This window comes from Saccharopolyspora sp. NPDC047091 (assembly GCF_040643635.1).
In the GTDB taxonomy this organism is placed as follows: domain Bacteria; phylum Actinomycetota; class Actinomycetes; order Mycobacteriales; family Pseudonocardiaceae; genus Saccharopolyspora_C.
Map to the genome: position 1 here is coordinate 114,067 of NZ_JBEYUS010000005.1, position 54,358 is coordinate 168,424.

The following is a 54,358-nucleotide window of genomic DNA, read 5'->3' on the forward strand; positions in this document are numbered from 1 at the left end:
GCATGGCCGCGTTCATCCCGAACAAGAAGGACCCGGAAGCCAACGACAAGGCGATGCAGAAGGTCCACGACGACAAGAACCGCGAGGCCGGGGACGGCTTCGACGGTTCCTGGGTGGCGCACCCGGGCCTGGTGGAGATCTGCTTCGAGGAGTTCGACGCGGTCCTCGGCGACAAGCCGAACCAGATCGACCGCAAGCGCGCCGACGTGTCGATCACCGCGGACGACCTGCTCGCGGTGAACAAGACGCCCGGCGACAAGACCATCGACGGCCTGCGCGCGGCCGTGGACGTCGGCGTCCGCTACATCGTGTCCTGGCTGGGCGGCAACGGTGCGGCGGCCATCCACAACCTGATGGAGGACGCCGCGACCGCCGAGATCTCCCGCTCGCAGATCTGGCAGTGGCTGCACAACGACGTGGTCCTCGCCGGTGGCGAGCAGGTGACGGTGGAGCTGGTGCGCCAGGTCCTCGCCGACACCGAGCAGGCGCTGCGCGCCGAGGCCGGGTTCCCGACCGAGAACCTCGCCGCCGCGGTGGAGCTGTTCGAGCAGGTCGCGGTCGCCGACGAGTTCGTCGACTTCCTGACCCTGCCCGCGTACGAGCGGATCTGATCCACTGGTCCTGATCCACTGGAAGGAGGGGGCGGTCGTCGGCCGTCCCCTCCGCCGTTCCCGGAGGTGCGCGTGAGGACTTCGCTGGACGCCGAGCAGGTTCGGCGGCGGTTGGACCGGTTGTCGGCGGTCGACGAGGACATGGCGCGGCGCTACCCGGGAGCCGGGTCGGCGCGGCAACCGGTGCACACCTGCTACGTGCCCGCGTCCGCGGTGGACGCGCAGGTGCTGCGGTCGTGGGCCGGCACCGCGCTGGACGCGTTCGACGAGCACCTGCCGGATCCGGCCGCGCTCGGCGCCCTGCTGGGACTGGCCGATCCCGTGGCGGCCGCGGTGCATCCGCGGGTGCGGGAGAAGCTGGCCGGGGCGCCGGTGGAGGACCTGCGGATCGACTTCGAGGACGGCTACGGCTCGCCCGGCGACGAGGCCGAGGACGCCGACGCCGAACGCGCCGCCGGGATCGTCGCCGGCTGGCTGCGGGACGGGGAGCAGCCGCTGAACTTCGGGCTGCGCGTGAAGTCCTTCGACGACCCCGAACTGCGGGCCCGCTCGGTGCGCACGCTGGACGTGTTCCTCACCGCGCTGCTGCAGCGATGGGGGAGCCTGCCCGCCGGATTCGTGCTCACCTTCCCGAAGGTCGTGGACGTCGCGCAGGTCGAGGTGCTGGTGGAGCTGCTGGAACTGTTCGAGCAGCAGCTCGGGCTGGCCTCCGGGTCGTTGCGGTTCGAGATCCAGGTCGAGACCACCCAGTCCATCGTGGACGGTTCGGGGCGGCTGGCGCTGCCGAGGTTCGTCGAGGCCGGGCGGCGGCGCGTCAGCGGGTTGCACTTCGGCACCTACGACTACACCGCGAGCTGCGGGCTCACCGCCGCGCACCAGCACCTCGCGCACCGCTCCTGCGACTTCGCCCGGCACGTGATGCAGGTGTCCGCGGCCGGGACCGGGATCTTCCTGTCCGACGGGTCCACCAACGTGCTGCCCGTGGGCGACCAGGTGCACCACGGCTGGCGCAACCACTACGAGCTGGTGCGGCGCTCGCTCGCGCACGGCTTCTACCAGGGCTGGGACCTGCATCCGGCGCAGCTGGTGAGCCGGTACGCGGCCGTGTTCGCCGCGTTCCGGGAGAGCGCGCCCGCCCAGGCCGAGCGGCTGGCCGCCTACGTCGGCTCCGGGAGCGGTGCGGTCCTCGACGAGCCCGCCACCGCCCGCGCCCTGGCGTCCGCGTTCGTGCGCGCCCTCGACGGCGGAGCGATCGACGCGGCGGAGGCGCGCGAGCTGACCACGGTCGACGAGACCCGGCTGCGCACCCTAGCCCGCCTCTGACCCCCACTTTTTCCGAGTGAACGGACCGTTCGTCCCATCTAGTTGGTCGAACGGTCCGTTCACTCGGGTCGGTCGTCGCGGGTGAACGGGCCGTTCGCGCCGTCGAGCCGGACGAGCGGTTCGTTGACTCGGGCTGTTCGTTCGGGGTGAACGGACCGTTCGCCCGGTCTAATTGGTCGAACGGTCCGTTCACTCCGGTCGGGTCGCTGCCGCCCCCGGACGGTTCGAGTCGGCCCGGCTTTCGTCGGGTGAGCGGGGCGTCGGGTGGGGGCTTTTTTGGCGAACGGCCGATCGCTATTTTGGCCGCGGCGGCACCATCGCCGGGTGAACGGACCGTTCGGCTCGCGGCAGTTCCCGGACGGTTCGAGCTGGTTCGGGTCTCCTCGGGTGGACAGGGCGTCGGCCGGTCCCTGTTGAGCGAACGGGCGTTCGTTATTTCCGCGGCGGCACCATCGCCGGGTGATCGTCCCGTTCGGTCGGCCGGACGGTCCGTTCGCTCGGGGGCGGCGGCTAGGGTCGGTGGGGAGTCCAGATCGGCCTGGGGAGGCGGCATGTCCGGCAGTGACGAGCTCGTGACGACGGAGGACGCGGTCGCCGCGCTCACGACCGAACTCCGCGAAGGCCAGATGTTCGGCCCGGCGGTGCAGCAGGGTGGCACGACGCTGCTGCCGGTCGTGCAGGTGCGTCGGGGCGGCGGGGTGAGCGGCCGCCGCAAGAACCGCTCGGGTGGGGGCGGCACGATCGCGAAGCCGGTGGGGGCGTGGGCGGTGACCTCGGACGGCGCCGTCTGGCATCCGGCGGTGGACGTGAACCGCATCGTGCTCGGCGGCCAGGTGGCGTTGACCGCGGTCGCCGTGGCGCTGGCGGTGGCCTTCCGCCGCAAGCGCTGACCGCCCGGAACGGAACCCCGACCCGAAATCCCCGGCACAGCCCGGAATCCCGCCCGGCCGCGGCCCGCGACCGCCGTGGCCGGCGAGCTCAGTGCAGCACGGTGAGCAGTCCTTCGACCCCGCGCTGGAACGCGGCGCCGACGTTCTCCGCGCCGTCGATGTGGGCGCCGGTCATCGCGCCGTCGCGCATCATCACGAAGTGCCGCGCGGCGTGCTCCGGTTTCCCGCGGCGCGGTGAGTCCCCGAAGACCTGCGCGAACAGTGCGGTGAGCTCGTCGACGTACCAGGCGCGGTGGTCGAGCACGACCTGGCGCACCGGGTTGCCGGGTTCGGGGTATTCGTTGGCGGCGTTGAGGAACGCGCAGCCGCGGAATTCGGGCCTGCCGAGGTCCGCGGCGACTCCGTCTCCGATCGCGCGCACCGCGTCGGCGGGGCTCGGCGCGTCGTCGACGGCGGTGCGCACTCCGGCGCGGATGTGCGCGTCGACGTCGCGGAGGTAGGCGAGCACGAGCGCTTCCTTGGAGGGGAAGTGCCGGTAGAACGTGGCTCGCGTGGTCGGCGCTTCGGCGAGGATGCGTTCGACGCCGACGGCCCGGATGCCTTCGCCGTAGAAGAGCGCGCTCGCGGTGTCGAGCAGCCGGTCGCGGGCTTCGGACCGGCCGCGCGGGTTCGGGTCCTCGGTTCGCGTCGTCGCCATGCGGCCACCGTAGCAGAAAGAACGATCGTTCTTGCTTTCTGCGGCGCGGTCTGCCACGCTTCCCCCATCGGGAGAGAGAACGGTCTTTCTCCCTTGGCTCGACGCCGAGCCGCCTCGATGAAGGGACCCCGCCATGACCACCGCCACCGCCCCCGCCGCCCCGACCGGTGTCGCGGCGACGCTGCGCCGCCTCTACTTCGTGCGCTTCGGCTTCGCCCTGGTCTGGGCGGTCCTGGTGTTCCTCACCGCGTCCAGCCTCGGCCCGCTGACGGCGGTGCTGCTGGTGCTGTACCCGGTCTTCGACGTGGCGGCGGCGATCGTCGACGCCCGCTCGTCCCGGGGTTCCGCGGCGGGGCTCTACGTGAACATCGCGATCAGCACGCTGGCCGCGGCCGGCCTGATCTTCGCGCTCACCTCGGGCATTCCGGCGGTGCTGCGGGTGTGGGGTGCGTGGGCGGTCGTGGCCGGTGCGGTGCAGCTCGGGGTGGCCGTGCGGCGGCTCCGCCTGGGCGGGCAGTGGGCGATGATCGCCAGCGGTGGCATCTCGGTGCTGGCCGGTGCCTCGTTCTTCATGATGGCGGGGAAGCCGGACGCGTCGCTGGCGAACGTCGCCGGGTACGCGCTGCTCGGCGGGATCTTCTTCCTGGTCTCGGCGGTGCGCCTCGGCTCCGCGCCGCGTTCCTGAGTCGGCGAATCCCGCCAGGTCAGCGGCCCGTTCGCCGCACGAGCTCGGGGCTCGGTTCCGCGCCGTGTTCCCGGGATCAGGTGAGCGGCCCGTTCGTCCGACGGACTCGGGCGGGTGGGCCGCTCACCTCGACGTGTGCGTGCTCAGGCCGCCGGGTCGATGCCGGACCAGGTGATGAGGCGGTCCGCGACCTCGGTGACGGTGGGCCGGGCGCCGGGGTCGGGCGCGAGGCAGGCGTCGACGGTGCGGGACAGCCGCGCGGGCAGCCGCCGCCGGGTGCGCAGCGGTGGCGGGGCGGACGTGAGCTGCGGGTAGTGGCGCACCCCGTCCGCGCCGCGCCGGTGCGGGTGCTCCGCCCACGGCGGGGCGCCGGACAGCGTCTCCCACAACGTGATCCCGAGCCCCCACACGTCGGTGGCCGCGGTCATCTCGCCGCCGCGCGCCTGCTCCGGCGACAGGTAGTCGAAGGTCCCGGCGGAACTCCGCTCCCCGACGCGGCAGGCGAGGCTCAGGTCCAGCAGCACCGCCCGCCCGCCGGTGGAGATCACGTTGGAGGGCTTCACATCCAAGTGTGCCCACCCCTGCCGGTGCAGGTAGCCGAGCGCGGAGCACAGCTGCACGCCGAGGATCGCCGCGTCCACCGGCCGCAGCCGTTCGTGCTGGTCCAGCAGGTAGCTCAGCGTCGCGCCGGGCAGCGTCTCGGTGATCACCACGGGCCGCTCGGGTTCGCCGCTGAGCAGCGTTCCGTAGCCGCGCACCAGGTTCGGGTGGGTGAGCGACCCGAGCAGCTCGCCTTCGCCGCGCAGCCGTTCCGCCGCCGTGGAGTCCGCGGCGCGTTCGGGCCGCAACGTCTTGCCGATGCAGCGGCAGTCGCGTTCCTCGCTCCACAGGTCGTAGACGTCGAGGCGGTTTCCCCGCCGCAGCAACGAGATCACGCGATACCCGGGGGCCAGGTGCTCGCCCGGTCCGAGGGCGGGCCCGGGCGGGCCCCAGTCACCTTCGTCGTAGTACGAGCTGGCTTCGTCCGGGGCCGGTGCAGCGCTCAACTGCGGCTGCGGTGGCGTCGACGGCCCGAGCCGCTGCGGCTGGAGCTGTCGCGGCGACGGCGGCGGTGATCGCTGCTGGAGCCGCTGTGCCCGCGGTGGTGGCGGTGGCGGTCGCTGCTGTCGCGGGAGGAGCGGTGGCTGTGCTTGGCGGGGGACAGCGAGTTGAACAGCTTGCCCAAGTCCATTGTGGACCTCCTGGTGGCGGCCGGTGCCGATCCCGGTCGGCGAGATCATCTCCTGCCAGCGTACGCGAAGAACGGGCATACCGGACGGGGTCGAAACGTGCTCGCCGCGGGTGAACGGACCGTTCGTCCCGTCTAGTTGGTCGAACGGTCCGTTCACTCGTGCTGGGCGGGGAGTGAACGGACCGGTTGCCTCATCTCGTTGGGCGAACGGTCCGTTCACTCCGGTCGCGGGCGGCGGTGCGTCAGCGTCCGCCGGTGGTGGAGCGTCCCCGGATCCCGGCCAGGAGGTACGTGGTGCGGCGGTCGTAGTCCTCCCGGGGTGGCCGCGGGCCGTGCTTGAGGACGAGGGCGTTGTCGTGGACGAGCGCGTGCAGGTCGCTCGCCGTGAACTCCGGCCGCAGCACGCCGGAGGTGCGGGCCGCCGCGACGATTTCCTCGTTGGCCTCGCTTCCGGCGCGGCAGATCTCCACGAGCTGCGGCGAGTCCGGGTAGGTCTGCAGCAGGACGTCGTTGACGGCGGGCTGGCGGTACTGGAGGTCGCGGATCGCGGTGAGGTAGTGCTCGATCCGCTCGCCGGCGTCGTCGATGGCCCGCGCGCGGTCGATGACGGCGCACAGCTCGTTCGTCACGACCTCTTCGATGACGGCTTCGATGAGGCCGATCCGCCCGCCGAACCGGTTGAAGATCGTCGCCTTGCTCACCCCCGCCGCCTTGGCGACCTCTTCCAGCGGCACGGCCAGGCCCTGGCCCTGGAAGGCACCGATCGCAGCGGAGCGGATCTGTTCGGAATTGCGCCGGGCGTCGGCGCGCAGCTGGGGTTCCGGAGGTACCGCGCCGGGCATCGTCGCCTCTTCCTGTCGTGCGCCGCCATAACTTGACTCTTTGGGTCAGCTTACTTACGGTCAGGGCCGAAGGCTAGATTGACCCCTCGGGTCAACTTGTGCGGGGCGTCGGTCACCTGGGCGGATGTCCGGAAAGGTCGAGCAGATGATCGTTGTCACCGGCGCCACCGGTGAGCTGGGCGCTGCCATCGTCGAGCACCTCCTGGAGCGCGTGCCCGCCGAGCGGATCGGCGTCAGCGTCCGCGACGTCACCCGGGCGCAGCACTTCGCCGACCGCGGCGTGCGGGTGCGCCGGGGCTCCTACGAGGACCCGGTCGCGCTGCGCGACTCGTTCGCCGGTGCCGAGCAGGTCCTCCTGGTGTCCGGCAACGATCCGGCCGCCGACGTCGTCGGCCTGCACCGCGGTGCCGTCGAAGCCGCGGTCGCGGCCGGTGCCCGGCGGATCGTCTACACGAGCCAGCACGGCGCCGTCCCCGGCAACCCGTACCGGCCCTCGGGCATCCACGTCGCCACCGAGGCGTTCCTCGCCGACTCCGGAGTCGACTGGACCGCGCTGCGCAACGGCGCCTACGGCCCGCTCGACCAGGTCCTGGGCCCGTGGCAGCTGACCGGCGCGATCGCTCGGCCGGACGACGGACCCGTCCCGTACACCGACCGCGACGAGGTGGCCGAGGCCACCGCCGTCCTCCTCGCCGGTGACCGCACCCTCGACGGCCCTGCCACCCTCGCCGCGCCGACCGCCGTCACCTTCGACGATCTCGGCCGGATCGCCTCTGACCTCACCGGTCGTGCCATCGGACGGATCGTCGTGGATGACGAGCAGTGGGTCGCCGACCAGATCGCGAGCGGTGTGCCGGAGCAGGTGGCTCGACTCCTGCTCACCTTCTACCAGGCTGCGCGGGCGGGGTACTTCGCCGAACCGGGCTCGCTGCTGGCGGAACTCCTCGGCCGCGAACCCCGCACCGTCGCGGACCGGCTCGCCGCGGACCTCGGCGCCTGAAGTCGAGCTGCCACTCCGGTTCTCGTTCCGCTGGATGAACGGTCCGCTCACTCTGCCCACGGGATACGCAGGTCCGGGTGAACGGACCGTTCGTCCGGTCTGGTTGGACGAAGGGTCCGTTCACCCGGCGGGTTCGGGGTGAACGGACCGTTTGCCTGATCTGGCTGGTCGAACGGTCCGTTCACTCGACGAGAACCTGGGTGAACGGGCCGTTCGTCCGGTCTGGTTGGTCGAACGGTCCGTTCACTCGACGAGAACCTGGGTGAACGGGCCGTTCGTCCGGTCTGGTTGGTCGAACGGTCCGTTGACTCGGCGGGTTCGGGGTGAACGGACCGTTCGCCTCGTCTGGCTGGACGAACGGTCCGTTCACTCCGGGGTGGTGGCCGGGCGCTGGTCGGAGGGGGTGCGCCCGGCCACCGGCCGGTCGGGGCGGTGTCGGGGAGGTCCCGCCGCGGACCGGGTCAGGGGCTCAGAAGTCCCAGGTGAGCAGGAGGTAGTCGTGCTCCGCGGCGAACTCGGCGCACTGCGGGCAGCGCGCCGTGATGTCGGCGGAGCGCGGCCGGCGCGGCGGTGGCGTGTCGAACGGGACGCGGATCCGGGTGCCGCACAACGTCGCCGCCCGCGCCCCGCCGGGTAGCGCGCCCGGCCGGGACGGGGTGGCGTGCCGCAGGTGCAGCGCCAGGCCGACGATCCAGAACGCCACCGGCCTGCTGCACCGGTACGGGTGGGGCAACGCCACGACCGTCCTCCTTTCGGTTCGATCACCGGGCGAACCGCTGACGAATCGAAAGGTAGATCGCTACCTTCTGGCCCAGCGAATGTGTGACGCCGCAGTTCAGCGGATTGTCGCGCTGCAAATCCGGTCAGTTCTCGAACCGATCCCACGCCGGAATCCGGAGGTCATGGAATGCGGCAATCAGAAGCCCTGCGTCAGCTCGGGCTCGGCGTGCGACTGCGCACCTTGCGGGAGAATCGCGGAATGACCACCCGATCGGTGGCGGCGGCCCTGGGTGTCTCACGTTCCTCGATCAGCCGGACCGAGCGCGGCACGCGCGCCCCGGATCGCGAGGAGGTGAGCGCGCTGTGCGCGTTGTTCGGCGTCATCGGTGACGACAAGCAGGAATTGCTGGACCGCGTCGGCGAGTCGAACGAGACGTCCGCGTGGCTGGCGCTGGGCGACGGCATGTCCGAGCAGCTCGCGAGCCTGCTCGTGCTGGAACGCGAAGCCGCGAAGATCACGTGCGTGGAACTGGCCCTGATCCCGGGTTTAGCGCAGGCGGCCGACTACACCCGTTGCCTGATGGCGAGCGCCGGTCTGCAACCGCGCGAAGTGGAACGCCGGGTGGCGTCGAGGCTCGGCAGGCAAGCAGTGCTGTCCAGGCCGAGGCCTCCGCACGTCCGCTTCGTGATCGACGAGTCCGCGTTGAGCAGGACCCTGGGCAGTGAAACGGCGCTGAGGTTGCAGCTCGAACACCTGATCAGCGTCGGGCGCCGACCGAACGTCGAGATCCGCGTGATCCCGTTGTCCGCTCCGGCGCACCGGGTGTTGAACGGAGCGTTCAGCTACTTCGAGCTCGCGGACGGCACGGGCTACGCCTTCGTCGAGTCGCAGGGTTTCGCCGTATGCCTCGCCGAAGCTGTCGATCTGCGACTGGTCGTGGAAACCTGCAACGAAGTGGACGATATCGCGCTGGGTGAGCGCGAATCACTGGAGTTGATCAAGGAAGCCGCGGAGGGACTGTCCGATGAGCGACTGGGTGTGGCGGAAGAGCTCTAGGAGCAACGCTTACCACAACTGCGTCGAGGTGGCGTTATCGTCGACGTCCGTGGCGGTCCGGGATTCCAAGGATCGCGCGGCCGGTTCCCTGTCGTTCTCGACGCGGGACTGGCGGCGGTTCCTGGCGGGCCTCGACGCCGGGCGTTCTGGTGGTGAGCCGGACGATGGCTGAACCGAACTGGCGGACGAGCACGTACAGCGGTGACTACAACTGCGTAGAGGTGGCTCTTTTGCCTGAGTCCGCGGCCATTCGGGATTCGAAGGATCGCGCGGCCGGGTTCTTGTCGTTCTCGTCGCGCGCGTGGCAACGTTTCCTGTTCGGGATCAAAACCTCCCACTGCGACTGTTGGGCGGAAGGGGAACGACATCATGACCGAACCGATGTGGCGCAAGAGTTCGCGGAGCAACGCATTTGACAACTGCGTGGAGGTGGCGTTGTCGCAGGACGCGGCAGCGGTCCGGGACTCCAAGGATCGCGCGGCCGGTTCCCTGTCGTTCTCGACGCGGGACTGGCGGCGGTTCCTGAGCGGGGTCGGCGAAGGCCACTATGACCGATGAGTGAGCTGAACTGGCGGAAGAGCAGCCGTAGCAACCAGTACAACTGCGTGGAAGTGGCGTTATCGCCCCACTTCGTCGCGGTGCGGGACTCGAAGGCGGTGGCGGACGGGCGGCTCACCGTCTCCCCGGCCCGCTGGACTGCGTTCCTCCGCGGCCTCGAATCGGGCCGTTTCGACCGCTGACCGCTGACAGCTGACCGCTGAGCCCTGACCGCTGACCGCTAGCCGAACCGTGGTGAGCGGCCCGACCCGATGCGGGCCGCCCACCGCGGGATCACGGCTGGGAGATCGGCTGCGCGACCGCGGCGGCGGCGTCGATGACGCCGTGCCCGGTGAGCAGGCTGAACTGCCCGGTCTTGTCGCTGCCGGGGGAGTGCGCGGTGTCGATCAGCGCCTGCTCCACCTGGTCGGCGGTGCGGCCCTGGGCGGTGAGCAGCGCGGCGACGCCGGTGACCATCGGCGCGGCCATCGAGGTGCCGGCGAGCGCGTCGTAGTCCGGGTCCCCGCACTTGGTGCCGGTGCCGCGCGGCACGGTGGAGACGATGTCGCCCTCGCAGGTGCCGTCGCCCGCACCGCCGGGGGCGGCCACGGCCTTGAAGTCCAGCTTCAGGCCGAAGTTGGAGTACGAGGCCTTCTTCTCGGCGCGGTCGGTGGCGGCGACGCACATGGCGCCCCGCTCCCACGCCGGGGTGTCGCACAGCGGCGCGGTCTCGTTGCCCGCCGAGGCGATGACGACGACGCCCTTCTCGCGGGCGTAGTCGACGGCGTCCTTCGCCTGCGCCTGGAGCCCGAGCAGCGTCAGCAGCTGGGAGCCGGGCTGCGCGCCGAGGCTCAGGTTGATGACGTTGGCGCCGTGGTCGGCGGCGTAGCGGATGCCCGCGCCGATCTCGGCGAAATCGCCCTTGCCGTCTTCCAGGACCTTCACCGGCATGATCTTCGCGTCGGGCGCGACACCGGCGCCACCGACGCCGTTGTTCGCGGCGGCCGCGGCGATCCCGGACACGTGCGTGCCGTGCACGTCGGTCTCCTGGCCGACGCCGTCCGGCCCGCGCCAGTCACCGTTGCCGCACGGCGCGGGACCGCCGCCGCAGGTGAAGGTGGCGCCCGGGACCAGCTGCGAGCGCAGGTCGGGGTGGTCGAGGTCGACACCGGTGTCGACGACGGCGATGACCTGCCCGGCGCCGGTGCTGGTCTGCCAGGCCTGTTCGGCGTGGATCTGGTCGAGGCCCCACTGCTGACCAGCGAGGGGGTCCTGGGTGGCGGCGGCGGAGGCGGACGGCGCGGCGAGCGCGGTCAAGCCTGCGACCGTGATTGCGAGGGCCCGTAAACGCATGGGCTGCTCCCGGAGTTCGGTGAAAAGTTCAGGCGATCAACGACAGCCTGACCACCGACGTTCCGGCCCGATACACGTCCGAGTCCAGAATGGGACGAGCAGCGCAGCGAATTGCGCTGAACGGAGCAGCGTCGAACGGATAAAACGGACCCGATGTCCACAGAGGACATCGGGTCCATTGCCTCCCTCGCCCCGTGCCGCGCAACGAGATCGTGCACCGCGCGGGACTGATCGGAACGATAGCCGGGAGCCGCCCCGCGCAGAACCGTTCCGAGGCTGCACGATCGGGTGGAAAGGCCTGATCGTTCAAGAGGAAACTTCTTGCTACAGCAGGGGATTCAGCCCGTCCCAGGACAGCTCCGCCATCCACATGCCGCGATCGCCGGGCGGCTCCGCGAGATCGCCGTGGAACGCGATGAGCTCGCCGTCGTCGAACACGTCCTGCCCGCCGGGATTCGTCACCGCGCCGCCGAGCGACTCCCGGCTCAGCAGCGCACCCGGCGCCTTCGTGAACGGGCCGGTCGGGCTCGGCGCCGTCGCGAAGTTCGTGAAGTAATCGCCGCTGTAGAACGTGTTCCCCGAGTACAGCAGCACGTATCCCTGCGGGCGGCGCACCAGCGTCGGCGCCTCCACCACCCCGGCCTCCTCCGGGCGGTCCGCCCGCAGCAGCGGGACGTCCCGGCCGGTGGGGGCGAGCCCGTCGGCCGCAACCGGTCTCATGTGGATGGTCGACGGGCCGCTGCGGGCCTGGCTGCCCCGGGAATCCTTGTACAGCAGGTACCGGCTGCCGTCGTCGTCGACGAAGCTCGCCGGGTCGATCACGTCGCCCTGGCCGGGTGCGCAGATCAGCGGATCCGGGCTCGTCGGCTCGAACGGACCGGTGGGGGAATCCGCGACGGCGGCGCCGATGCACTGGTGGCCGGAGCCGCTGTGGTGCGCGGTGTAGTACAGCAGGAACGTGCCGTCGGAGCGTTCGCTCACGTCCGGCGCCCACACGTTCAGGCCGCCGTTCTCGGACGGGCCCACCCACGGCGGCAGGGACGGCAGCGCGTCCGGCTGCCGCTGCCACGGTCCTTCCGCGTCGGTGGCGGTCGCGAGCTGCACGTTCGAGCCCGCGGTGTTGGTGGCGTACGCGTAGTACTCCCCGTTGTGGGACAGCACGTCGGGGTCCGGGAAGTTGCGATCGATGACCTTCCCGGCGCTCGTCCCGGCGGCGCGCTCGTCGGCGAGCGCGGCGGGTGGCGCGAGGAGCAGCAGCACGGCGGCGGTCAGGCTCAGGTGGCGGCATGGTCGCGGCACGGGTTCCCCTTCGTCGGCAGCCCCACCAGTCCACCGGCGCCCCGCGCGTCCCGCCGGACACATTCACCCCACGAGTGACACTCGATCCGGTGGTTCACCGTGCGCGCCGCCGCTGCCGCCCCGCGACCCGTTCCGGACCGCGAAATCCAGCAGGTGCACGGCCGTCCCATCGGGTCGGGCGAACAGACCGGGTGACCGGTCCGGTCACCCGCGGTGCGGCGGGATCAGAACTCGGGGAGGCCGTACCAGGCCATCGGTGCCTCGGGCACGTCGTCGCGGGTGACGATCCCTTCGATCAGGCCGTACGGGCGATCCGCGGCGAAGAAGACCTCGTTGTCGTTGTCCAGTCCGAACGGTTCCAGGTCCACCCGGAAGTGGTGCTTGTTCGGCAGCGACAGCCGCACCTCGGCGATGTCCGGGTGCGACGCCAGCACCGCCTCGCCCATCGCGTGCAGCGTCTGCTGCAACGCCAGGCTGTGCGTCGTCGCGAACGCGGACAGCAGCGCCGCGCGCACCGAGGCGAAGCTCGCCGCCCACGGCACCTCGGTGCCCAGGTGCCGCCAGCGCGCCGACACCGCCGTCGCCAGGACGCGATCCGAGGTCTCCGGCAACGTCGTGTACTCGTCCCGCGGGAAGCCGTGGAACTCGGAGCCGGTCGACTTGAGCACCACCAGGTCCTCGATCCCGCTCACCACGTGCACGTCGCCGCCGTCGACCGTGACGGCCGCGGTCCGCGTCTCCGCGCCGCTGCGGCGGAACGCGTGGTCGTGGCCCGCGCCGTCCACCTCGATGCGCTCCCACCCGTGCTCGGCGACCGTGATCCGCGCGCCCCGCACCGGTTCCCGGCTCGCGACGAAGTGCTTCCCCAGCCGCAGCGCGAAATCCTCCACCTCGCCGATCGGATACCGCTTCGCGAACGCGTAGGCGGTGTTCTTCTGCGAATCCGTCGGCAGCACGTTCGCGTTGTCCCCGGTGCGGTGCGCCGCCGCGAAGTCCCCGCGCAGCGCGGTGCTGACGGTGAGATCCCGGATCTCGTGCCGGGCGGTGCCGCGGTCCACCGCGACCAACCTGATCTCGGCCTTGCCGTACTGGTTCGGTCCCGGCACGATGCCCACGGCTATCAGCTCCCTCGGTAGGTGGAGTAGGCGAACGGGCTCAGCAGCAGCGGAACGTGGTGGTGCTGCGCGGGATCGGCGATGCGGAAGGTGATCTGCACCAGCGGGTAGAACGACGCGGTGCCGCGCGCCGCGAAGTAGGCGCCGGTGTCGAAGGTCAACCGGTAGTCGCCGGGCGCCAGCACCTCCGGGCCGAGCGAGCCGACGCGGCCGTCCTCGTCGGTGACGCCCGCCGCGATCGGCTCGGCGCCCTCCATGCCCTCCAGCCGGACCGCGATCCCGGCGGCCGGGCGGCCCAGCGAGGCGTCCAGCACGTGCGTGGTCACGGCACTCATCCGATCACCTTCCCCAAGCGCAGCAGCGCGATCTTGCGCAGTTCGTCGGCGACCACGCGCAGCTCGGTGCGCGGATCGTGGTGCATCCGGGAGCGCAGCACCGCCAGCAGCTCCGCGCCACCGCGACCGGCGGCGCATACCAGGTACACGTGCCCGAACCTCCGCTCGTAGGCCGCGTTCCCCTCCCGCAGCGCGGCCCGCAGCTCCGCGTCCTCGGAGTCCACACCGGACTGCTCGGCGCGGGACCAGGCGGCGGTGGTGGCCGCGCCCGCCGGCCGTTCGCCGATGCGGGGATGCGCGGTGAGCGCGGCGCCGACCTCGTCCGGGGTGAGCTCGCGGGCGGCCGCATCGGCCACCGCGAGCACCGCACCGGGGGAGTCGTAGGGTCGCGCATCGCACACCCGCTCGGCCCAGCGCGGCACGTCCAGGCAGGCGCGCAGCTCCGGCAGCAGGTCGGCTCGGGCGGCGGCGTTGAAGCGGTCGGGCGCGGGCATGGCCTCCCCCTCCGGGCGGGCCGCGTCGCGGCCGATCCGCGGGCTCGCGCGCACCGGCGGGCGGCGGCGCACCTGCGAGCCGAAGCTACGACCGGCACCACGGGGTGTCAACGTGCCGTTGACCCAGCGGGTGAACCGGGCTCCCGCGAGCCGCGGGCGCTCGGGGCGACCCGCCGCACGGGCGGAGCGGAAGCCGCGGCGTGCCACCGGAAACCCTCCGTGACCGAGATGTGATCGCGCCCCCGGCCCCCCGATTCGGACGGAAAGGCCTGGCGACGAAGGCCCTTCGGCTCCGCGGCACCGATCCCGGCGCAGCACCACCCGCCGAACGCCGCCCGCCGGGGTTCCCCTGATCGGGCGAGTCGGGTGGAATGTGCGAGTCACCGCCGCAAGCCCGAGGGGGAGCACTGTGCCCGGTCCCGTCCTGATCGCGCCGGACAAGTTCAAGGGGTCGCTCACCGCCCCCGACGTGGCGAACGCGCTCGCCGCGGGACTGCCCGGCGTCGAGGTGCGGCTCGCTCCCATCGCCGACGGCGGGGACGGCACCGTGGACGCCGCGATCGCCACCGGGTACCGGCGGATGCAGGCGCGCGTCACCGGCCCCGTCGGGACACCGCTGGCCGCCGACTTCGCGCTCCAGGAGGGGAAGGCCGTCGTCGAACTCGCCTCCGCGTCGGGGCTCGCGCTGCTGCCCACCCGCGAGCTCGCGCCGATGACCGCCTCCAGCTTCGGCACCGGAGAACTGATCCGCGCCGCGCTCGACGCGGGCGCCCGCACCATCGTGCTCGGCGTCGGCGGCAGCGCCTGCACCGACGGCGGCGCGGGCATGCTCGCCGCGCTCGGCGCCCGGCTGCTCGCCGACGCCGGACGACCGCTGCCCCCCGGCGGTGGCGGGCTCGTCGAACTCGCCGAAGTCGACCTCAGCGGGCTCGACCCGCGCCTCGTCGACGCCGACATCGTGCTCGCGTCCGATGTGGACAACCCGCTGCTCGGGGAGCACGGCGCCGCGCACGTGTACGGGCCGCAGAAGGGCGCCGACCCCACCCAGGTGCGGCTGCTCGACGCCGCGCTGCGCAGCTGGTCCGGTGCCGTCAGCCGCGCAGGTGGGCGCGACGCCGCCGACGAACCCGGCGCCGGAGCGGCGGGCGGCGTCGGCTACGCCGCGCTCGCCGTCCTCGGCGCGCGGCAACGGCCCGGCGCCGACCTCGTGCTCGAACTCGTCGGCTTCGACGCCGCGCTGCCCGGCGCCGCGCTCGTGCTCACCGGCGAGGGCTCCGTCGACGAGCAGACCCTGCACGGCAAGGGCCCCGCCGCTGTCGCCGCCAGGGCCGCCGCGGCCGGAGTGCCCGCCATCGCCGTCGCCGGGCGCTGCTCCCTCGCGCCCGAACGGCTCCGCGACGCCGGATTCGCCGACGTGTACGCGCTCACCGACGTCGAACCCGACCCGCAGCGCTGCATCCGCGAAGCCGCCGACCTGCTGCCGCGGCTCGCCGCCCACATCGCCGAGAAGTGGCTCGCCTGACCGGACCACGGCTCCACCCGCCCGCCGGGGCGGAGTGGCACGGACGCCGCGCCCGCCCCGGTTCGTAGAGTGGGGGCGGGAACTCGGGGGAGAGGTGTGCCGGTGGCGGACGACGAACGGCTGCCGCTGCGCGAACAAGTGCGGCGAGCGGTGCAGGACCGCATCAGCGACGGCCGCCTCCGACCCGGCGACCGGCTCTACGAGCAGCAGATCGCCGCCGAGTTCGGCGTCTCCCGAGTGCCGGTCCGCGAAGCGATCCGCATGCTGCAGAGCGAAGGGCTCGTCGACGTCGCGCCGCACCGGCGCGGCGTGTTCGTCCGCAGCCTCGACCGCGACCAGGTCGAAGAGCTCTTCGACGTCCGCGAAGCCCTCGAAGCGCTCGCCGCCCGGCTCGCCGCCACCCGCGCCGGCACCGACGACGCCGCCCGGCTCGGCGAGCTCGCCCGGCGCGCCCGGCAGGCGTGGACCGACGGCGACGTGGACGCGATGTCCGCCGCCAACACCGAATTCCACGACCGGATCGTGGCGCTGTCCGGGAACGCGCTGCTCGCCAACGTGCTGGAACCGCTGCACGGCAGGCTCGCCTGGCTGTTCCGGCTCAACCTGGAGCCCGAACGCGTGTGCCGCGAACACGACGAACTGCACGCCGCCATCGCGGGCGGGGACGGTGATCGGGCCGCGGAACTCGCGCTCGGACACGTCAGAGCAAGCAGAAAAATGGTCCTCGACAGAATGCTCTTTTGAAAGGCGTTTTTCTTCGCTGTTCCCGTTGCGAGGAAGGCTGGGTGGCGGAGCCTCAGCGGGATTCTCGCTGCGGGATCGTTTTCACCGGTGGCTCCGCCACAGGAGAAAACGCTGTCCTCGCGAGGAAGCAGCTGAGAACCCGCGGCGGTGCCGGTGTCTCAGGTGGTCGGCTACTCAGCGGCTTCGCCGCTGACAGGAAACGGACAAGACCCGTCGAGGGTCAGGGACAGGCAGTCAGCGGCTTCCCCGCTGCGGGATCGTTTTCACCGGTGGCTCTCCGCCACGAGGCGAAAACGCTGTCCTCGCGAGGAAGCCGCTGAGGACCCGCGGCGGTGCCGGTTGCTCTGGTGGTCGGCTCAGCGGCTTCGCCGCTGACGGGAAACGGGCACGGCTTGCAGGGCAGGTTCGGGCGGTCAGCCGAGGACTTCGTCGGTGTGCTCGCCGAGCAGCGGTGGTGCGGTGCGCACCGCGGGCCGGTTCCCCTGGTAGCTGACCGGGAACGCGACCTGGCGCAACGGCCCCGCGACCGGGTGCTCGACCTCCTGCACGATGCCGAGCTCCCGGGTCTGCGGATGCGCGTAGACCTCCGCGAGCGTCTGGATCGGCGCCACCGGCACGCCGCCCTCCGCCAGCAGCGCGCACCACCCGGCGACGGTGCCGGTGCGCAGCGTGCGCTCCAGCTCCGCGGTCAGCTCGGCGCGGTGCGCGACCCGGTCCCGGTTCAGCGCGTAGCGCGGGTCGTCGGCCAGCTCCGGCCGGCCGATCAGCTCGCACAACCGGCCCCACAGCTCGTTGTTGCCCACCGCGATCACGAAATGCCCGTCCGAAGCCGGATAAGCCTGGTACGGCACCAGGTTCGGGTGTCCGGACCCGAGCCGGGACGGGACCTCGCCGGTCGCGAAGTAGCCGGTGGCCCAGTTGATGTGCAGCGCCAGCTGCGACTCGTACAGCGAGGTCGACACGCACTGCCCGAGCCCCGTGCGATCCCGCTCCACCAGTGCCGAGAGCACCCCGATGATGCCGAACAGCGCCGCACCCAGATCGCCCGCGGCCAGCCCGGCCTTCACCGGCGGGCCGTCCGGTTCACCGGTCAGCGACATCAGCCCGGACATGGCCTGCGCGATCATGTCGTAGCCCGGTTCGTCCCGCAGCGGCCCCTGATCGCCGTAGGCGGACAGGTGCAGCACCACCAGCCGCGGGTAGCGCTCGGTCAGCGCGGTGCGGTCGAACAGCCGCTGCAGGCCGCTGCCCGGCCGGAAGTTCTCCACGAGCACGTCGGCCTCGGCGATCAGCCGGTGCGCCTCCCGCTGCCCCTCCTCGGACTTGAGGTCCAGCGCCACCGACCGCTTGTTCCGGTTCGTCGCCAGGTAGTAGGTGGCGTCCGGGCCCTGGAACGGCGGGCCCCACTGGCGGGTGGGGTCGCCGCCGTCCGGGTGCTCCACCTTGATCACATCGGCGCCGAGGTCGGCGAACGTCATCGACGCGTACGGGCCTGCGAGGATCTTCGACAGGTCGACGACCTTGATCCCGTGCAGCGGGCGGGCGCTGCGCGGTGCCGCCGGATCGGTGTCAGGCATGGGTGAGACCTCCGTCGAGCACGGCCGCGGCGGCGTCCGCGGGCACGGCGCCGCCCTCGGCGAGGGCGTCCAGGTGGGCGAGCGCGGGCGCGGGCACGGCGCGCGGATCGACCAGCCGCCGCAGGTGGGCGTGCGCGAGGAGCAGCTCCCGGTGCCCGCTGCCGCGGTGCAGCAGGGCGTCGGCGTGCTCCAGCAGCAGCGTGCTCATCAGCAGCCCGGCCAGGTCCTCGGCGTACCGCCCGATCCCGGCCTGCCCGTCGGCGTCCGCCGCGGTCACCAGCCGGTCTCCCACGTCGCGGGCGCCCGCCCACCGCTCGGCGAGCTCGGCCGCGGCGGCCGCGCTCTCGGCGTGCTGCAGCGACCGAACCCGGTCGCCGTAGTACTCGGCGAGCCGGTGGTGCGCGTGCTCCTTGCGCAGGCAGCGCAGCACGTCCAGCGCGATCACGTTCGACGAGCCCTCCCAGATGGAGCCGAGGTGCGCGTCGCGCAGCAGCCGCGGGTCCACCCAGTCCTCGACGTAGCCGTTGCCGCCGCGGATCTCCATCGCCTCCCCGGTGACCTGCCGGGCCCGCTTGCAGATCGAGTGCTTCGCCAGCGGGGTCAGCACCCGCACCAGCGCGCGGGCGGGCTCGTCCCCGGTGTCGGCCCGGTCCAGCTGCGCGGCGGATTCCAGCACGAGGCCCAGCGCGGCCTCGGCGTCCAGCAGCAGCGGCAGCAGCGTGGCGCGCATCAGCGGCTGGTCGAACAGCGCGTCGCCGAACACGACCCGGGATCTGGTGTGCAGCACCGCTTCCCGCACCGCGCGCCGCATCAGCGCGGCCGAGCGCATCGCGTTCGACAGCCGGGACACGTTCACCATCTCCAGCATCTGCGGCACCCCGCGGGCCAGGTCGCCGACGGGCCACGCGACCGCGTCCTCCAAGGTGACCTCGCCGCTGGCCATGGAGCGGGCGCCGAGCTTGTCCTTGAGCCGGTCGATGCGGATCGCGTTGCGGGTGCCGTCGGGGCGCAGCCGCGGGAGCAGGAACATGCCGAGCCCGCGGGTTCCGGAACCCTGCCCGGGAACCTTCGCCAAGGTGAGCACGTAGTCCGCGGACACGTTGGAGGCGAACCACTTCCGGCCGCGCAGCGTCCACCGGTCGCCGTGCTCGGTGGCCTCGGTCGCGGTGCGGGCCAGGTCGGTGCCGCCGTCCACTTCGGTCATGAACATCGCCCCGGTCGCGGCGATCGCCGGATCGGTCGAGGTGAGCCGGTCGATCTCGGCGGCGTAGCGCCGCTCGTCGAACAACCGCAGCACCCGCGCCGCCGAGTCCGTCATGGACAGCGGGCACGCGAGGCCGAACTCCGCTTGCACGAACAGGTAGGACAGCGCGTACTTCACCACGTGCGGGGTCCGGCCGGGCCAGCCGTTCACCCCCGGCCGGTGCGACATGGCGGCGAGGCCGAAGCGGCGGAACGCGACCTCCGCCAGCTCCCGGTAGGCGGGGTGGAACTCGACCTGGTCGATCCGGTCGCCCGCCGGGGAGAACGAGCGCAGCACCGGCGGGTTGCGGTCCGCGGTCGCGGCGAGCGGGTCGACGTCCTCGGCGGCGACCCGCCCCAGCTCGGCGAGCAGCGGCTCGACCCGGGCGCGGTCCGCCGGTGCGAGCAGCCGGTCGAGCAAGGGGCGCAGGGCGGGATCGTGGTCGGCGAAGTTCACGCGAGGCTCCTCTGCGGGGCGGATTCCGGTGCGGTGCGGCGGATCAGCGCGGTCGTGCAGACCAGCGAGATCACCACGTAGGACAGGCCGAGCCCGACGACCGCCCAAATCGATCCGGTGCTCGTCAGCAGGAACTGCGCGAGCAGCGGCGCGGTGCCGGCGAACAGGGTGGTGCACAGCTGGTAGGCCAGCGAGCTGGCCGTGTAGCGCACGCCCACGGGGAAGACCTGGGACAGGATTCCCGCCAGCGCCGCGTAGAACAGCGCGTGCGGCACGGTCGCCACGGCCATCCCGATCGTCGCGGGCCAGAACTCGCCGGTGCGCACCAGCACGAACATCAACGGCAGCAGCACCACTTCCGGCAGCAGCATCCACAGCACCGCGCGGCGCAGCGCGATCCGGCTCGCCAGCACCGCCCCGAACGGCTGCACCAGCACCTGCACGACCAGCGCGAGGGTGATGGTGGTGAGGAACGCGTTGCGGTCGAACCCCAGCTCCGCGGTCGCCCAGGACAGGGCGAAGGTGGTCTTGACGTAGGTGATGGCGACCCCGGCCGCGCCCGCACCCACGCCGAGCGCGACGATCCCGCGGTGCTCGCGCAGCACTTCCAGCAGCGGGATCCGGTCGGTCCGCCGCTGCCGCAGCAGCGCCGCCATCTCCGGCGTCTCGTCCAGCCGCAGCCGGATGAACAACCCGACCAGCACCAGCACCACCGACAGCAGGAACGGCACCCGCCAGCCCCAGTCGGTGAACGCGGGCTCGGAGAGCCGGGCGATGGCGAGGAAGGCGAGCGTGGCCAGCAGGTTCCCCACCGGCGAGCCCTGCTGCGCGAACGCCCCGTAGAGGATCTTTCGCCCGGGCGGGGCGTACTCGGTGGCGATGAGCACCGCGCCACCCCACTCGCCGCCGACGGCGACGCCCTGGACCATGCGCAGCACGATCAGCAGCACCGGCGCGGCGGGCCCGATCGCGGCGTAACCGGGGAGGAACCCGATCCCGGCGGTGGCCAGGCCCATCAGCAGCAGCGTCGTGATCAGCGCGCTCTTGCGGCCGCGGCGATCACCGAGGTGCCCGAAGAGCACGCCGCCGAGCGGGCGGGCGAGGAAGCCGACCCAGAACGTGCCGAACGCGGCGAGGGTGCCCAGTGCGGGGGACACGTCGGGGAAGAACACCTTCCCGAACACCAGCGCCGAGGCGGAGCCGTACACGTAGAAGTCGAACCACTCGACGGTGGTGCCGACGAACGCGGCGATCCCGGCGCGCCGCGCGTCGCGGGGTCCGCCGCGCTCCGGTGGAGCGCCGGGGGACGGGGCTGTCGTCATCGCGGACTCCCTTGTCGCGATCGAGCGGGATCGCCGTCCGGGGATGCGGGGCGGACCGCGGACGACGTGATCGCCAGCACACTGGCACGCCGCTCCGAGACCTGTCCAAGACGAGAATCGACGTGATTCAGACCGGATCGGCATCGATCGGGGTCGGCAGCACTTCCTCGGCGACGCGCAGCACTTCCCGCAGCGCGGGGGAGGGGTCGTCCGGGCGCCAGGCGAGCGCGATCGGCAGCACCGGTGCGGGCCCGCTGATCGGGCGCAGCACCGCGTGGTCGGTGCGGATCCGCCGCGAGGAGTCCACCATGATCGCCACCCCGACCTCGGCGCCCACCAGCGTCAGCACGGTGTAGGCGTCCGGAGCCTCCTGCACGATCCGCGGGGCGATCCCGGCGTCGCGGCAGGCCCGCAGCCCGGCCTCGCGGACCGCCGAGCCGGTGCCGTCGGGGAAGGTCACCAGCGGTTCGCCGGCGAGGTCGGCCAGCGCCACCTCGTCCCGGCCGGCCAGCGGGTGGGTGTCCGGCAGCGCCACCAGCAGCCGCTCGCGGCGCACCACCCGGGTCGCCACGCCCTGCTGCGCGGGCAGCGCGATGAACCCGAGGTCCAGCGTTCCGTCCACCACCTCGTCCAGCGCGCGCCCCGAGTAGGTCTGCCCCCGCAGGTCCAGGTCGACGCCGGGCAGGGCGGACCGCACCGCGCGGGTCAGGACGGGCAGGCTCGCGTTGCCGGTGGCGCCCGCGAACCCGACGCTCACCCGCCCCAGGTGCCCGCTGCGGGCGGCGGCCGCCGCGTGCCGGGCGCGGTCGGCGGCGGTGAGCGCGTGCCGCGCCGGTTCGAGGAACGCGGCCCCTTCCGGGGTGAGCGCGACCGCGCGGGTGCCGCGGTCGAACAGCTCGACGCCCAGATCGCGCTCCAGCAACCGGATCTGCCTGCTCAGCGGCGACTGCGCCATGTGCAGCCGGACGGCCGCGCGGCCGAAGTGCAGTTCCTCGGCCACGGCCACGAAGGCCGCCAGGTGCCGCAGTTCCATGCTGGACCGTCCTCGGATCGGTGCCGGGTCCACCTCAGCTTGCGGTCCCGCCCCGCGATGTCAAGGCGGCGCTATCAGTCCACTGTGGATCGAGTGGTGCGGGCGCGTCGGGCCGCGGAGATCCGGCGGTCGCCGCGAATCCGGGCTTGAGCATGCCGCAGGGGCACGGAGTGGGATGGGCGACGTCCGCCCCCGAGAGGAGCTCACCCGTGTCCACCGCGACCGAACCGCACCCGCCCGCGCCACCGGCGCGACCCACCCCGCTCGCCGAGCGGGCGATCGCCCCGGACCTGGCCCGGGGCATGATGCTGCTGCTGATCGCCTTGGCGCACGTGCCGTGGTTCCTGTACACCGCAGGCACCGGTGCCGCGCTGCTGCACCCGGCCGGTGGCGGGCTCGCCGATCGGATCGTGCAGGCGGTCACGATCGTCGTGGTGGACGCGCGCACGCACACGATGTTCGCGTTCCTGTTCGCGTACGGGATCGGGCAGCTGCACGCGCGCCGGATCGCGGCGGGCGCGACTCCGCGCGCGGCGTGCAGGCTGCTGCGCACCCGGCACCTGTGGATGTTCGCCTTCGGGCTGGTGCACGCGGCACTGCTCTGGCAGGGCGACATCCTCGCCACCTACGGGTTGCTGGGGCTGGTGTTCGTGCCGCTGTTCCTCAACCGCGGGGACCGCGCGCTGCAGGTCACGATCGGCGTGCTGCTCGCGCTCGCCGCGCTGGTCTGCGCGGGCGCGGCGCTGGCCGGGCCGGTGCCGAGCGCGGCCGGGCCGGACGCGCAGCGGCTCGCGATCGCGGAGACCGACTACCTCGCTTCGGTGGTGCTGCGGCTGGGGAACTGGCTGCCCGCGCTGCCTGCGGGGATCGTCACCCTGGCGCTGCCGGCGGCGTTCCTGCTGGGATTGCTGGCTTCTCGGCACCGGGTGCTGGAGGAGCCCGCGCGGCACCTGCGGTTGCTGCGCGGCACCGCGTTCGCCGGGATCGCGGTGGGCTGGGCGGCGGGTGTTCCGCTGGCGCTGCACCACGTCGGCGTGCTGGAGCTGCCGAACCTCGCGCTCGCCGGGGCGGTGCACTTCTTCGCCGGGATCTTCGCGGGAGTCGGCTACGCGGCCCTGTTCGGTCTCGTCGCGCACCGGATGTCGCTGCGCGGCACCGACCCGGCGGTGCCGGTGCGGATGCTGCTCGCGCTGGGGCGGCGTTCGCTCAGCGGGTACCTGGCGCAGTCGGTGGTGTTCGTGCCGCTGCTCGCGGCGTGGGGTTTCGGGGTCGGCGCGCACCTGTCGAGCTGGTCGGCGGCGCTCGTGGGTCTCGGCACCTGGGTGCTGACCGCGGTGCTGGCGTTCGCGGCGGAGCGGGCGGGAGTCCGCGGCCCGGCGGAGGTCCTGCTGCGCGGGCTCACCTACCGGGCGCCGCGCCGCCGCGCCTGATCGAGTCCCAAGTGGACCAGCGGCCCGATCCGGCGAGAACGGCCGCGGGGTTCAGGAGATGACGTTGCGGACGAAGGTGGTCGTCTCAGCGGCGTCGTTGACGTAGGAGTAGCGCTGCGCGCTGGAGTAGATCGCGTAGTCACCCACCTCGATCACCGCCACCTGGTCCTCCCGCTCGATCCGCAGCCGTCCCGCCGTCACGAAGACCATCTCGTGCCATCCGGCGGGGTCGGGCTCGGCGTCGTAGCGGTCCCCGGCGGCGAGGCTCCAGGTCCACAGCTGCGCCTCGTCGCGGGCGGGCGCACTGCCGAGGAGCACCGCGCGGCTGTCGGGGTGGGCGCCGCGCCAGGCGGTGGCGTCGATCCGATCGGGCGGGGCGGACGGCGGGCTCACCAGTTCGACGAGGTTCGTCCCGAGGGCGTGGGCGAGCTTGTCGAGCCCGGAGAGGCTGATGTTGGCCTCGCCCGCCTCCAGGTTGATGATCGTGCGCCTGCTCAGCCCGGCGTCGGCGGCGAGTTCGGACTGGCTGCGGCCGGTGGCGTGGCGCAGGCGGCGCAGATTGTCCGCGACGTGCACCAGGACGTCCGAGCTCGGCTCTTGCACGTGCAGGATTCTACACATAGCGTGGTGCAATATGTTGCACATTCGAGGTCGGGCGGTGAACCGGCACGAGCTGGCGCTGGTGGGCATCACCGTGATCTGGGGCGGGACGTTCCTGGTCATCCACACCGCCATGCGCCACTGCGGCCCGCTGTTCTTCGTCGGCGTGCGGTTCCTGGCCGCGGGCGCGATCAGCCTCGTGGTGTTCCGCCGGGCGCTGCGCGGGATCGGGCTGCGCGACCTTGGGGCGGGCGCCGCGATCGGCGTCGCGATCTTCCTCGGCTACGGGTTGCAGACCTGGGGGTTGCAGACCATCAGCAGCAGTTCCTCCGCGTTCATCACCGCGCTGTACGTGCCGATGGTGCCGCTGTTGCAGTGGGCGGTGTTCCGCAAGGCGCCGCCGATGATGGCGCTGATCGGCGCCGCGCTCGCCTTCGCCGGGCTGGTGCTGCTGGCCGGGCCGGGCGCGGCCGGGATCTCGATGAGCAGCGGGGAGCTCGCCACGCTCGTCGGCGCGCTGGCCATCGCCGCGGAGATCGTGCTGATCGGGTTGTTCGCCGGGAAGGTCGACCTCGGCAAGGTCACCGTGGTGCAGCTGCTGGTCAGCGGCGCGCTGTCACTGGCGATGATGCCCGTCGCCGGTGAGGCGCTGCCCGCGTTCTCCTGGGTGTGGCTGGTGGCGGCCCTCGGCCTCGGCGCGGCGAGCTGCCTGATCCAGATCGCGATGAACTGGGCGCAGCGCGAGGTCTCGCCGACGCGCGCCACCATCATCTACGCGGGCGAACCGGTGTGGGGCGGCGTTTTCGGCCGCCTGGCGGGGGATCGGCTGCCGGGGCTCGCGCTTGCCGGGGCGGCGCTGATCATCATCGGCACCCTGATCAGCGAGCTCAAACCCCGTGCGAAGTCCGAAGTGGACACCCCGGCCGCCGAACTGTCCGAGTCCACCGCCCGCTGATCCGCTGGTCCCGCCGGGGGAGCCGGTCGGTCCGCCAGGTCGACGGCTGCGATCTCGGCGCTGTCCCGGGTGATCCTCGATGATCCTGCCGAGCACGCCGGCCGACCGGCCTGGTTGCCGCGGCCCGCGGAGGTGGACGTGCCGGAACTCGCCGCCCTGCTGCGCGGATCGGCGAGTTCCGGGGGTGTCACGCGGCCTTGAGGGTGCCGCCGTCGACGGTCCAGTTCTCGCCGATCGCGCTCGGCATGGTCGGGGAGGCCAGCAGCACGACCGCGCGGGCGATCTCGGCCGGGTCGATCAGCTGCTCGGTGAGCAGCCCCGTCTGCTTCGGCAGCTGCCGCAGCAGTTCCTCGTGCTCGACGCCCAAGGTCGCGGCCAGCCGGGCGCCATAGCCGTCCTGCCCGGTCAGCAGGTCGGTGCGGGTTCCGGACGGGGTGACCACGTTGATCCGGACACCGGACCCGGCGACCTTCTCGGCGAGGCCGCGGGAGAAGGCGTTCAGCCCGGCCTTGGCCACCGAGTACGGCAGCGGCGAGGTGTGCGCCAGCCGCGCGCTGACCGAGCTGATGTTGACCACCGCGCCGCGGGCCTCGACGAGCGCGGGCAGCGCGGCGCGGGTGGCGCGGACGGCGGCGTGCAGGTTCAGCTCGGCGGTGGCGGCCCAGACCTCGTCGTCGCCGCCGAACGGGTCGCGGAGCGCCTCGTCGGGGGCGTTCCCGCCGCCCGCGTTGTTCACCAGCACGTCGAGCCGCGGATCGGCGGCGAGGGCGGTCTCGACCAGCCGCCGCGGGCCGTCCGGGGTGGCGAGGTCGGCGGGCACGAAGGTCGCGCCGGTGGCCTCCAGCTCGGGCGTGTTCCGCCGCGCCGAGGCGACGACCTCGGCTCCCTCGGCGCGGAAGGCGCGGGTGATCGCCAGGCCGATGCCCTTGCTGGCGCCGGTCACGAGCACGCGGGCGCCGGTCAGCTGCAGATCCATCTTCGGTTCTCCTTCGCCGAGAGCGAGACAACTGGAACTACGCACGCTCAGCTGAGTGAATAACTGCAACATACATGAATCATTTAGGGCTGGGTAGGGTGAGCTGCGGACCACGGAGGGGACATGGACGAGACCAACCGGCCACGGCGGGTGCGGGCGGACGCCGAGCGCAGCACGGCGCGGATCATGGATGCCGCGACGACCGTGCTCGCGGCGGACCCGAGCGCGTCGCTGGAGCGGATCGCCGACGCGGCCGGGCTCGCGCGCGCCACCGTGCACCGCCGGTTCTCCTCCCGGCAGGCGCTGCTGGACGCGCTCGTCGCACAGCTCAACGAGCGCTACCTGAAGGGCCTCGCGGAAGCGCGGGTGCAGACCGCGCCGCCGCTGGTCGCGCTGCACCGGCTGACCGAGCTGATCTTCGAGCTCAAGGTCGGGCACCGCTTCGCGATGGAACTGGCCGCGGACCCGGAGGGCCGGGAACCGCTGCTCGAACCCGAGGTGGTCGACGGGCTCGACGCGCTGTTCACCCGGCTCCACGAGTCCGGGGAGATCGCCGCGGCGGACCCGGCCTGGTGCCGCCGCCTCTACCTGGTGCTGCTGCACGAGGTGCACCAGCTGCCCGCGGCCGCGCCGGAACTCGCCGCCGAAGCCGCGGAGGGCGTCGCCGCCCGCGTCGACCTGCTGGTCCGCACCCTGCTCGGCGCGCTCGGCGGGACTCCCGCGCGCCGCTGACCGGCGACCTCCCGGCCGGCCCGTCAGGGCCGCACGTTCTCCAGGTCGGCGAGGAGGCTCGGGTGCGTCGGCCGCCAGCCGAGCGCTTCGCGGGTGCGCGTGCTGGAGGCGGGCTGGTCCGCCGCGAAGATCGGGCCGAACGGGCCGAAGGTCTCCGCGGGCACCTGCGCCACGGGCAGGCCCAGCCTGCGGCCGATGACCGCGGCGATGTCGCGCACCGCGTCGCCCTCGTCGGCCACCGCGTGCCACGCCGTTCCGCCCGGTGCCGATTCGAGGGCCAGCCGGAACAGCGCCGCCGCGTCGCGGGCGTGCACGGCGGGCCAGCGCTGGTCGCCGCTGCCGGGGAACCCGGCCACGCCGGTGCGGCGCGCGTTCTCGACGAGGAGGCCGGCGAAGCCGCCCTCGCCGCGGTGGTGCACGGTGCGCGGCAGCCGGACGGCCGTGGCCCGCACCTCGCGTTCGGCGAGCGCGAGCAGCGCGTGGACCGAGCGGCTCCGGGCCGCGACGGGTCCCTCCAGGAGCAGCGGATCGTCCTCGGTGGCGGCGCGACCGGTGGCCGCCGGGGTACCGGACGCCGCGACGATCGGGCGGCCGCTGCCGACCAGCGCTTCGCCCAGGGTCGCCATGGCCGCGGCCTCCTCGGCGATGGACGCGGCCAGCGCCTCGGGGCTGCCGTAGTCGCGGCCGAAGGCCAGGCTGATCACGCCGTCGGCCCGCTCGGCGCCGGTGCGCAGCACGTCGAGATCGGCGAGTTCGCCGCGCAGCGCCTCGGCGCCGAGTTCCGCCACGGCCGCCGCGGAGCGGTCCGAGCGGGCCAGGGCGAGCACGGTGTGGCCGTGCTCGCGCAGTTCGGTGATGACGGTGGAGCCGATGACGCCGGTGCCGCCGGTGATGAACACGTGCATGGGTGCTCCCGAAGTGATGGGACTGATGTCGCATCACTGTACGCGAGTGATGGGACAGGTGTCGCATCGCTAGGGTGTGCGCATGGCTCGATGGGAACCGGGAGCGCGGGAACGACTGGTCATCGCCGCCGTCGACCTGTTCACCGAACAGGGCTACGACGCCACCAAGGTCGCCGAGATCGCCGAACGCGCCGGCGTCACCCGCAGCACCTTCTTCCGGCACTTCGCCGACAAGCGGGAAGTGCTCGTCGCGGGCCAGGAGGCGCTGAGCGGTCTGCTCGCCGAAGGGATCGCGGCCGCACCCGACGGCGCGAGCCCGGTCGAGGCGGTGTCCGCGGGCCTCGAACGCGCCTCGAACGCGATGGGCCCGGTGAACCGCGAACTGGCACCGCGTATCCAGGCCGCGGTGGCGGCCAGCGCGGAGCTGCAGGAACGGGACGCGCTCAAGAGCGTCGGCCTCGCCGCCGCCATGACCACCGCGCTCCTCGACCGCGGCGTCCCCGACCCGGCCGCGCACCTCGCGGCCGAGCTGGGGCTGCTCGCGTTCAAGAGCGGCTTCGCCCGCTGGTCCGCGGCCAACCGCGACGACCCGACGGAACTGGCGCAGCACGCGCAGGTCGCGCTGGAGGAGTTGCGCGCGGCCGCGGCCGCGCTGGGGTGAGCTCCGCGGCCGTCAGCCGCCGACCTCGTCGCCGAAGCGGAGCAGGGAGCGGAAGAAGTCGATCGGCGCGTTCAGCACCGACCGGGCCCCATCGCCGAGCGCTCCCCACCAGTGGTTCACCCCGCCCGCCGCGCCGCTCGGATCCTTGGCGATCACCGCCAGCAGCACGATCAATCCCAGCAGCACCAGCACGATCAGCAGGGTGATCAGGCATCCGGTGTTGCGGAGGCGCTTGCGCCAGGACTTGCGCTCGGAACGTTCGGACATGGCGGCCCACCTTCGTCGAGTGGCACCGGACCCTAGAGCAACCGCGGCCCGGTGGGGAGGCCCGCGGCCGAACCGTTGCCGGAACGACCCGAAGATCGTTCCGGTGATCGGGTTTGACCACGCGCGGCGCCGGGGTACGCCGGAAGGGTCCTGATCCACTCCGCTGGAGGAGCGCCATGCGAACCCACCGCGCCGCACCGAGGAACCACGAGGACCACCGGTGAGCGAGGACGCGCCGCTGGTGTTCGTGCTCTTCGGCGCAACCGGCGACTTGGCCGCCCGGAAGCTGTTCCCCGCGCTGGTGCGCCTCGCCCGTGCGGGGAGGCTGCCGTCCCGCTACCGGATCATCGGCTCCGGCAGGCACAGCCCAGGGCGCGATGAGCAGTTCCGCGAGGACCTCGGCGGCTCGGTGCGCGAGCACGCCGCGGACGTGACCGGTCGGGAGTGGGCCGAGTTCGCCGAGCACGTCTCGTTCCAGACCGCCGACTCCGACGACGGCGCCGACCTCGCGGCGGCCGTGCGCGATGCGGACGCGGAACTCGGCGGCGGCGCCCGGGTGCTGCTCTACCTGTCGGTGCCGCCGGAATCGATGCACGACATGGTCGGGATGCTGGCGGACACCGGCCTCTCCGACGGGGCCCGCATCATCCTGGAGAAGCCGTTCGGCCGGGACCTGGAATCCGCGCGCGCCCTCAACGAGGCGGTGCTGCGCGTCTTCCCGGAGCAGCGGGTGTTCCGCATCGACCACTTCCTCGGCAAGGAAGGGGTGCAGGCCGCGCTCGCGCTGCGGATCGGCAACGCGCCGCTGGACGCCGCGTGGGACCGGCGGACCGTGTCCTCGGTGCAGATCGACGTGCCGGAGGACCTCGGGCTGGAAGGCCGGGCGTCGTTCCTGGAAACCACCGGCACGTTCCGGGACATGGTCGCCACCCACCTGTGCCAGCTGCTCGGCACCGTCGCCCTCGAACCACCGCGGCGGTGGGACGCCGACTCGCTGCGCGCGGAGCGGCTGCGGGTGTTCCGCGCGCTGCGGCCGTTCGACCCGGCTCGCGTCGTGTTCGGGCAGTACGACGGCTACCGGGACGAGGACGGCGTCGCCGCGGATTCGCGGACCGAGACCTTCGTGGCGCTGGAGGCGTTCGTCGACGACGACCGCTGGCGCGGCGTGCCGTTCCACCTGCGCACCGGCAAGGCCCTCGCGACCGCCCGGTGCGCGGTCACCCTCACCTTCCGCTCCCCGCCGGTCGAGGTGCCGGGGGCGCGGGAGGCGCGCACCGCGCTGTCGCTGGAACTGGTCGACGAACCGGAGCTGAGCGTCGACCTGGCCGCGAAGGTCCCCGGGCCGGGGATCGAGCTGCGCACCACCACCGCGCGGCTCGAACCGGCCGAAGAGCGCGGTGATCGGGACGGGGACGGCTCGGACGGGGACGGCCGGGGCGGGGGATCGGCGCCGGACGCCTACGAACGCCTGCTGTTCGACGTGCTGCGCGGTGATCAGACGTTGTTCGTCAGCTCCGAGGAGGTCGAGCGGCTGTGGGAGGTGTGCGAACCGGTCCTCGCCGACCCGCCGGCCCCGCACCCGTACGAGCAGGGCTCCTGGGGCCCGCGCGCCGCGCTGGAACTGCCCGGGGACGCGGGATGGCGGGTGCCGGGATGAGCGCGGCCGAGGACGCCCGCTACCCGCCGATCAGCGAGCACGGCCTCATCGGCGACCTGCGTACCGCCGCGCTGGTGAGCACCGGCGGCCGCGTCGACTGGTTCTGCGCGCCCCGGTTCGATTCGCCGAGCGTGTTCGGCGCGCTGCTCGACGCCGACCAAGGCGGCAGCTGGGAGCTGCACCCGGCGTGCGAGGTGGTGAACCGGCAGCAGTTCTACTTCCCGGACACCAACATCCTCGTCACCCGCTTCCTCACCGAGGACGGCATGGTCGAGGTGCAGGACTTCATGCCGATCCTGCGCGAACGCGACCCGGACCACCGGCAGCGGCTGGTGCGCCGCATCGCCGCGATCCGCGGCACCGTCCGGATGAGCACCCGCGTCGCACCGCGCTTCGACTACGGGCGCGCCGCGCACGAGACCACCGAGACCGGCTGCGGGGTGCGGTTCGACGGGCCCGGGCTCGCGCTGACCCTCGGCGGCACCGTGGACCTGGCCGTGCGCGATGGCGACGCCGAAGCCGAGTTCTCGTTGGCAGCAGGGGAATTCGCGCTGCTGGTGCTGGAGGTCGGCGAGGCGGACTGCGAACCGATGACGGCCGCGGACGGGCTGTTCGACGCCACCGTCGCGTACTGGCGCAGGTGGCTGGCGCACTCGAACTACACCGGTCGCTGGCGCGAGGTGGTGCACCGCTCGGCGCTGACCCTGAAGCTGCTCACTCACGAACCGAGCGGTGCGATCATCGCCGCCCCGACCTGCGCGCTGCCCGAGCGGATCGGCGGTGAGCGGAACTGGGACTACCGGCTCGTGTGGATCCGGGACGCCGCCTTCTCGCTGTACGCGTTGCTGCGGCTGGGATTCACCAGCGAAGCCGAGGACTTCATCGGCTGGCTCACCGACCGGTTCGACGACCCGGGCGACGGGGAACTGGGGCCGCTGCGGGTGATGTACACGATCGACGGCGACCCGGCGGCGGGGGAGGAGGAACTGCCGCACCTGGAGGGCTACCGCGGTTCCGCGCCGGTCCGCATCGGCAACGACGCGGGCGGACAGCTCCAGCTGGACATCTACGGCGAGCTGATCGACTCCGTCTACCTGTACAACAAGCACGGCAGCGGGATCTCGCACCGCAGCTGGACCAACCTGACCCGGGTGCTGGACTGGTTGCTGGCCAACTGGGACCGCCCCGATGAAGGGATCTGGGAGACCCGGGCCGGACGGCAGCGGCACACCTTCTCCCGCCTGATGTGCTGGGTCGGCATCGAACGCATGGTGCGGATGGCGCGCCAGCGCGGGCTGCCCGCCGACCTCCCCCGGTGGACGGCGGAGCGCGACCGCATCTACCACCGCATCATGGACGACTGCTGGGACGAGGGGCACGCCTGCTTCTCCCAGCGCGAAGGGGAGTTCGTACCGGACGCGGCCGTGCTGCTGATGCCGATGGTGAAGTTCTGCTCCCCGTCCGACCCGCGGTTCCTGTCCACGATCGACGAGCTGGAGCGCTCGCTCGTCGTCGACAGCCTCGTGTTCCGCTACGACCCGGACCAGGCGCCGGACGGGCTCGACGGCGCCGAGGGCACGTTCTCCATCTGCTCGTTCTGGTACGTGGAGGCGCTGGCCCGCAGCGGGCAGGTCGACAAGGCGCGGCTGTCGCTGGAGAAGATGTTCACCTACGCCAACCACCTCGGCCTCTACGCCGAGCAGATCGGGCTCACCGGTGAGCAGCTCGGCAACTTCCCGCAGGCCTTCACCCACCTGTCCCTGATCAGCTCCGCCATCAACACCGACCGAGCCCTGCCCGGCTGAGCGAGTCCCGAGCACACCGCCCCATCGCGTTCTCGCGGTGGGGCGGTTCTCGTGCTGCGCGCGGGGAAACCTCGACATGGCTGCGCTCCGTGATCGGTCGATTCCGGAAACGTTCGCGGGGCGCGGCTTCACCACCGGGTGAAAAGATGGACCGCCATCCGAACACGGGAGGGGTTCGCGCCCGATGCCACCGGCGAAGCCGTCCGCGGACACCATGCGCTCGCGGGAGCGGCTGCCGCTGCACCTGGGTGCGGGCAAGGCGCTGGTCGCCCATCTGTCCGCGGCGGAGCTGGCGGAGTTCCTGGACCGGCTGGGCGAGCACACCCGCGCGGACGGGACCACTGTGGACAGAGCGGGATTCCTGCGCGACCTGGCGGAGATCCGCGACCGCGGCTACTCCGAAGCGGCCAGCGAACGGGAACCGGGCATGGCGTCGGTGGCCGCGCCCGTGCTCGATCCGGACGGCACCGCGCACGCCGCCGTGCAGGTCTCCGGACACCAGGAGGACCTCCCCGCCGACCGCCTCGACCAGCTCGGCGCCGAAGTCCGGCGGGCCGCGCACGCCATCGCCCGCCGGGCCTGCTGAACCCCCCGGTCCCGCTCAGTCAGGGGGCCGGAGCGCCGGAGTGCGGCTAGTCGACTTCCGGGGGGAGGCCGTCGAGGATGAGCTGCTCGCCGTGCTCGGCGTGGCGGCGGGCCAGCGCCTCGGCCTCGTCGGCGTCGCCCGCGGTGATCGCGGCGAAGATCGCGGCGTGGTCCTCCCAGACCCAGGCGGGCGCGCCGCCCTGCAGCAGCACTTCGCCCATCACGCGCTGGACGTTGCGCCACAGCACGCCGGTCGATTCGGTCAGCAGCGGGTTGCCCGCCGCGTCCACCACGCCGCGGTGGAAGTCGACGTCCGCGGTGATCATGTGCGAGAAGGCGCGGTCCTCGAACGCGCGCTCGCCGGTGCCGACCACGCCGCGCAGCCGCTCCAGGCTCTCGGCGGTGCCGCGCTGGGCGGCGAGCCGGGCGGCCTGGCCGTCGAGGATGGCGCGCAGCTCGAAGAGCTGGCTGACGAACTTCCGGCGCAGCGGCGCCACTTCCAGCCCGCGGCGGCCGAACTCGCGCAGCAGCCCTTCGTTGCGCAGCAGCAGCAACGCCTGCTGCACGGGCTGCCGGGAGACCTGGAAGCGCTCGGCGAGCTGCTCCTGCCGCAGCGGCACGCCGGGCTGCAGCTGACCGGTGCAGATGTCCCGGACGATCGCCTCGTAGACCTGCTCGGTCCGGGACGGCACGGGTGGCAGCGGGGTCACCTTGCCATCGTCGGGCGAGGGCGCCGCCATGTGCTGCTCCTTCGGGTCTTGCGGGCAGGTACGCGTCCACGGTATCGGCGCGCCCGGCACCACGTCCCTCCGGGAGGTCCGACCTGAATCCGGTGTATTGACTTCTGAATTCAGAGTACCGCATGCTGCGTTCAGATGTGGTCTGCGTTACTCAACGGGGAGGACACGAGGCATGTCAGGACGAGATCCCGTACCCGCCGCGGCAGCGGTGGCCCGCTTCGTGGTCGCCCGCGGCACCGACCGCGTGTTCGGCCTGCAGGGCGGGCACATCCAGCCGGTGTGGGACCAGCTGGCCCGGCTCGGCGTGCGGATCGTGGACGTCCGCGACGAAGGCTCCGCGGTGCACATGGCCCACGCCCACACCGAACTCACCGGACGGCTCGGGGTGGCGCTCGTGACCGCCGGGCCGGGCGTCACCAACACCGTCACCGCCGTCGCGAACGCGTCGATCTCGCGGATACCGCTGCTGGTCATCGGCGGCTGCCCGCCGCAACCGCAGTCGAACATGGGGCCGCTGCAGGACATCCCGCACACCGCCATCCTCGAACCCGTCACCCGGCTCTCGCGCACGCTGCGCTCCGCCGACCAGCTGGTGCGCGAGTTCGACGAGGCGTGGGCGCGGGCGCTCGGCGACCGCGGCGAACCCGGCCCGGTATACGTGGAGATCCCCACCGACGTGCTGCGCGAGGAGATCCCGCCCGCGCTGGTCACCGAGGAGCACCTGCGGCCGAAGCCGCGCCGCCGGCCGCAACCGCACCCGGACGAGATCGCCGCCGCCGCCGAACTGGTCCGCGGTGCCCGCCGGCCCGCCGTCATCAGCGGCCGCGGCGCCCGCACCACCGACGGCACCGACCTGGTCCGGTTCCTCGACGCGTCCGGCGCGGCCTACCTGGACACCCAGGAGAGCCGCGGGCTGGTCCCGGAGGACCACCCGGCCGGCGTCGGCTCGGCCCGCTCGGCGGTGATGCGGGAGACCGACCTGCTCATCACCGTCGGCAGGCAGCTGGACTTCCAGGTCGGGTTCGGTTCGCCCGCGGTGTTCCCCGAAGCGCGGGTGATCCGCATCGCCGACACCGCGAGCGAGCTCATCGACAACCGGCGCGGGGAGGTGGAACTGCTCGCCGACCCGGGCGACGCGCTGGGCGCGCTCGCCGACGCGCTGCGGGACCACGCACCGGACACCGACTGGCGGGACGGACTGCGCGCGAAGCACCTCGACCGCGCCGCGAAGTACCGGGCCGCGCTCAGCCGTGCGGAACCCGGCTCGGACGGGCTGATGCACCCGAACCGGATCTTCGGGGCGCTCGGCGCGCTCGACCTCGACGACGCCGTCGTGGTCGCCGACGGCGGGGACCTGCTGTCGTTCGCGCGGCTCGGGTTGACCCGGTTCCGCCGCTACCTGGACGCGGGCGCCTTCGGCTGCCTCGGCGTCGGCACCCCGTTCGCGATCGCCGCCGCCCTGGCCGAACCGGGCGAGACCGCGCTCGCCGTGACCGGCGACGGCGCCTTCGGCATCACCGCCACCGAGATCGACACCGCGGTGCGGCACGACGCGAAGATCGTCGTGGTCGTGTCGAACAACCGGGCCTGGAACATCGAGCGCTACGACCAGGCCGAGAACTACGGGCTCGTCGCGGGCACCGAACTCGCCGACTCCGACTACGCGGCGATGGCGCGGGCGTTCGGCGCGCACGGCGAACGCGTCACCGACCCCGCCGAACTGGAAGCGGCGCTGCGGCGGGCGTGGGAGCACGCCCCGGCCGTCGTGGACGTGGTCACCACCCAGGACGCGCCCTCGCCGGACGCGGGCAAGGGGCTCGGCTGGGTCCCCGACTACCAGGCCCTGACCCCCTGGAACGACGCGGAGATCGAACGCAGGAGGACCACGTGAGCTCGGCGATGGAGGAGTGGCGGTTCCCCGCCCGGTACGACCAGGACTACCTGCCCGATCCCGACCAGCCGTACTGGTTCCCGCACCGGGAGACCATGGACCCGCAGGAGCGGGACGCCGCGGTGCTCGCCCGGCTGCGCGAGGTGATGGCCTACGCCTACGAGCGTTCCCCGTTCTACCGCCGCAAGTGGGACGCGGTGGACTGCAACCCGGCCGACATCACCTCGTTCGAGGCGTTCGAGCAGGTCCCGGTCGTCACCAAGGAGGAGATGCGGGCCGCGCAGCGCGACCACCCGCCGTTCGGCGACTACGTGTGCGTGGACGACGCGGAGATCCACCACATCCACGGGACCTCCGGCACCACCGGCGCGCCCACCGCGTTCGCGCTCGGGCGCCGGGACTGGGAGGTGATCGCCGACAACCACGCCCGGATCATGTGGGCGATGGGCATCCGCCCCGGCGACACCGTGTTCGTGGCCGCGCTGTTCAGCCTCTACCTCGGCTCGTGGGGCGCGATGGCGGGCGCGGAGCGGTTGCGCTGCCGGGTGCTGCCGTTCGGCGCGGGCGTGCAGGGCATGACGGCCCGCGCGGTGACCTGGCTGGCGCGGGTGCGGCCGCGGGCGTTCTACGCGACGCCGTCCTACGCGCTGCGGCTCGCGGAGGTCGCGCGGCAGGAGAAGATCGACCCGCGCGAGTTCGGCATCGAGGTCATGTTCTTCTCCGGCGAACCGGGCGCCTCGGTGCCCGCCGTGCGCGGCGCCATCGCGGAGGCGTTCGGGGCGCGGGTGGTGGACTGCGGCACGATGGCCGAGATGACGCCGTTCATGTCGGCGTCGGCGACCTCCGGCACCCCGGACGGAATGCTGTTGTGGCAGGACATCGTGTGGCACGAGGTGTGCGACCCGGCCACCTTCCGCACCGTTCCCTACGGATCCGAGGGCACCCCGGTGTACACGCACCTGGAGCGCACCTCGCAGCCCATGATCCGGTTGGCCTCGAACGACCTCACCCGCTGGGTGATGGAGGACAACCCGTGCGGCCGCACCTACCCGAAGCTGCCGGACGGGGTGTACGGCCGGATCGACGACATGATCCACATCCGCGGGGAGAACGTGTACCCGACCGAAGTGGACAACTACCTGCGCGGGGTCCCCGGCTACGCTGGCGAGCACCAGATCGTGGTGTCCCGCGCCGGAACCATGGACGAGATGACCGTCCGCGCCGAGTGCAGCTACCCGCCGGAGCAGCGGCCCGAGTTCGTCCGCACCACCGGTGAGGGCCTGCAATCCCTGCTCGGCGTCCGCGTCACCTTCGAAACCGTCGACGCGGGCACCTTCCCCCGCGCCGAGCACAAGTCCCGCCGCGTCGTCGACGAACGCGCGCACGCGCGGCGCTGAGCCGCCGCACCGCCCCGGGCCGATCTCCCGGCCCCGGTTCCCGATTCGGATTCCCGAGAAAACCGCCCGCGCCCCTCCCTGCCCGGAGAACACCGGATTCCGCCTGGTGGCGGTGAAATCCGGCGGGGGAGGGCGCCCTCGCGGGGCGCGCCGGGGAGGAGCAGCAGCGCGCCCGCCAGTCCGACACAGCCGAGTCAGCACGTGATCCACAGAGAGGTGCATCCCATGACCCTGACGCTGGACCTCACCGCCCGCCGCGTCGAGCACGCGCGCATGTTCGTCGACGGCGGCTGGGCCGACGCCGCTTCCGGCGGCTCGTTCCCCACCGTCGACCCGAGCACCGGCGAGACCATCGCGCAGGTCCCGCGCGCCGACGCCACCGACGTCGACCGCGCCGTCGCCGCCGCCCGGCGGGTCTCGGTCGAGTGGCAGTTCACCGACGCGGTCGCCCGCGCCGGCCTGCTGCGCGCGCTGGCCGGACTGGTGGCCGAGAACGCGGACGAGCTGGCCCGGCTGGAGGCGCTCGATTCCGGGCACTACCTGGCGAAGGCGCAGGAACTGGTCGCGGCGATCCCGCTGTGGCTTGAGTACTGGGCGGGCCTCGCGGACAAGGTGGGCGGCCGCACCATCGACGTGCCCGGCAACAAGCTGAGCTTCACGCTGCGCGAACCGCTGGGCGTCACCGCGCACATCGTGCCGTGGAACTACCCGCTGCTGATCCTGGTGCGCTCCTGCGCGCCCGCCCTCGCGCTCGGCAACACCTGCGTGGTGAAACCGGCCGAGGACACCTCGCTGTCCGCGCTGAAGTTCGCCGAACTGGTGGAGCAGGCCGGATTCCCGGCGGGCGTGTTCAACGTGGTCACCGGGTTCGGCGCGGAGGCGGGCGCCGCGCTGGCCGCGCACCCCGACGTCGCGGGCATCACCTTCACCGGCTCCACCGAGACCGGCAAGACCGTCGCGAAGCTCGCCGCCGACCACGTGGCGCAGGTGAACCTGGAGCTGGGCGGCAAGAGCCCGACGATCGTGTTCCCGGACGCCGACCTGGACGACGCGGTCGAGGCCGCGGTGCAGGGCTTCTGCTCGCACGCCGGGCAGGTGTGCGTGGCGGGCACCCGGCTGTTCGTGCACGCCGACGTGCGGGAGGCGTTCCTGGCCAAGCTCGTCGACCGGCTGCGCGCCGCGAAGATCGGCGACATCTTCGACGGCGCCACCCAGATGGGCCCGCTGATCAACGAGAAGCAGTACCGGCGGGTCCGCGAGTACATCGAGATCGGCAAGTCCGAGGGCACGCTGCACTACGGCGGCGGCCGCCCGGCAGGCACCGCGGACGGCGGCTACTACGTGGAGCCGACCGTGTTCACCGACGTCACCAACGACGCGCGCATCGCCCGGGAGGAGATCTTCGGCCCGGTCGCCGCGGTCATCACCTGGACCGACGAGGACGAGCTGATCAGGGCCTGCAACGACTCGCCGTACGGGCTGTTCGCCGTGGTGTTCACGAAGGACATCACCCGGGCGCTGTCCACCACCCGCCGCCTCCAGGTCGGCGGCGTGATGATCAACGACTGGTTCGGGGAGCTGCCGATGACCCCGCACGGCGGGCACAAGCAGAGCGGCACCGGCCGGGAGGAAGGCCTCGAAGCCGTCCACGGCTACACCCAGATCAAGCACGTGACCGTCAACCTCGACGACTCGCTGCGCGCGGGCACCGACTGGGCGGGGGCGCCGCTGTGACCACCGCCGACCCCGCACCGCAGCACGACGACGCACCACGAGGAGCACCGAGATGACCGACAGGCTCGGCGAGGCGCCCGCTCCGCTCGGGGCGCCCGAGACGACCCTCCCGCCCGGCGCGGGCGGCGGCTACTTCGAGACCGGGCGGCCCCGGCTCGGCGGCCTGGAACGACCGGTCGCGTTCGACGACGTCCAGGCGGAGGTGCTGCGCGCCGCCGCCGACACGATCATCCCGCCCGCCGACGGCTGGCCCGCGGCGAGCGAGGTCGACGTCGTCACCTTCGTCGGCCGCTACGTGACCCCGTCCGGCTACCGCAACAAGCACTTCCCGTTCGCCACCGAGGACGAGTTCAAAGCCGGGCTCGACGCGCTGGGGCGGGCGTTCGTCGACGCCGACGAGGACGGCAGGGCCGCGGCGATCAGCGCGCTGGAGACCGCCGAGGACCCGCTGTTCGAGCAGCTGCGCAGCCTCGTCTACTACGGCTACTACTCGCGCCCGGAGGTGACCCTCGCGATCCGGCGCAACCTGCCCGCCGGGCGGGACTACCACGGGCCGCCGCTGCCGTACGGCTACCTCGACACCCTCGAAGCCTGGGACGAGGAGACCCTCGCCGCCGCCGGGGGCGATGCCGGCTACACCGCGACCGACGAGGTGCGCCGCGTCGATCTGTCCAAGCTCACGTGGCTCCAGGGCCGCGGCTGAAGGGGAGGGAAGCGGACATGACCGACCACGACGAGGCCGACGTCCTCATCATCGGATCCGGCCCGGGCGGCGCGGGCGTCGCGAAGAAGCTCTCCGCCGCGGGCATGCGGGTGGTGTGCCTGGAGCAGGGGCCGTGGGTGAAGCCCTCGGAGCACCCGCACTACCACGACGAGTGGGAGATCGAGAAGCAGCGCGGCTGGGCCTACGACCCGAACGTGCGGCAGCTGCCGGAGGACTACCCGGTCACCGGGTCCACCACGCCGTACCTGATGAACAACGTCGGCGGCTCCACCGTGCACTACGCGGGGCACTGGCCGCGGTACAAGCCGGTGGACTTCCGCAAGGGCACCGAGCACGGGCTGGAAGGCACCATCGACTGGCCGATCAGCTACGAGGACCTGGCCCCGTTCTACGACGAGAACGACCGGGACTACGGCATCTCCGGCCTCATCGGCGATCCGTCCTACCCGGACCGCACCGGCGTGGACCGGGATCCGCCGGTGCTGCCGGGGAAGCTGGGCCGCAAGTACGCCAAGGCCTCCCGCGAGCTGGGCTGGCACTGGTGGCCCTCGGACAACGCGATCATCACGCGGCCGCGGGAGAACCGGGAGGCCGACGTCGGCGACGGCAACGCGCTGTCCGGCTGTCCGCGCGGTTCGCTGTCCACCCCGGCGGTGGCGCACTGGCCGGCGGCCATCCGCAACGGCGCCGACCTGCGCACCCTGGCCCGGGTGGAGACGATCAACGCCTCCGGCGGGAAGGCGACCGGCGCGACCTACATCGACCGCCGCACCGGGCGGCGGCACGAGGTGCGGGCGAAGATCGTGGTGCTGGCCGCGAACGGCATCGGATCGCCGCGGCTGCTGCTCAACAGCGCCCAGTCCGGGCATCCGGACGGGCTGGCGAACTCGAACGGGATCGTCGGCAAGTACCTGATGCACCACATCTTCGCGTTCTGCGACTCGTGGTTCGACGAACCGGTCGAAGGCTTCAAGGGTTCGTTCGGCGCACCGCTGTACTCGCACGAGTTCTACGACACGGACGTGGACCGCGGGTTCGTGAACGGGTTCGCGATGCAGGTGGCGCGCAGCTTCGGCCCCGGCTACGCGGCGATGGGCACGCACACCGGGCACGTGGCGCCGTGGGGACGCGGGCACCGGAGGTTCTTCGAGGAGCACTTCGCCAACCACCTCATGGTGTTCATGTTCGGCGAGGACCTGCCGGTGGCGACCAACCGCGTCACCCTCGACCCGAGCGCCACCGACTCGGACGGACTGCCCGCCGCGCACGTCAACTGGGAGCCGCACGAGAACGACATCGCGCTCGCGAACTACGGCATCCAGCGGATCTTCGACGCGACCCGGGCGGTCGGGGCCGTCGAGACCAACGACACCGGGGTGCTGAACCCGCCGCCCGGCTGGCACCTGATGGGCACCTGCCGGATGGGAAACAGCCCGGAGGATTCGGTGCTGAACAAGTGGAACCAGACCTGGGACCTGCCGAACCTGTTCGTGGTGGACGGCAGCGCGTTGACGACGGGAGGCGCGGTCAACCCGACCTCCACGATCGGTGCGCTGTCGGTGCGGTGCGGCGAGTACATCAAGCGCCGCTTCCACGACATCACCACGCAGCGCACGACGCCGAGCAACGCGGACGCGCCGGAGCTGTAGCGGGGTCACCGCCCTCCGGTGCTCCCCGCCGGAGGGCGGTTCTCCCGCCAGGACGAGGGATTCCACGATCGGGAGGAGGACGGGTGACCTGTTCGCAGCGGCACGAGGTCGGCCACGAGGACACGGCCGTCGCGTTGGGCAGCGGGGACGTGCCGGTGCTCGGCACGCCGCGGCTGCTCGCCTGGCTGGAGCAGGTGACGGTGGTGGCGGCGCGGCCGCACCTCGCCGAGGGGCAGGTCTCGGTGGGCGCGGCGGTGCGCATCCGGCACCTCGCGCCCACGTCGGTCGGCGAGGTCGTCACGGTGCACGCCGACGTCCTGCCCGCCGAGGGGTCGCGGCGCCGGACCTTCGCGGTGCGCGCCGAGAACGCCCGCGGCGACACGATCGCCGACGGCGAGATCGACCGCGTCGCGGCTCCCCGCACCGCTTTCACCTGACGGCCGCGGGTGAGCGGTCCGCTCGACCGGCGGGCGGGCCGCTCACCCGGGCGGGAGCGGGCGGTGTGGGAGGCTGCGGGAGTGGAGGGTGCCGAGACGTCGTCGATGAAGGAGCCGCGCTACCTGCGGATCGCCCGCGAGCTGGCCGCGGACATCGGGGCGCGCAGCTGGCCGCTGGGGGAGCGGATGCCGCCCGAACCCGAGCTGGCGGCCCGGTTCGGCGTCTCCCGCGAGACCTTGCGCAACGCGCTGCGGGAGGTGGAGTCCTGGGGCCTGGTGTCGCGACGCAAGGGCGACGGCACCCGGGTGCGGCGGCTGGCCCCGGTGGAGCGCTTCGACACCTCGTTGAACAGCCTGGAAGAGCTGACCCAGTACGGCAGGGACGCGGTGCGGGAGGTCTCCGCGACCGCGGAGGTCACCGTGGACGCCGAGCTGGCGGCGGTGACCGGGTTCCCGGTGGGCGCGGCGCGCGTCCGGCTGACGACGCTGCGCCGGGCCGAGGACGGCGCGGTGGTGTCCTGGTCGCAGGTGTACCTGGCGCCGGAGGACGCGGCGGTGGTGTCCGGCGAGCTGGGCCGCAGCACCCGGTTGATCAGCGATCTGCTGGCCGAGCGCACCGGCCGGGCGACGCACCGGGTGGACCAGCAGGTGCGGGCGGTGCCGATGCCCGCGGAGCCGGCGGGGGTGCTCGGGCTGGAATCCGGTTGTCCCGCCCTGGAATTCGTCCGGCGCTACTTCGACGTGGCGGGCGAGCTGTTCGAGGTGACGGTCGGGGTGCACCCGGGCGGCAGCTTCAGCTACCGCACGACGCTGGTCCGCTCCGGGCAGTAGTCCTGCGGCCGGGGGCATTGACAGGACGGCACCGCAGCCTCAATTCTGTCTAGACAGAAACTGTCTAGACACAAAGAGGTGCAGGCATGAAGTCAGCGGAGCAGCTCCGCGACGGAGGCGCACCGGCCCGCCGCTCCCGCTGGTACACCGGCGTCGGCAACCAGGTGCTGATCTCGATCGTGCTGGGCATCGTCGTCGGTGCCGCGTTCCCCGGGTTCTCCGCCCACCTGAAGGTCGTCGGGGACGTCTTCCTCGACCTGATCAAGGTCGCGGTCGCCCCGCTGGTGTTCTTCACCATCGTGCTGGGCTTCGCCTCGGCCGGAGACCTGAAGAAGGCCGGGCGCACCGGACTGCTCGCCCTGCTCTACTTCGAAGTGGTCTCGACCGTCGCCCTGCTGCTGGGGCTGCTGGTGGGGAACCTGACCGGCGTGGGCACCGGAGCGGGCGCGCTGCACGGCGCGCAGCACCCGGCGGCCCCGGACACCGGTGCGCACGAGGACTTCCTGGACACCGTGGTGCCGGACAACTTCGCCGGTGCGTTCACCTCCGGGCACCTGCTGCAGGTCGTGGTCATCGCGGTGCTGTTCGGCATCGGGCTGCTCTCGATGGCGCCCGCCGTGCGGACCCGGCTCGGCGCCGGACTGGAGACCGCGTCCGAGGGCTTCTTCGCGATGATCGGCGTGATCATGCGGCTGGCGCCCCTCGGCACCTTCGGCGCCATCGCGTACTCGGTCGGCACCAACGGGTCCGCGATGCTGCTGGCCCTGGCCGAGCTGGTGGCCGAGTACTGGATCGTGGTCGCGCTGTTCGTCCTCGTCGTGCTCGGCGGGATCTGCCTCGCCATCGGGGTGAACGTGCTGCGGCTGCTGCGCGCGGTCCGCACCGAGCTGACGCTGGTGCTCGGCACCGCCTCCTCCGAGGCCGGGCTGCCCGGCCTGCTCAAGAAGCTCCCGCGGATGGGCATGTCGCAGCAGACCGTCGGGCTGGTGCTGCCGACCGGGTACGCGTTCAACCTGGACGGCACCTCGCTGTACATGGCGCTGTGCACGCTGTTCCTCGCCAACGCCTACGGCATCCCGATGGGGCTGGAGCAGCAGCTCGGCCTGCTGCTGATCATGCTGCTGACCTCGAAGGGGGCGGCGACCGTCTCCGGCGGGACGTTCGTGGTGTTCGCCTCCACGATCACCGCCACCGGCTACCTGCCCGTCGACGGCGTGGCGATCCTGTTCGGCGTGTACCGGGTGATGTCGATGGCGGTCTCCACCTGCAACACCTTCGGCAACGTGGTGGCCACGCTGGTGATCTCGCGGTGGAACGGCGACCTGGACCAGGACCGGTTGCGCGCCGTCCTGGCCGATCCGGCGCTGCTCGACCGGGAACCCGAACCCGAACCCGAACCGATCGCCGCCGCGCGCGGCACCGACCCGACGACCTCCGGGAGCAACGCATGAGCAGCACCGTGTTCGACTCGGTCCTGTACCGGGAGATGTTCTCCACCGGCCCGATGCGCGAGGTCTTCAGCGACGCGAGCTTCCTCGCGCGGATGACCGAGACCGAGAGCGCCCTCGCCCGCGCGCAGGCCGCCGTCGGCGTGGTCCCCGCCGAGGCGGCGCGCACCATCACCGACTCGGTCGACCCGGCCGCGCTCGACCTGGAACGGCTGCGCACCGAGACCGAGAACGTCGGCTACCCGGTGCTGCCGCTGGTCACCCAGCTCGCCGAGCAGTGCGGCGAGGCGGGCGGCTACCTGCACTGGGGCGCGACCACCCAGGACATCATGGACACCGCCACGATGTTGCAGTGCCGCGACGGGCTGGACCTCGTCGCCGCCGCCCTCGACCGGGTGCGCGCGGTGCTGCGGCGGCTGGCCGCGGAGCACGTCGACTCGGTGGCGGCCGGGCGCACCCACCTGCAGCACGCGCTGCCGGTGACGTTCGGATTCCGGTGCGCCGTCTGGGTTTCCGCCCTGGACCGCCACGCCGAGCGGCTGGCCGCCGCCCGCGAACGCGACCTGATGGTCCAGTTCGGCGGCGCGGCCGGAACCCTGGCGTCCCTCGGCTCCGGGCCGGAAGGGCTCGCGGTCCGCGCGGCGCTCGCGGCCGAACTGGGGTTGCGCGACCCGGAGATCACCTGGCACGTGGCCCGGGACGGGCTCAACGAGATCGTGTCGCTGCTGGCGGCGATCGGCGGTTCGCTCGGCAAGATCGGGTGGGACGTGACGATGCTGTGCTCGTCCGAGTTCGGCGAGGTCGCCGAACCGTTCGTGCCCGGCCGCGGCGCGAGTTCCACCATGCCGCAGAAGCGCAACCCCATCTCCAGCGAGCTGATGGTGGCGGCGGCCAAGCTGCTGCGCGACCGGGCCGCCACCATGCTCGACGCGATGATGCAGGACTTCGAGCGGGCCACCGGGCCGTGGCACCTGGAGTGGGCGACCGTGCCGGAGGCGTTCCAGCTGGCGGCTTCCTCCTTGCACCAGGCCGAATTCATGCTCGGCGGCCTCGAAGTCGACGTGGACCGGATGCGCGCCAACACCGACCTGACCGGCGGGCTCATCGTCGCCGAGGCCGTGATGATGGCGGTCGCGCCCGAACTGGGCCGCCAGCGCGCGCACGAGGTGGTCTACGACGCCTGCCGCCGCGCCATCGAGGGCGGGCAGGACCTCGCCACCGAGCTGCGCGGGCACCCGGAGCTGGTGGAGCGGCTCGGGGAGCGGCGCATCGACGAGCTCTGCGACCCCGCCAACTACCTCGGCAGCGCCCGCGCCATGACGCGGAACGTGGTCGGCGGCTGACCCGCCGCCGGGTTCCACCGCGCCGTCCGCGGTGGAACCCGGCGGAACGGTCAGGAACCGAGCACGAACGGGTCCCGCGCCGGGCTCTCGTCGGTGTTGATCCACACGCTCTTGAGCCGGGTGTACTCGCGCAGCACCTCGGTGCCGTGCTCGACGCCGACCCCGCTCTGCTTGAACCCGGAGCGCGGCGACATCGGCGACATCGCCCGGTAGGTGTTCACCCACACCGTCCCGGCCTCCAGCACCGAGGCGAGCCGGTGCGCCCGCGCCAGGTCCCGCGTCCACACCCCGGCCGCCAGCCCGTAGGAGGTGTCGTTGGCCAGCGCCACCACCTCCTCCTCGGTGTCGAACGGCATCACCGTGAGCACCGGGCCGAAGATCTCCTCCTGGCAGACCCGCATCCCGTTGTCGGTGTCCACGAACACGGTGGGGGAGTAGAAGTAGCCGTCCAGGCCCACGTCCGGCCGCTCGCCGCCGGTCAGCACCCGGCCGCCCTCCTCGCGGCCGATCCGCACGTACTCCTCGATCTTGTCCCGCTGGTCGCCGAACGCGACCGGGCCGAGCTCGGTCTCCGGCTCCAGCGGGTCGCCGATCTTGATCGTGGCGGCGCGGGCCGAGACCTTCTCCAGCACCTCGTCGTAGACGCCGCGTTGCAAGAACACCCGGCTGCCCGCGATGCAGGTCTGCCCGGCCGCGGCGAAGATCCCGGCGACGATGCCCATCGCGGCGCTGTCGGTGTCGGCGTCGTCGAAGACGATGTTCGGCGACTTGCCGCCCAGCTCCAGCGTCACCGGCACGAACCGGGAACCGCAGGCGGCGGAGATCCGCGAACCGGTCGCGGTGCTGCCGGTGAAGCTGAGCTTCGCGACCTGCGGGTGCTCCACCAGCGCGTTCCCGGCGTCCGCGCCGAACCCGGTGACCACGTTGACCACGCCCGGCGGGAAACCGGCCTGCTCGAACAGCGGCACCAGCTCGAGCACCGACGCCGAGGTGTGCTCGGACGGCTTGATCACCACGGTGTTGCCCGCGGCCAGCGCGGGCGCGATCTTCGCGGTGGTCAGCATCAGCGGCGAGTTCCACGGGGTGATCGCCCCGACCACGCCCACCGGCTCGCGCTGGGTGTAGTTGAGCAGCTTGGTGCTGTTCGCGGGGATGACCTCGCCGTGGATCTTGTCGGCGTAGCCGGCGTAGTAGTAGAAGTACTCCGGGATCCCGGCCAGCTGGGACCGCATCTCGCGCAGCAGCTTGCCGTTGTCCAGGGTCTCGGTGCGGGCCAGGTCCTCGGCGTTCTCGGTGATGAGGTCGCCGAGCCTGCGCAGCAGCCGCCCGCGCGCGGTCTGGGACAGGTCGCGCCAGGACGGCGCCTCGAACGCCGCCCGCGCGGCGCGCACCGCGCGGTCCACGTCCGCCTCGGTGCCGCGCGCCGCCTCGTACCAGGGCTGCGCGGTGGTCGGGTTGGTGCTGGCGAAGTAGCCGCCTTCGGCCGGGGCGACCCACTCGCCTGCGATGTAGTGCTCGTAGCGGGGGAGTTCGGTGCTCATCTCAACGCTCCACGGTCGTGCGGGTGAGGTGCGTGCGGATCTCGGCGACCAGCCGGTCCGGTCGTTCCAGCGGCAGCAGGTGCCGGGCGCCGGGGACGACGACGGCGTGCGCGTCCGGGATGGTCGCGGCCAGGTGCTCGGTCATCGCGGGCGTCGAACCGGGGTCCTCGGCCCCGGTGATCACCAGCGTCGGCGCGGTGATCCCGGGCAGCAGCGGCGCGAGCTCCCGGTCCGCCGTCGCGAAGATCCGGTAGCAGGCCAGGTAGGCGTCCAGGTCGTTGCCCAGCAGGGTGGTGCGCAGCCGGTCGGCCAGTTCCGGTTCGCGCGCCTGCCAGTCCGGGCTCATCCACCGCTGCACGGCGGCCTCCGCGGTCCCGGCGAAGTCCTGCGCCACGCCGCGCAGCCGGTCGCCGACCGCGGCCGACTGCTCCGGGCTGCGGGCGGCCACCGAGCTCACCAGCACCAGCGACCGCACCAGCTCGGGGCGGCGCACCGCGAGGCACTGCGCCACCAGCGCGCCGAGCGAGAACCCGACCAGGTGCGCGGGGCCGTCCAGCCGCCGCGCCACCGCCGCGGCGAGGTCGTCGAGCTCCGCGTCCGGCTCGACGGCCCCGCCCGCGCCGTGCCCGGGCAGGTCCGGGGCCAGCACCGGGTTGTCCCGGGCCAGCTCCGGCGCGCAGCGCTCCCACATCCGGTGGTCCAGGCCCACGCCGTGCAGCAGGACCAGCTGCTCGGTCATCGTTCGCTCGACAGCGGGGCGAGCCGCGCCTGCGGACGGCCCTGCGCCGCCGCGGCCAGCCCGACCACGATCTCGTCGGCGCGCGGTGCGTCGGCCAGCCGCACCTCGATGCTCTGGTGGTGCGAGCGGATCGTCGCGTCGGTGATGTGCTTGAGCGGGATGTCGAAGACGGTGCCCGCCGCGGCGCGCTTCTCCACCGCGGGCAGCAGGGTGGTGGCGTTCGCGGCCTGCCGGAAGTGGTCGCCGAACTTCAAGGTGTGGATCAGCGCCGAACCGTGCTCGACCTCGCCGTCCAGCCCGACGACGGCGGCCTTGCCGTAGGCCTCGATCGGCGCGCCCAGCGCCTCCACCACGCGCGGGGCGAGCAGGGCGCCCAGCGGGGACGCGAACTCCTCGATGCCCGGTGCGAGGTCTTCCACGAATCCCCGGCCGGCCCACGGGTTCTGCAGCACCGCCAGCACCACCGCGGTGCGCGCCCGCGGGTCGACGGGGCGGCCGCCCTCGGTGAGCACGTCCTCGGTGTAGCTCACGATCTTGCGGATGTTCATCGGTCCTCCAGGTCTGCCAGCCGCACCGCGGGATCCGTCTTGCGGTCGCCGATGCGGGCGTTGGGGCGCGGTCCGGTCGACGCGGCCGCGATGACGACGATCTCGTCGGCGGCGGGCGCGTCCGGGATGCGCACCGGGATGGTCTGGTAGTGCGAGCGGGTGGCGGCGTCGGTCTTGTGCCAGATCGGCACGGTCAGCGTGGTCCCGGCGGGCCCGCGCTCGTCGGAGAACACGATGACCGAGGTCCCGCCCGCCAGTTCCCGCAGCACGTTGCCGAAGTACGGGGTGTGGATCAGCGCCGAGCCGTGCTCGATCTCGCCGTCCAGCCCGACGATGGCGGCCTTGCCGAACGCGGTGATCTCGGCCTCGCCACCGTTCGCCGTGGCCAGCGCCGCGACGAGCTCGTCGTGCAGGGTGCGCGCCAGGCCGGGCGCGATCCGCTCCACCTCCGCGGACAGGTCGGCGACGTGGCCGCGGCCCGCCCACGGGTTCGGGATCACCGCGGCCGCGGCGGCCCGGTGCGCGGTGGACTCCACCGGGGAGCCCAGTTCGCGCAGCACCGTCTCCGTCGTCGTGGTGACCTTGCGCGGCCCGCTCACGAGCCGGAGCCCTGGAAGCGCGGCATGACCTTCTCGGTGAACAGTTCGAGGCTGCGCATCGCGTGCTCGTGGCGCAGCCCGGGGTGCGTGGTCCACAGCAGCAGGTGCTCCAGGTTCAGCTCCTCCTGCAGCTCCTCGATCTTGCCCGCCACGTGCTCGGGGGTGCCGACGAGCAGGTTGCGCTGCTCCAGGAACTCGAAGGACAGCTCGTGGGCGTCGGTGAGCTCCTCGCCCGCCTCCATCAGGTTGCCCAGCCCGCGCCAGTGGGTGATCCACTTGTAGGAGGTCAGCAGCGCCTCCTCGAACCGGGCGCGGGCCTGCTCCATGGTGTCGGCGACGAACACGTCGCGGACCAGGCCGATGCCCTCGCCCAGCGCCAGGTCCCGGCCCGCCGCCTGCGCGGAGTCCTTGTACAGCTGGAAGCGGTCCTTGAGCGCCGAGATCGGCGGCAGCCAGAACAGCCCCTGCACGCCCTGCTGGGCGGCGGTCTGGATGGACCGCGGGCTGTCGATCACCTGCCACAGCGGCGGGTGCGGGCGCTGGTAGGGGCGCGGGGTGACGGCGAGCTTGGTGATCACGCCGTCCTCGGTGAACTCCGGCGTGGCCGGCGAGAGCGGGTGCTCCCAGCGCACGCCGGGGGCCGGGAAGGTGTAGAAGCGCCCGTCGTGCGAGAAGAACTCGTTCGACCACGCCTTCTGCAGGATCTCCACGGTCTCGTCGAACAGCGCCCGGTTCTGCTCCTGGTCGCGCGGGTCGGCGAGCGTGTTGAGGTTCAGCGCCTCCCGCCCGTAGAGCCCGCGGCCCAGGCCGACCTCGACGCGGCCGCCGGAGAGCTGGTCGAGCTGCGCGATGTCCTCGGCCAGCCGCAGCGGGTGCCAGAACGTGGCGATGTTCGCGGCCTGCCCGATGCGGATGTTCTCGGTGCGGGCCGCGATGTCCGCGCCCATCAGCACCGGGTTCGCGATCAGCTCGTAGCCCTCGTGGCCGAAGTGGTGCTCGGTGTACCAGATGGACCAGAACCCGGCCTGGTCCGCGTACTGCGCGAACTCCCGGGTCTCGTTCATGACCTGGTCGTACTCGCCGAACCGCCCGGGTGCGCCGAGGTTGTGGAAGATGGAGAAACGCATGTCTGCCTCCACGTCGAGGAGATGGATCCGCACCGGACGGTGCGCGGGTGCCGCGGAGACCGGACGGGCGCGGGGTTCGCGCCGCCGGGCGGGCGTGCTCGGGGGACCACCGCGGGGAGGTCCCTCCGCGGTGGCCGGTCTGCTGCGCCGGGGCCGGGATCGCTCCGCGGCCGCCGGCTGATCCGGGGCCGGATCACTCCGGGGCGGGCTGCTCCCGGTGGGTCATGGCTTCCCGCTCGCTGCAGCGGACGTGGTCGCGCATGGCCTGCTCGGCGCCGAACGCGTCCTTGTCCACGATCCGCTTGAACACCTCGTGGTGTTCGTGCAGCGAGGCGCCCAGCCGTCCCGGGTGGCGCAACGTGTTCATCACGACCCGGTGGTAGGCGAGCTGGTTCATCAGCATCTGGTAGTGCTCGGCGAGCCTGCTGTTGTCCGCGCCCTGGATGACCAGGCCGTGGAAGTCGTGCACCAGCTGGGCGTAGCGCTCCACGTCGCCGTCGGCGACGGCGCGTTCGGACTCGGCGAGGTTGTCGCGCAGCAGGTCGGTCTCCGCGACGCGGCCCCGCTGCGCCAGCAGCTGCACGCCGAGCCCTTCCAGCACCGCCTTCAGCTGGAACAGCTCGCCGAGCTCGCGCCGGGACGGTTCGCGCACGAAGCTGCCGACGCGGGGGACCACCTCGACCAGGCCTTCGGTCTGGAGCTGCTGGAGGGCTTCCCTGATGGGAGTCCGGCTCGTGCCGTAGGTCTCGGCGAGCGTGCCTTCCGACAGCAGCGCACCGGGCTGGTGCTCGCCGCGGATGATCGCCTCGCGCAAGCCGTCCAGCACTCGGGCCCGAGCGCCCCGGGCTTGCATACCAGTGGCCCGTGTTCCGGTCTCTTGCATGGCAGGCACGCTAGCCAGCTCCTGCCGCGGAGGTCAATGGGAAACCGTGATTTTCTCGCGGTACTGCCTGGTGATCGGCGATCTCGGCAGTTGATCCCCAGTGGATTCTTGACAGTGACCCAGTCCACTCGTAGCGTCCCGCTGACATACAAGCAGGGTCGAACGGACGGGTGATCGATCCGGACGGGGGACGAAGCGGTGGTCGATGCGGCGGAACCCGGAACCGGTGACCTGGCCAAGGCGGTGGACGTGCTGGCCGCGGAACTGGAACTGCTCACCGGTCACCGGCCGGTGCGGCGGCGCCTCGTCCCCGGCCAGGCCCACGTGCACCGGATCGCGCTGACCTGGTGCGGCCGCCGGGACGAACCGGAGGTCTGCCTCCAGGTCCTCGCCCACCCCGCCACCACCGGCACCGACCCCGGCTGGCTGCCCGCGGAAGCGGGCGCGCTGGCCGAGGCGGTCGACATCAAGGCCCGCGCCGAACGGTTCAAGGACCGCGACGCCGGGATCGCGGCCTGGACCGGGCGGACCGGGCCGGGCTACCACCTCGTGCTGCTCGACACCGCGGGCGACCGGACCCGCGCCGAGCTGGACGGCAGGTGCGCGGCGCTGGAAGCCGGGTACCTCGACGGCGCGGGCTGGATGCGCTTGTACACCGACGGAAGGTTCGGCGAGGGAACGTTCACCCGAGTCGTGGAGCGCGTGCGCAACGACGTGCGCAGCCGCCTGGGCACCCCCGGCGGGCGCGCGCCGAACAGGAACCAGGGCCTGTGCTGACCCTGGACAGGGCATCGAAGGAGTGACACATGGCCGCAGGACAGGACTCGCCGCGCAAGCAGCGGATCCGCGCAGCGTGGACCGCGTGCTGGGACCGCGGGGACGTCGACGCGCTCGACGAGCTGCTGGCCCCGGACTACGCCCGGACCTCGGCGTCCGACGGCGCGGTGCAGGACCGCGCCGGGTTCAAGGAATCGATCCTGACCACCAGGGACGCGTTCCCCGACCTCACCACCGAGGTCGAGGAGCTGGTGGAGGAGGACGACCGGGTGGTGATCCGCTGGCGCAGCCGCGGCACCCACACCGAGACCTTCCTGGACGTGCCGCCCACCGGCCGCGCCGTCGAGGTCGTCGGCGTCACCTTCGCCACCTTCGACGGCGACCGGGTGACCGCGGAATGGGTCACCTGGGACCCGCGCCAGCTGCTGCGGGCGCTGGGCATCATCTCGATCGGGGAGGGAAACCGATGAGCACGCGGACCGAGCAGGCCGTCGACCCCGCAGCGGTGCGCGAGGTGCACCGCCGCTTCGTCACCGGCGTCACCGTGGTGACCGCGATGGACGGGGAGGTGCCGCGCGGGCTCGCGGTGAACGCGTTCTGCAGCGTCTCGCTGGAACCGCCGATGGTGATGGTCTGCGTGCAGACCACCTCCAGCACCTACCCGGCGCTGGTGCGCGCGAACCACCTCGGCATCAACATCCTCGCCGCCGACCAGCTGCCGGTCGCCGGGGTGTTCGCCTCCAAGAGCACCGACAAGTTCGCCGAGGTCGACTGGTCGCCCGGCCCGCACGGTTCGCCGCTGCTGACCGGCTCGGCGGCCGCCGTCGAAGTGGAGATCGGCGAACGGCTCCGCGCCGCCACCCACACCGTGTTCGTCGGCCGCATCGTGCAGGCCGAGCACCGCGACGTCGACCCGCTCGTGTACCGGGCCGGGAAGTTCTTCGCGCCCGCCGACATGACCCCGCTCAGCCCCTGATCCTGATCCCCCGCTTGCGAGGCCGACCCCGGTCCGCCCCGCACGCCGAGCCGTTCCGGCTCTCAGCACTGGAGAGACCATGACCCACGAGTCAGCGCCGACTCCGCAGCCCGCGTACGGCGAATCGGTGACGACGGTCGAGCCCTTCGGCGTCGACCACATCCCCGACTCCGAACGCCACGGCAAGCCGAGTTCCCAGTTCTTCGTCTGGTTCGCGGCCAACCTCAACTTCCCGATCATGATGCTCGGGTTCAACGCCATCGCCCTCGGCCTCAGCTTCACCTCCGCCGTCACCGCGGTCGCCGCCGGTGCCCTCGCCGGATCGCTGCTGATGGCCACCATGTCCCGGATGGGCGTGCGGCTCGGCGTCCCGCAGCAGATCCAGGCCCGCGGCCCGCTCGGGTTCCTCGGCAACTTCATCCCGGTCGCCTACATCAACGTCTTCGCCGGGGTCGGCTGGGCGTCGGTGACGGTGATCCTCGGCGGCAAGGCCATCGCCGAACTGCTGCCGGTGCCGTTCTGGGTCGGTTCGCTGCTGCTGACGCTGGTGCAGCTGGTGGTGGCGATCTACGGCTACAACATGATCCACTACCTGGAGCGGATCCTGGCGTTCGTGCTGCTCGCCCTGTTCCTGCTCATCACCGTGGTCGCGCTGGCGCGCGGCGCGGGCACCTTCCACGCCGACACCACCGCCGACGGCTACATCGGCGGCTGGGGCGGGTGGATCACCTTCGCCGGCGCCTTCTTCGCGTTCCTGGTGGCGTGGTCGCCGTTCGCCTCCGACTACTCCCGCTACCTGCCGGACACCAAGCGCAGCGGCAAGCTGACCGCGCTGTTCACCGGCCTCGGTACCTTCATCACCGTGTTCTGGCTGGGCGTGGTCGGCGCGCTGCTGGGCAACAGCGCCACCACCAGCGATTCGATCGCGGCGCTGCACCAGCTCACCGGGCCGTTCGCGGTGCCCGCGCTGGCCGCGGTGATCCTCTCGGCGCTGTCGCAGAACTTCCTCAACGTCTACGGCGGGGCGATCTCGCTGCAGACGCTGCGGGTGCCGCTGACCCGGCCGCAGGGCGTGGCGCTGATCTGCGTGCTCGGCTTCCTGATCAGCCTGTGGGGCGAGACGGGGATCGAGGCGAAGTTCGAGGTCTTCCTGAGCCTGACCGCGTACTTCATCGCCCCGTTCGCCGCGGTGCTGCTGCTGGACTACTACGTGGGCGGGCGCTCGGACCGCAGCCGCATCGGTGAGCTCTACGACCGGAGCCGCGTCGTGGGCTGGGGCTTCGTGGCCTGGGCGGCCGGCGTGCTGCTGTCGGTGCCGTTCTGGCACTCGGCCCTGTACACCGGGCCGCTCGCCGCGGCCCACCCGGAATGGGGTTCGCTCGGCAACTACGTCGCCGCCGCGGTGGCCGCGGTCGTCTACCTGGCCACCCGCCGGTTGCCGTACCTGTGGTCGCGGGGTTCGGCACCGCGTACCGGGGACGGCGTGCCGGTCTCGTCGAAGTCGTAACGCCCCGCGGGGCACGAACCGGTCCTGCGGCGGGCGTTCCCACCGCAGGACCGGACTTCCGGCACGTGGTCCTATGTGGACGGAGCGGGCCGCAGCGAGGAGGAAGCATGACCATCACCGCCGACGCCGGTGCGGCGCCACCGGCCGGGCTCACCGACCCGGTGGCCACCGCGCTCGACGGGCTCGCCGCCGGACGGGCCGTCGTGGTGCTCGACGACTCCGGGCCGGAGGACGCCGCGCACCTGGTGTTCGCCGCCGAGCACGCCACGCCGCGGCTCGTCGCGTTCGCCGTCCGGCACACCGCGGGCCTGCTCCGGGCGGCGATCGACGCCGGCCGCGCCGACGCGCTGCGACTCCCGCCGATGACGCGGAACGGCGACCGGGCGGGCGGCGCGGTGCACTCGATCGCGGTGGACGCGATCCGCGACGTCGGCACCGGGATCTCGGCGGCCGACCGGGCGCGCACGATCACCGCGCTGGCCGATCCGCGCACCACCGCGGCCGATCTCGCGCGACCCGGCCACGTGCTGCCGCTGCGGGTGGCGGCCGCGGGCGTGCTCGCCCACCGCGGTCCCGCGGAGGCCGCCGCCGACCTGGCCGCGCTCGCCGGGCTGCAGCGCGCGGGCGCGTTCGGCGAACTCGTCGGCCTGGACGACCCGACCCGGCTGGCAGGTGCCGCTGAGGCTCGCCGGTTCGCGCAGCGGCACCGGCTCGCGGTGGTGTCCGTCGACGAGCTCGCGGAGCACCGGATGCGGCGGGACGGCCTGGTCGAACGGGGTGCGGACGCGCGCCTGCCGTTGCCCGCCGG

The 54,358-nt window shown here is 72.6% G+C and carries 58 protein-coding genes (2 of these 58 running past the window's edge); 33 read left to right on the forward strand and 25 right to left on the reverse strand.

What is annotated here, in order from left to right; all coding sequences use genetic code 11:
• The 3 genes from aceB to ABZ805_RS04375 form a co-directional block, all read left to right on the forward strand.
• Positions 1 to 611, forward strand: partial view of a malate synthase A gene (gene aceB / locus ABZ805_RS04365; protein WP_358434151.1) — the 3' end only. 988 nt of this gene lie to the left of the window's left edge; 611 of the gene's 1,599 nt are visible here — the last part of the coding sequence; its start codon lies beyond the left edge, outside the window; its stop codon occupies positions 609 to 611.
• A gap of 72 nt (positions 612 to 683) precedes the next feature.
• Entirely contained in the window at positions 684 to 1,934 is a 1,251-nt protein-coding gene (locus tag ABZ805_RS04370) for an aldolase (RefSeq protein WP_358434154.1), read from the forward strand.
• A 551-nt stretch (positions 1,935 to 2,485) separates the two neighbouring features.
• Positions 2,486 to 2,824: a hypothetical protein gene (locus ABZ805_RS04375; protein ID WP_358434157.1), complete on the forward strand. Its 339-nt coding sequence runs from the start codon at positions 2,486 to 2,488 to the stop codon at positions 2,822 to 2,824.
• An 88-nt stretch (positions 2,825 to 2,912) separates the two neighbouring features.
• On the opposite strand, the gene ABZ805_RS04380 is transcribed toward ABZ805_RS04375, so the two are convergent.
• Positions 2,913 to 3,521: a helix-turn-helix domain-containing protein gene (locus ABZ805_RS04380; protein ID WP_358434160.1), complete on the reverse strand. Its 609-nt coding sequence runs from the start codon at positions 3,519 to 3,521 to the stop codon at positions 2,913 to 2,915.
• 133 nt (positions 3,522 to 3,654) lie between these two features.
• Here ABZ805_RS04380 and ABZ805_RS04385 point away from each other — a divergent pair, with 133 nt between their 5' ends.
• Complete coding sequence (locus tag ABZ805_RS04385) at positions 3,655 to 4,206, forward strand: hypothetical protein (protein WP_358434162.1); 552 nt, start codon at positions 3,655 to 3,657, stop codon at positions 4,204 to 4,206.
• A 143-nt stretch (positions 4,207 to 4,349) separates the two neighbouring features.
• Here ABZ805_RS04385 and ABZ805_RS04390 read toward each other — a convergent pair whose 3' ends face one another.
• The 3 genes from ABZ805_RS04390 to ABZ805_RS04400 all read right to left on the reverse strand — a co-directional run bounded on the left by ABZ805_RS04390 (position 4,350) and on the right by ABZ805_RS04400 (position 6,279).
• Complete coding sequence (locus ABZ805_RS04390) at positions 4,350 to 5,252, reverse strand: serine/threonine-protein kinase (RefSeq protein ID WP_358434165.1); 903 nt, start codon at positions 5,250 to 5,252, stop codon at positions 4,350 to 4,352.
• Entirely contained in the window at positions 5,249 to 5,437 is a 189-nt protein-coding gene (locus tag ABZ805_RS04395) for a hypothetical protein (protein ID WP_224963052.1), read from the reverse strand. Before ABZ805_RS04395 ends, ABZ805_RS04390 begins: the two co-directional genes overlap by 4 nt.
• A gap of 242 nt (positions 5,438 to 5,679) precedes the next feature.
• Complete coding sequence (locus ABZ805_RS04400) at positions 5,680 to 6,279, reverse strand: TetR/AcrR family transcriptional regulator (RefSeq protein ID WP_358434169.1); 600 nt, start codon at positions 6,277 to 6,279, stop codon at positions 5,680 to 5,682.
• Positions 6,280 to 6,403: 124 nt separating this feature from the next.
• On the opposite strand from ABZ805_RS04400, the gene ABZ805_RS04405 reads away from it, so the two are divergent.
• The gene (locus tag ABZ805_RS04405) at positions 6,404 to 7,279 is read left to right on the forward strand and encodes an NAD(P)H-binding protein (RefSeq protein ID WP_358434171.1); all 876 of its coding nucleotides are present in this window, start codon (positions 6,404 to 6,406) and stop codon (positions 7,277 to 7,279) included.
• 469 nt (positions 7,280 to 7,748) lie between these two features.
• Here ABZ805_RS04405 and ABZ805_RS04410 read toward each other — a convergent pair whose 3' ends face one another.
• A complete protein-coding gene (locus ABZ805_RS04410; RefSeq protein WP_358434174.1) occupies positions 7,749 to 8,018 on the reverse strand; it encodes a hypothetical protein in 270 nt (89 codons plus the stop codon).
• A gap of 168 nt (positions 8,019 to 8,186) precedes the next feature.
• Here ABZ805_RS04410 and ABZ805_RS04415 point away from each other — a divergent pair, with 168 nt between their 5' ends.
• Genes ABZ805_RS04415 through ABZ805_RS04435 form a run of 5 tightly spaced genes read left to right on the forward strand, consistent with a single transcriptional unit; the run spans position 8,187 to position 9,796 of the window.
• A complete protein-coding gene (locus tag ABZ805_RS04415) occupies positions 8,187 to 9,056 on the forward strand; it encodes a helix-turn-helix transcriptional regulator (RefSeq protein WP_358434176.1) in 870 nt (289 codons plus the stop codon).
• Positions 9,025 to 9,228, forward strand: coding sequence for a DUF397 domain-containing protein (locus tag ABZ805_RS04420; protein ID WP_358434179.1), 204 nt, complete (start codon positions 9,025 to 9,027; stop codon positions 9,226 to 9,228). Before ABZ805_RS04415 ends, ABZ805_RS04420 begins: the two co-directional genes overlap by 32 nt.
• Complete coding sequence (locus tag ABZ805_RS04425) at positions 9,221 to 9,472, forward strand: DUF397 domain-containing protein (RefSeq protein WP_358434182.1); 252 nt, start codon at positions 9,221 to 9,223, stop codon at positions 9,470 to 9,472. The genes ABZ805_RS04420 and ABZ805_RS04425 overlap by 8 nt, the downstream gene beginning before the upstream one ends.
• Positions 9,426 to 9,614: a DUF397 domain-containing protein gene (locus tag ABZ805_RS04430; RefSeq protein ID WP_358434185.1), complete on the forward strand. Its 189-nt coding sequence runs from the start codon at positions 9,426 to 9,428 to the stop codon at positions 9,612 to 9,614. Before ABZ805_RS04425 ends, ABZ805_RS04430 begins: the two co-directional genes overlap by 47 nt.
• On the forward strand, positions 9,611 to 9,796 hold the full coding sequence (locus ABZ805_RS04435) for a DUF397 domain-containing protein (protein ID WP_358434188.1): 186 nt from the start codon (positions 9,611 to 9,613) through the stop codon (positions 9,794 to 9,796). Before ABZ805_RS04430 ends, ABZ805_RS04435 begins: the two co-directional genes overlap by 4 nt.
• Positions 9,797 to 9,887: 91 nt before the next feature.
• Here the strand turns inward: ABZ805_RS04435 and ABZ805_RS04440 are convergent, their stop codons facing one another.
• From ABZ805_RS04440 to uraD, 5 genes are all read right to left on the reverse strand, one after another.
• On the reverse strand, positions 9,888 to 10,910 hold the full coding sequence (locus ABZ805_RS04440) for a S8 family serine peptidase (protein WP_358434191.1): 1,023 nt from the start codon (positions 10,908 to 10,910) through the stop codon (positions 9,888 to 9,890).
• Positions 10,911 to 11,270: 360 nt separating this feature from the next.
• Positions 11,271 to 12,245 (reverse strand): glycoside hydrolase family 43 protein, encoded by a 975-nt coding sequence (locus ABZ805_RS04445; RefSeq protein ID WP_358434194.1) that lies wholly within the window; start codon positions 12,243 to 12,245, stop codon positions 11,271 to 11,273.
• A 224-nt stretch (positions 12,246 to 12,469) separates the two neighbouring features.
• Positions 12,470 to 13,360 carry a factor-independent urate hydroxylase gene (gene pucL, locus ABZ805_RS04450; protein WP_358434196.1) on the reverse strand — a complete coding sequence of 297 codons (891 nt, stop codon included), beginning with the start codon at positions 13,358 to 13,360 and terminating at the stop codon, positions 12,470 to 12,472.
• Between the two features lie 5 nt (positions 13,361 to 13,365).
• Complete coding sequence (gene uraH / locus ABZ805_RS04455) at positions 13,366 to 13,695, reverse strand: hydroxyisourate hydrolase (protein ID WP_358434198.1); 330 nt, start codon at positions 13,693 to 13,695, stop codon at positions 13,366 to 13,368.
• Positions 13,692 to 14,396: a 2-oxo-4-hydroxy-4-carboxy-5-ureidoimidazoline decarboxylase gene (gene uraD / locus ABZ805_RS04460; RefSeq protein ID WP_358434202.1), complete on the reverse strand. Its 705-nt coding sequence runs from the start codon at positions 14,394 to 14,396 to the stop codon at positions 13,692 to 13,694. Before uraD ends, uraH begins: the two co-directional genes overlap by 4 nt.
• A 202-nt stretch (positions 14,397 to 14,598) precedes the next feature.
• On the opposite strand from uraD, the gene ABZ805_RS04465 reads away from it, so the two are divergent.
• Together ABZ805_RS04465 and ABZ805_RS04470 are read left to right on the forward strand one after the other, a co-directional pair.
• On the forward strand, positions 14,599 to 15,711 hold the full coding sequence (locus ABZ805_RS04465; protein WP_358434205.1) for a glycerate kinase: 1,113 nt from the start codon (positions 14,599 to 14,601) through the stop codon (positions 15,709 to 15,711).
• Positions 15,712 to 15,813: 102 nt separating this feature from the next.
• Positions 15,814 to 16,455: a GntR family transcriptional regulator gene (locus ABZ805_RS04470; RefSeq protein WP_358434208.1), complete on the forward strand. Its 642-nt coding sequence runs from the start codon at positions 15,814 to 15,816 to the stop codon at positions 16,453 to 16,455.
• A gap of 413 nt (positions 16,456 to 16,868) precedes the next feature.
• On the opposite strand, the gene ABZ805_RS04475 is transcribed toward ABZ805_RS04470, so the two are convergent.
• From ABZ805_RS04475 to ABZ805_RS04490, 4 genes are all read right to left on the reverse strand, one after another.
• Positions 16,869 to 18,032, reverse strand: coding sequence for a CoA transferase (locus tag ABZ805_RS04475; RefSeq protein WP_358434211.1), 1,164 nt, complete (start codon positions 18,030 to 18,032; stop codon positions 16,869 to 16,871).
• Complete coding sequence (locus ABZ805_RS04480; RefSeq protein WP_358434214.1) at positions 18,025 to 19,731, reverse strand: acyl-CoA dehydrogenase family protein; 1,707 nt, start codon at positions 19,729 to 19,731, stop codon at positions 18,025 to 18,027. The genes ABZ805_RS04475 and ABZ805_RS04480 overlap by 8 nt, the downstream gene beginning before the upstream one ends.
• Complete coding sequence (locus tag ABZ805_RS04485) at positions 19,728 to 21,053, reverse strand: MFS transporter (RefSeq protein ID WP_358434217.1); 1,326 nt, start codon at positions 21,051 to 21,053, stop codon at positions 19,728 to 19,730. The genes ABZ805_RS04480 and ABZ805_RS04485 overlap by 4 nt, the downstream gene beginning before the upstream one ends.
• Before the next feature lie 127 nt (positions 21,054 to 21,180).
• Positions 21,181 to 22,086, reverse strand: coding sequence for a LysR family transcriptional regulator (locus tag ABZ805_RS04490; protein WP_358434220.1), 906 nt, complete (start codon positions 22,084 to 22,086; stop codon positions 21,181 to 21,183).
• 209 nt (positions 22,087 to 22,295) lie between these two features.
• Here ABZ805_RS04490 and ABZ805_RS04495 point away from each other — a divergent pair, with 209 nt between their 5' ends.
• The gene (locus ABZ805_RS04495; RefSeq protein ID WP_358434223.1) at positions 22,296 to 23,516 is read left to right on the forward strand and encodes a DUF418 domain-containing protein; all 1,221 of its coding nucleotides are present in this window, start codon (positions 22,296 to 22,298) and stop codon (positions 23,514 to 23,516) included.
• A 51-nt stretch (positions 23,517 to 23,567) separates the two neighbouring features.
• On the opposite strand, the gene ABZ805_RS04500 is transcribed toward ABZ805_RS04495, so the two are convergent.
• Positions 23,568 to 24,119, reverse strand: a complete 552-nt coding sequence (locus tag ABZ805_RS04500; protein WP_358434226.1) for an XRE family transcriptional regulator — start codon at positions 24,117 to 24,119, stop codon at positions 23,568 to 23,570.
• A gap of 31 nt (positions 24,120 to 24,150) precedes the next feature.
• Between ABZ805_RS04500 and ABZ805_RS04505 the strand changes: the two genes are divergently transcribed.
• Positions 24,151 to 25,071: a DMT family transporter gene (locus ABZ805_RS04505; RefSeq protein ID WP_358434229.1), complete on the forward strand. Its 921-nt coding sequence runs from the start codon at positions 24,151 to 24,153 to the stop codon at positions 25,069 to 25,071.
• Between the two features lie 187 nt (positions 25,072 to 25,258).
• Here the strand turns inward: ABZ805_RS04505 and ABZ805_RS04510 are convergent, their stop codons facing one another.
• The gene (locus ABZ805_RS04510) at positions 25,259 to 26,047 is read right to left on the reverse strand and encodes an SDR family oxidoreductase (RefSeq protein ID WP_358434232.1); all 789 of its coding nucleotides are present in this window, start codon (positions 26,045 to 26,047) and stop codon (positions 25,259 to 25,261) included.
• 123 nt (positions 26,048 to 26,170) lie between these two features.
• Here ABZ805_RS04510 and ABZ805_RS04515 point away from each other — a divergent pair, with 123 nt between their 5' ends.
• Entirely contained in the window at positions 26,171 to 26,779 is a 609-nt protein-coding gene (locus tag ABZ805_RS04515) for a helix-turn-helix domain-containing protein (RefSeq protein WP_358434235.1), read from the forward strand.
• Between the two features lie 23 nt (positions 26,780 to 26,802).
• Here the strand turns inward: ABZ805_RS04515 and ABZ805_RS04520 are convergent, their stop codons facing one another.
• Entirely contained in the window at positions 26,803 to 27,684 is an 882-nt protein-coding gene (locus ABZ805_RS04520) for an SDR family oxidoreductase (protein WP_358434238.1), read from the reverse strand.
• Positions 27,685 to 27,766: 82 nt separating this feature from the next.
• On the opposite strand from ABZ805_RS04520, the gene ABZ805_RS04525 reads away from it, so the two are divergent.
• Positions 27,767 to 28,345 (forward strand): helix-turn-helix domain-containing protein, encoded by a 579-nt coding sequence (locus tag ABZ805_RS04525; protein ID WP_358434240.1) that lies wholly within the window; start codon positions 27,767 to 27,769, stop codon positions 28,343 to 28,345.
• A 12-nt stretch (positions 28,346 to 28,357) separates the two neighbouring features.
• Here the strand turns inward: ABZ805_RS04525 and ABZ805_RS04530 are convergent, their stop codons facing one another.
• A complete protein-coding gene (locus tag ABZ805_RS04530) occupies positions 28,358 to 28,612 on the reverse strand; it encodes a hypothetical protein (protein WP_358434243.1) in 255 nt (84 codons plus the stop codon).
• Positions 28,613 to 28,832: 220 nt separating this feature from the next.
• On the opposite strand from ABZ805_RS04530, the gene ABZ805_RS04535 reads away from it, so the two are divergent.
• From ABZ805_RS04535 to ABZ805_RS04545, 3 genes are all read left to right on the forward strand, one after another.
• Positions 28,833 to 30,269, forward strand: coding sequence for a glucose-6-phosphate dehydrogenase (locus ABZ805_RS04535; RefSeq protein ID WP_358434246.1), 1,437 nt, complete (start codon positions 28,833 to 28,835; stop codon positions 30,267 to 30,269).
• Positions 30,266 to 32,074, forward strand: a complete 1,809-nt coding sequence (locus ABZ805_RS04540; RefSeq protein WP_358434248.1) for a glycoside hydrolase family 15 protein — start codon at positions 30,266 to 30,268, stop codon at positions 32,072 to 32,074. Before ABZ805_RS04535 ends, ABZ805_RS04540 begins: the two co-directional genes overlap by 4 nt.
• Before the next feature lie 184 nt (positions 32,075 to 32,258).
• The gene (locus ABZ805_RS04545) at positions 32,259 to 32,660 is read left to right on the forward strand and encodes an IclR family transcriptional regulator C-terminal domain-containing protein (RefSeq protein WP_358434251.1); all 402 of its coding nucleotides are present in this window, start codon (positions 32,259 to 32,261) and stop codon (positions 32,658 to 32,660) included.
• Positions 32,661 to 32,706: 46 nt separating this feature from the next.
• On the opposite strand, the gene ABZ805_RS04550 is transcribed toward ABZ805_RS04545, so the two are convergent.
• The gene (locus ABZ805_RS04550; RefSeq protein WP_358434254.1) at positions 32,707 to 33,399 is read right to left on the reverse strand and encodes a GntR family transcriptional regulator; all 693 of its coding nucleotides are present in this window, start codon (positions 33,397 to 33,399) and stop codon (positions 32,707 to 32,709) included.
• A gap of 172 nt (positions 33,400 to 33,571) precedes the next feature.
• On the opposite strand from ABZ805_RS04550, the gene ABZ805_RS04555 reads away from it, so the two are divergent.
• The 9 genes from ABZ805_RS04555 (at position 33,572) to ABZ805_RS04595 (ending at position 44,853) form a co-directional block, all read left to right on the forward strand.
• On the forward strand, positions 33,572 to 35,290 hold the full coding sequence (locus ABZ805_RS04555; RefSeq protein WP_358434257.1) for a thiamine pyrophosphate-binding protein: 1,719 nt from the start codon (positions 33,572 to 33,574) through the stop codon (positions 35,288 to 35,290).
• Positions 35,287 to 36,687 carry a phenylacetate--CoA ligase family protein gene (locus ABZ805_RS04560; protein WP_358434260.1) on the forward strand — a complete coding sequence of 467 codons (1,401 nt, stop codon included), beginning with the start codon at positions 35,287 to 35,289 and terminating at the stop codon, positions 36,685 to 36,687. Before ABZ805_RS04555 ends, ABZ805_RS04560 begins: the two co-directional genes overlap by 4 nt.
• Before the next feature lie 225 nt (positions 36,688 to 36,912).
• Entirely contained in the window at positions 36,913 to 38,421 is a 1,509-nt protein-coding gene (locus tag ABZ805_RS04565) for an aldehyde dehydrogenase family protein (RefSeq protein WP_358434263.1), read from the forward strand.
• Between the two features lie 52 nt (positions 38,422 to 38,473).
• A complete protein-coding gene (locus ABZ805_RS04570; protein ID WP_358434266.1) occupies positions 38,474 to 39,124 on the forward strand; it encodes a gluconate 2-dehydrogenase subunit 3 family protein in 651 nt (216 codons plus the stop codon).
• 17 nt (positions 39,125 to 39,141) lie between these two features.
• On the forward strand, positions 39,142 to 40,794 hold the full coding sequence (locus ABZ805_RS04575; protein ID WP_358434268.1) for a GMC family oxidoreductase: 1,653 nt from the start codon (positions 39,142 to 39,144) through the stop codon (positions 40,792 to 40,794).
• Positions 40,795 to 40,877: 83 nt separating this feature from the next.
• On the forward strand, positions 40,878 to 41,231 hold the full coding sequence (locus ABZ805_RS04580; RefSeq protein ID WP_358434271.1) for a hotdog domain-containing protein: 354 nt from the start codon (positions 40,878 to 40,880) through the stop codon (positions 41,229 to 41,231).
• Between the two features lie 63 nt (positions 41,232 to 41,294).
• Entirely contained in the window at positions 41,295 to 42,062 is a 768-nt protein-coding gene (locus ABZ805_RS04585) for a GntR family transcriptional regulator (protein WP_358434274.1), read from the forward strand.
• 86 nt (positions 42,063 to 42,148) lie between these two features.
• A complete protein-coding gene (locus ABZ805_RS04590) occupies positions 42,149 to 43,513 on the forward strand; it encodes a cation:dicarboxylase symporter family transporter (RefSeq protein ID WP_358434277.1) in 1,365 nt (454 codons plus the stop codon).
• On the forward strand, positions 43,510 to 44,853 hold the full coding sequence (locus ABZ805_RS04595; protein ID WP_358434280.1) for an adenylosuccinate lyase family protein: 1,344 nt from the start codon (positions 43,510 to 43,512) through the stop codon (positions 44,851 to 44,853). The genes ABZ805_RS04590 and ABZ805_RS04595 overlap by 4 nt, the downstream gene beginning before the upstream one ends.
• Positions 44,854 to 44,903: 50 nt before the next feature.
• Here the strand turns inward: ABZ805_RS04595 and ABZ805_RS04600 are convergent, their stop codons facing one another.
• The 6 genes from ABZ805_RS04600 to ABZ805_RS04625 all read right to left on the reverse strand — a co-directional run bounded on the left by ABZ805_RS04600 (position 44,904) and on the right by ABZ805_RS04625 (position 50,290).
• Complete coding sequence (locus ABZ805_RS04600; protein ID WP_358434283.1) at positions 44,904 to 46,394, reverse strand: aldehyde dehydrogenase; 1,491 nt, start codon at positions 46,392 to 46,394, stop codon at positions 44,904 to 44,906.
• A 1-nt stretch (position 46,395) separates the two neighbouring features.
• Complete coding sequence (locus tag ABZ805_RS04605; RefSeq protein WP_358434286.1) at positions 46,396 to 47,133, reverse strand: alpha/beta fold hydrolase; 738 nt, start codon at positions 47,131 to 47,133, stop codon at positions 46,396 to 46,398.
• The gene (locus ABZ805_RS04610; RefSeq protein ID WP_358434289.1) at positions 47,130 to 47,681 is read right to left on the reverse strand and encodes an amino acid synthesis family protein; all 552 of its coding nucleotides are present in this window, start codon (positions 47,679 to 47,681) and stop codon (positions 47,130 to 47,132) included. The genes ABZ805_RS04605 and ABZ805_RS04610 overlap by 4 nt, the downstream gene beginning before the upstream one ends.
• Positions 47,678 to 48,280, reverse strand: a complete 603-nt coding sequence (locus ABZ805_RS04615) for an amino acid synthesis family protein (protein ID WP_358434291.1) — start codon at positions 48,278 to 48,280, stop codon at positions 47,678 to 47,680. The genes ABZ805_RS04610 and ABZ805_RS04615 overlap by 4 nt, the downstream gene beginning before the upstream one ends.
• Entirely contained in the window at positions 48,277 to 49,407 is a 1,131-nt protein-coding gene (locus ABZ805_RS04620) for an LLM class flavin-dependent oxidoreductase (RefSeq protein WP_358434293.1), read from the reverse strand. Before ABZ805_RS04620 ends, ABZ805_RS04615 begins: the two co-directional genes overlap by 4 nt.
• A 193-nt stretch (positions 49,408 to 49,600) precedes the next feature.
• Positions 49,601 to 50,290 carry a GntR family transcriptional regulator gene (locus ABZ805_RS04625; protein WP_358434296.1) on the reverse strand — a complete coding sequence of 230 codons (690 nt, stop codon included), beginning with the start codon at positions 50,288 to 50,290 and terminating at the stop codon, positions 49,601 to 49,603.
• Between the two features lie 198 nt (positions 50,291 to 50,488).
• Here ABZ805_RS04625 and ABZ805_RS04630 point away from each other — a divergent pair, with 198 nt between their 5' ends.
• From ABZ805_RS04630 to ABZ805_RS04650, 5 genes are all read left to right on the forward strand, one after another.
• The gene (locus tag ABZ805_RS04630) at positions 50,489 to 51,067 is read left to right on the forward strand and encodes a hypothetical protein (protein WP_358434299.1); all 579 of its coding nucleotides are present in this window, start codon (positions 50,489 to 50,491) and stop codon (positions 51,065 to 51,067) included.
• 29 nt (positions 51,068 to 51,096) lie between these two features.
• Positions 51,097 to 51,537, forward strand: coding sequence for an ester cyclase (locus tag ABZ805_RS04635; RefSeq protein WP_358434302.1), 441 nt, complete (start codon positions 51,097 to 51,099; stop codon positions 51,535 to 51,537).
• Complete coding sequence (locus ABZ805_RS04640; protein WP_358434305.1) at positions 51,534 to 52,043, forward strand: flavin reductase family protein; 510 nt, start codon at positions 51,534 to 51,536, stop codon at positions 52,041 to 52,043. Before ABZ805_RS04635 ends, ABZ805_RS04640 begins: the two co-directional genes overlap by 4 nt.
• Positions 52,044 to 52,122: 79 nt before the next feature.
• A complete protein-coding gene (locus ABZ805_RS04645; protein ID WP_358434308.1) occupies positions 52,123 to 53,550 on the forward strand; it encodes a cytosine permease in 1,428 nt (475 codons plus the stop codon).
• A gap of 107 nt (positions 53,551 to 53,657) precedes the next feature.
• On the forward strand, positions 53,658 to 54,358 hold the 5' portion of the coding sequence (locus tag ABZ805_RS04650; protein WP_358434311.1) for a 3,4-dihydroxy-2-butanone-4-phosphate synthase. 316 nt of this gene lie beyond the right edge of the window; only the first 701 of its 1,017 coding nucleotides appear in the window; it begins with the start codon at positions 53,658 to 53,660; its stop codon lies off the right edge, out of view.

What these genes read in the sequence shown, in the direction of transcription:
- ABZ805_RS04375 (WP_358434157.1), top strand. Translation starts at nt 2,486, where the DNA reads ATGTCCGGCAGTGACGAGCTCGTGACGACGGAGGACGCGGTCGCCGCG.
- ABZ805_RS04380 (WP_358434160.1), bottom strand. Translation starts at nt 3,521, where the DNA reads ATGGCGACGACGCGAACCGAGGACCCGAACCCGCGCGGCCGGTCCGAA.
- ABZ805_RS04385 (WP_358434162.1), top strand. Translation starts at nt 3,655, where the DNA reads ATGACCACCGCCACCGCCCCCGCCGCCCCGACCGGTGTCGCGGCGACG.
- ABZ805_RS04395 (WP_224963052.1), bottom strand. Translation starts at nt 5,437, where the DNA reads ATGGACTTGGGCAAGCTGTTCAACTCGCTGTCCCCCGCCAAGCACAGC.
- ABZ805_RS04400 (WP_358434169.1), bottom strand. Translation starts at nt 6,279, where the DNA reads ATGCCCGGCGCGGTACCTCCGGAACCCCAGCTGCGCGCCGACGCCCGG.
- ABZ805_RS04405 (WP_358434171.1), top strand. Translation starts at nt 6,404, where the DNA reads ATGTCCGGAAAGGTCGAGCAGATGATCGTTGTCACCGGCGCCACCGGT.
- ABZ805_RS04415 (WP_358434176.1), top strand. Translation starts at nt 8,187, where the DNA reads ATGCGGCAATCAGAAGCCCTGCGTCAGCTCGGGCTCGGCGTGCGACTG.
- ABZ805_RS04420 (WP_358434179.1), top strand. Translation starts at nt 9,025, where the DNA reads ATGAGCGACTGGGTGTGGCGGAAGAGCTCTAGGAGCAACGCTTACCAC.
- ABZ805_RS04425 (WP_358434182.1), top strand. Translation starts at nt 9,221, where the DNA reads ATGGCTGAACCGAACTGGCGGACGAGCACGTACAGCGGTGACTACAAC.
- ABZ805_RS04430 (WP_358434185.1), top strand. Translation starts at nt 9,426, where the DNA reads ATGACCGAACCGATGTGGCGCAAGAGTTCGCGGAGCAACGCATTTGAC.
- ABZ805_RS04435 (WP_358434188.1), top strand. Translation starts at nt 9,611, where the DNA reads ATGAGTGAGCTGAACTGGCGGAAGAGCAGCCGTAGCAACCAGTACAAC.
- uraH (WP_358434198.1), bottom strand. Translation starts at nt 13,695, where the DNA reads ATGAGTGCCGTGACCACGCACGTGCTGGACGCCTCGCTGGGCCGCCCG.
- ABZ805_RS04475 (WP_358434211.1), bottom strand. Translation starts at nt 18,032, where the DNA reads ATGCCTGACACCGATCCGGCGGCACCGCGCAGCGCCCGCCCGCTGCAC.
- ABZ805_RS04485 (WP_358434217.1), bottom strand. Translation starts at nt 21,053, where the DNA reads ATGACGACAGCCCCGTCCCCCGGCGCTCCACCGGAGCGCGGCGGACCC.
- ABZ805_RS04490 (WP_358434220.1), bottom strand. Translation starts at nt 22,086, where the DNA reads ATGGAACTGCGGCACCTGGCGGCCTTCGTGGCCGTGGCCGAGGAACTG.
- ABZ805_RS04505 (WP_358434229.1), top strand. Translation starts at nt 24,151, where the DNA reads ATGTTGCACATTCGAGGTCGGGCGGTGAACCGGCACGAGCTGGCGCTG.
- ABZ805_RS04510 (WP_358434232.1), bottom strand. Translation starts at nt 26,047, where the DNA reads ATGGATCTGCAGCTGACCGGCGCCCGCGTGCTCGTGACCGGCGCCAGC.
- ABZ805_RS04515 (WP_358434235.1), top strand. Translation starts at nt 26,171, where the DNA reads ATGGACGAGACCAACCGGCCACGGCGGGTGCGGGCGGACGCCGAGCGC.
- ABZ805_RS04520 (WP_358434238.1), bottom strand. Translation starts at nt 27,684, where the DNA reads ATGCACGTGTTCATCACCGGCGGCACCGGCGTCATCGGCTCCACCGTC.
- ABZ805_RS04525 (WP_358434240.1), top strand. Translation starts at nt 27,767, where the DNA reads ATGGCTCGATGGGAACCGGGAGCGCGGGAACGACTGGTCATCGCCGCC.
- ABZ805_RS04530 (WP_358434243.1), bottom strand. Translation starts at nt 28,612, where the DNA reads ATGTCCGAACGTTCCGAGCGCAAGTCCTGGCGCAAGCGCCTCCGCAAC.
- ABZ805_RS04540 (WP_358434248.1), top strand. Translation starts at nt 30,266, where the DNA reads ATGAGCGCGGCCGAGGACGCCCGCTACCCGCCGATCAGCGAGCACGGC.
- ABZ805_RS04545 (WP_358434251.1), top strand. Translation starts at nt 32,259, where the DNA reads ATGCCACCGGCGAAGCCGTCCGCGGACACCATGCGCTCGCGGGAGCGG.
- ABZ805_RS04550 (WP_358434254.1), bottom strand. Translation starts at nt 33,399, where the DNA reads ATGGCGGCGCCCTCGCCCGACGATGGCAAGGTGACCCCGCTGCCACCC.
- ABZ805_RS04555 (WP_358434257.1), top strand. Translation starts at nt 33,572, where the DNA reads ATGTCAGGACGAGATCCCGTACCCGCCGCGGCAGCGGTGGCCCGCTTC.
- ABZ805_RS04565 (WP_358434263.1), top strand. Translation starts at nt 36,913, where the DNA reads ATGACCCTGACGCTGGACCTCACCGCCCGCCGCGTCGAGCACGCGCGC.
- ABZ805_RS04570 (WP_358434266.1), top strand. Translation starts at nt 38,474, where the DNA reads ATGACCGACAGGCTCGGCGAGGCGCCCGCTCCGCTCGGGGCGCCCGAG.
- ABZ805_RS04575 (WP_358434268.1), top strand. Translation starts at nt 39,142, where the DNA reads ATGACCGACCACGACGAGGCCGACGTCCTCATCATCGGATCCGGCCCG.
- ABZ805_RS04590 (WP_358434277.1), top strand. Translation starts at nt 42,149, where the DNA reads ATGAAGTCAGCGGAGCAGCTCCGCGACGGAGGCGCACCGGCCCGCCGC.
- ABZ805_RS04595 (WP_358434280.1), top strand. Translation starts at nt 43,510, where the DNA reads ATGAGCAGCACCGTGTTCGACTCGGTCCTGTACCGGGAGATGTTCTCC.
- ABZ805_RS04600 (WP_358434283.1), bottom strand. Translation starts at nt 46,394, where the DNA reads ATGAGCACCGAACTCCCCCGCTACGAGCACTACATCGCAGGCGAGTGG.
- ABZ805_RS04605 (WP_358434286.1), bottom strand. Translation starts at nt 47,133, where the DNA reads ATGACCGAGCAGCTGGTCCTGCTGCACGGCGTGGGCCTGGACCACCGG.
- ABZ805_RS04610 (WP_358434289.1), bottom strand. Translation starts at nt 47,681, where the DNA reads ATGAACATCCGCAAGATCGTGAGCTACACCGAGGACGTGCTCACCGAG.
- ABZ805_RS04620 (WP_358434293.1), bottom strand. Translation starts at nt 49,407, where the DNA reads ATGCGTTTCTCCATCTTCCACAACCTCGGCGCACCCGGGCGGTTCGGC.
- ABZ805_RS04625 (WP_358434296.1), bottom strand. Translation starts at nt 50,290, where the DNA reads ATGCAAGAGACCGGAACACGGGCCACTGGTATGCAAGCCCGGGGCGCT.
- ABZ805_RS04635 (WP_358434302.1), top strand. Translation starts at nt 51,097, where the DNA reads ATGGCCGCAGGACAGGACTCGCCGCGCAAGCAGCGGATCCGCGCAGCG.
- ABZ805_RS04640 (WP_358434305.1), top strand. Translation starts at nt 51,534, where the DNA reads ATGAGCACGCGGACCGAGCAGGCCGTCGACCCCGCAGCGGTGCGCGAG.
- ABZ805_RS04645 (WP_358434308.1), top strand. Translation starts at nt 52,123, where the DNA reads ATGACCCACGAGTCAGCGCCGACTCCGCAGCCCGCGTACGGCGAATCG.